Below are 57671 nucleotides of genomic sequence, written 5' to 3'. Positions count from 1 at the left end.
TTGTAAAGTGACATAATTCATAGAAAACAACTTTAATCTCGCTTTTCCTAGGTCATTGACTGTTGGATGTGAAGATGTAAGTGGTTGAAAATTACACAACCCGCAAGCTGATTGGATCAGCGTATTAGGGGCAGGAAGCAAATGTTACCAAGATTACACTCACAAACGAATGTCGACCCTCTTGTTCTTAGTTTTCTTAAAGAACTGGAGCACTCTGGGTTCACTGGCGATATTGAAAGCCAGTATTCCAGTCGTCTCGCAGTAGCCACAGACAATAGTGTTTATCAGCAACTTCCTCAGGCTGTTGTCCACCCCAAAACCACCCAAGACGTTTCGCTCATTGGTAAATTGAGCAACAAAGAGGCGTATGAACGGATTACGTTCTCTCCTCGAGGTGGTGGTACGGGCACCAACGGGCAGTCTCTAACGAAAGGCATTGTGGTGGATTTATCTCGCCATATGAACAAAGTGTTGGAAGTAAATGAAAAAGAGGGCTGGGTTCGAGTTCAAACCGGTGTGGTCAAGGATCAACTCAATGATGCTGTTCGGCCCTATGGCTATTTCTTCTCTCCAGACTTATCGACCAGCAACCGTGCCACTATTGGCGGCATGATTAACACAGATGCGTCTGGCCAAGGCTCACTGAAATACGGTAAAACGTCCGATCACGTGCTCTCGCTACAAGCCGTGTTCGCCGATGGTTCTATTTTGGAATCGGATCTTTCCCATGGTTTGCCGAGTGAAGGTGAGTTTGCCGATACCGCAATGCGGGTAACTGAATCTGTATGCCGTGACAAACGTCAGCAAATTAACGACAAGTTTCCCCCTTTAAACCGATTTTTGACTGGTTACGACCTTAAGAATGCACTTGACGAGGAAACAGACAGCTTCGACATAACGCGAGTCCTTTGTGGAGCAGAGGGCTCATTGGCGTTCATAACCGAAGCTAAACTCAACTTAACCCGTATCCCTAAAGCGCGGACCTTAGTTAACGTTAAATACAATAGTTTTGATTCGGCATTGCGCAACGCGCCATTTATGGTCGAGGCGAATGCGCTTTCGGTTGAAACCGTTGATTCAAGAGTACTTAACCTCGCGAAACAAGACATTGTCTGGCACACCGTCAGCGACCTGATTACCGATGTTCCCAACAAAGAAATGCTTGGGATTAATATGGTGGAATACGCCGGACAAGACGAAGAAGAGGTGGTTCGTCAAGTCGATTTCTTAACGGCCAAGCTTGATAGAATGTTAGAGACCGAAGAGGCAGGGATCATCGGCTATCAAGTGTGTCGTGATGTCGCGAGTATTAGTCGTATTTACAATATGCGTAAGAAAGCCGTGGGTTTGTTGGGTGCGGCCAAAGGTCGCGCTAAGCCCGTTGCATTTGCTGAAGACACCTGTGTGCCTCCAGAGAACTTAGCGGACTTTATTGTTGAGTTTCGCGAATTACTCGACGCAAAATCACTAAACTATGGCATGTTTGGTCACGTTGATGCGGGGGTACTACACGTTCGACCTGCACTAGATCTATGCGATCCTCATCAAGAAAGCTTAATGCATCAAATCTCGGATGAGGTGGTTAAGTTGGTGGCGAAATACGGTGGTCTGATGTGGGGGGAACACGGTAAAGGTTTCCGTTCCGAGTACGGCCCGGAGTTCTTCGGCGCAGAACTCTTTACGGAATTGCGCCGTGTGAAAGCCGCTTTTGACCCGCACAACAAAATGAATCCAGGCAAGATCTGTACGCCGCTGAATAGCGATGCTGAGCTTGTTAAAATTACCGACACAAAACGCGGCTATTTCGATCGCCAAATTGATGTACAGGTACGTGATAGCTTCAAGCAAGCAATGGAGTGTAACGGCAACGGTTTATGCTTTAATTACGACACCAGTTCGCCAATGTGTCCTTCTATGAAAGTCACCGCAGACCGTCGCCATTCACCAAAAGGCCGTGCGGGTTTGGTGAGAGAATGGTTACGCCAGCTAACAGAGCAGGGCATTGACATTCTTGATACTGAGCAGCAAACGCTGGAAAACAAAACATCGATCAAAACCATGATCGATCGTGTGCGTCACACCATGAATCGTCGTCACGAGTATGACTTCTCCCACGAGGTGTTTGAAGCGCTGAATGGCTGTCTCGCATGTAAAGCGTGTGCGAGCCAATGTCCAATCAAAGTTGATGTACCGAGTTTTCGCTCACGCTTCCTTAACCTTTATCACTCACGATACCAACGTCCGGCAAAAGACTATTTGGTATCGAATATTGAATCCATGCTGCCGTTATTGGCGAGAGCGCCACGTATTGTAAATAGCGTGCTTGAGCAATCTTGGGTGCAAAGCTTAACGGCATCGACCGTGGGGTATATTGATGCGCCGCTGCTGTCGGTGCCGACTCTGAAAGAGCGAGTAGAGACATTAACCACGGCTTATGACTTACAAGCCTTGAGCGTTTTATCTTCTGAAGACAAACATAAGCATGTACTGATTGTGCAAGACCCCTTCACCAGCTACTACGATGCCGAGGTGGTGGAAGACTTCATTAAGCTTGTCAAAAAACTGGGTATGGCGCCTGTTTTATTACCATTTAAACCGAATGGCAAAGCACAGCATGTCAAAGGTTTTTTGCGTCAGTTTAAGGACACCGCGAAAGATACGGCTAAGTTTTTGGAAATGGTTGCGGGTTTAGGTATCCCTATGGTGGGTGTCGACCCCGCATTGGTCTTGTGTTATCGCGATGAGTACGTTGAAATTTTGGGTAGCAAGCGCGGTGATTTCGATGTTCTCACTGCTCATGAGTGGCTTTACCCAAAGCTGCATGAGTTCGACGCTCTTGAATCGAAAGAGCAAAAACCTTGGTATTTGTTCGCTCATTGTACCGAGAAGACTAAAATGCCAAATGCCGAGAAAGAATGGGGCGCTATTTTCGCTCACTTTGGGGCGGTCTTGAATACGGTGCCAGTTGGTTGCTGCGGTATGGCGGGGACATTTGGTCATGAGGTCGACAAATTGTCTATATCACGTGACATTTATGAGCTGAGCTGGAAGCCAAATTTGGATAATTTCGACAATGATCGCTGCTTAATTACAGGGTATTCTTGCCGAAGCCAAGTAAAACGGTTTGATGGGGTGAAGCCTAAACACCCGGTTCAAGCCCTGCTTACCTTGATATAAAAATAAGAAAAGCCCAGCGAGACTTAAGTCGCTGGGCTTTTTAGGATTTGAAATTGGTCGGCAGGACCTAGTCTATGTGAATAGAGCTCTCTATAAACTAGGCCGCCTTAGCGAACTTTGCTAGGAAGGTATCCTTACGTTCGTTAAAGCGTTGGACCAAATCGTCTACGGCCTCTTGATCGTAGGGCTTAAGTCCACTTGCTACCATACGTTTTATGCCTTTACCTACGATTTCACCATCTTCTTTAAAATCGAAGTTAAGTGTCACCACCCCACGTTTACCCTCAACATCAAACGTTGCACCTGCGAAGTCGACTTCTGGGTGAGTTAGGTCTAAGCGATTAAATTCTACTTCCATGCTCTCGTAAATCACCAATGGACGTTGGCAATTTATCATCATTTGTTTCTCTTTCATTAGAGGAACCATGATGTGTGGGAAGTTCATACCAGAGAATTGAACGTAGTTTGTGACAACATGTTCAACAAAGGCTTGGTTGTGGCTGGTTTCACCCTCGCGAGACATGTGCAGGTACTCTTTCCCCGCTTCGTCTACAACAGCGCTTTCTTTTTCACACTTATTTTCAATGTGAAGTGGTACACCGTCGTTTACCATTCCTGAAAAATCGAAGCGCATTTTCTGACTTATGCCTTCTTTGCATAACAACACAGCAAAAAGCAGATCGCCGGGAACACAAAAGCGTTTGTTGTCTTCATCATGAATAGGGTTGTAATCACCGGCTACACGTTTTGCAAAGTGACTTGCTTGCTCACGTGTGAACTGGAATTGGTGATTAGTATCTGAAAAATAAGGTGTTAGAAACATAATTTTTACGCAATAACCAAAACTGCTTTGGATTATAGGCGAATAAGCTCCTATCAATGGTCCATCCAGTGAAAAGTTTACTGGATCGACACATTGAAGTGATGAAGATGAAGAGCAAACCACATTCTGATCGTCTGATATCGATTATCTATCTGGACCCGCTAGACTTTTAAAGCGACGCCATATCTATAAACCATGACATTCTCGCGAGTTAATCATATCAAAGTTACTTTGGTATAGCTGTCTGGTTTGTTGAGTTATTGTTAGGGTTGTTGGTTTGCGGTAAGAGGTGTGGGGGAGATACAGGTTGTAAAACTGATAATGGGCTTTTTTCTTGTGAATGTGTGAGATATTAACCATTGGCTATATTTATAATTTAATCATCAATTTATTAATGCGTTATAAAACATAGCCTTAATTATATATTTTTTGAATGGTGCGTGACTGTTTCGGTTAAAACTTTTTCGCTTTGAATAAAATATAGTATCAAATAACACTATTGATATAAATGAGATTAAATATCAACCTTGTCACTTTTGGAATATATAATCAATTTAAAACAATATTTTAAATTGTTAGAACTATCTTTAGCTGAGTTTTACCATGCTCGATGCTTTTTAATTTAATATCTTTTCTATCAATAACTTATGTGGTCAATGGCTTACGGTAAGTTGAGATAAGGTTTATTGCGGTAACTGTGTTGCTGGTTTAATGTTTTAAATATCCTATAAAACAAAAGCACACCCTGATGTCTGTAAATATATTTATTGCCGGACTTTTATTTTTCAGGTTGTAATAAAATTAACAACTAAGATTGTCTATTTATGAACTCTATGATTTCTCTTTACTACTTAATGAATTAATTCTAAGCCTCTCTTTTTCTTCATTTGTTACTAGAGCATTTTTATTAAAAGTTTTTTATTTCCGGTTGTGGATTAGCAACCGGAGGATTGCTGCTTCTTGTAAGAAGCAAATAACTTCTCAAACCAAGGATAATTATATGAAGTTAAAAAAATTGGTATTGGCGTGCGCCATTGCTTCCCCCTATGTTAGTGCCTTTCAAGTTTGTGATATTGGTGAAGAATATAACGTACTGGATAGCGAGAGCTTCCACGATATACGTAAGTCTAATTACAAAAAACTTAGTGAAGATATAACGGTAGAAGATTTATTTGTATCACCACCGGAACATTATGCTGATGTTCGACCTTCGCTTGTTGAGGCTGAAGAAGTGTTTCCAAAAACGGCTTCACTGCTTGACGCAGGTCCTGCAAATATTGCGGCTCTTGAGTCTGAAGAAGCAGCGAGTTTACTTGCAACAATAGGACGCTCTACTGCGGGATTTACCAAGGAGGCACTTGAAGCTTTAGGACCAGTAGGCGATGCGGTCGCTGTTGGCTTATGGGCAAATGAAGTGGCTCAAGCCTTTGAAGATGAGACGCAAACATCCTATGACCGCTTTGCTACCGTCATGAGCCTAGTTGATTGGTTTGGTGTTCTTAAGCTACCTGAACGAGATATTGACCGTAAGATTTTAACTGCGCGTTGGGATCGAGTTGCGGCGGGCGATCACTACAGTTTTACTGCTCATGATGACATGGTTACCCAACAAGATAAAAAAGATAAGTTGCATTGGGCTAATCTTGCCGTAGGTCAACGGAGAATGCTGGAAGCTCTGGCGAAGGGTTATGCTTCAGATGTTGCTTTGAAGTATCAGCAACATTATCAAGAAGCGCTAAAGGCACAAACTGTTTTAACAGAGACCTTAATCAAGTCGGTTGAGAGCGAATTTCAGAAAGCCATTTTCAATAAGCTCGCGCTAGAAGGTGACGATGCTAAATTATTTGCCTCCGATCTTGCTTCAAGTTGTCGTAGTGAAGTTGAAGCGTTAATGGCTTTATACCCAGAACAAGAAGAAAACAGTAACCGCCCGATGTCTTTGCCATCAAAGCGTAAGGCCAATCGAGCCCTTGCAAGCTTGCAGCATTGTCAACAAGATCATTTAGACATGGCAGTGTCGATGGTTGATAAGCTAAGGAAGGGAGAAATTGAAGGTTTTGACCGCCAATCCATACATCAACTTTATCGACAAGTACTCAATGCGAAAATCAAAATCGTCGAGACCGCCAACAATCAGCTTGACGGGCTTAGGTCTAAGTTAAAAGCAGAGATGTACGCAGAGGGCTTAGCGGCAATCGATAGCTTGTTTGACTCAGGAGCGGTCACAAAAGCTCATAATTATTTTAAAGATCAAGCTGATTATTTAGCGATAGATGAAATGTCTCGCACTCTTTTAGGGCGCTTACCAACAGCAGAAGAACGCGAGAATAAAATTTTTATATTACAAAAAGGTTACAACGATTGTGTCAAGTTCGGGATGATAAGGAATGGCAAATATGGTGGTGATCCGAATTTTGTTGGCTGTATAAAAGAGGAGTGGGTTCCAGACAAGACAGAACTTTATGAATCTTCAAAAGACCCTGTCATTTCTCAGATGGTTATGCCAAAACGTGATGCTATCAAGCGTGCCTTTTCTCAATCTTTGGATGAACTGATCCAAGAGGGGTGGAGTTCTCGAAATGAAGAAGCATGGCTTGAGAAGCAAATTCTAAGTTTCTCTGATAAGCAACGTATCATCAGAGACGCGAAAGCTGATAAAGCACGAGTGATGCATTGGTTGTTTGACTCCGATAATACGCTAAAAGCAGAGTGTGGCGGTGGAGATGCCTGCTCGGGGTGGTCGCCAGCTTATCTAGCCAAAGTAAACTTGTCTCGTGACTCTTCATTGCGTCATATTGCTGATTGGTATGAAAAAAATAAAGGCGGAGGCTATTACGTTCATAAAAAACGAATGAAAAAGTTGGGAGGGCTTATTCGCAAAGCATTATCAAGTGAGTGGCAAGCAACACATGTTAATGGCTTTTACAGCTACTTATACCCTGGAGCCTTTGATCTAGATAAGCACGCACCATTGATTGCATCGGCACTTAAGGCTTCGAACTTGAATACCAGTAGCCTTGCTTCAGCAATGCCGCTAGCGAAAAGTATTGTAAAAAGTCGCATTTTAGAAGCCGTAAATACTGCGAAAGACAATGGTAAAGAATCACTTGGTGAACAAATTGGCGATTTCCAGAGATACATTGGCATTATTCATGCGCAAAATATATCTACTGGTCACTACGCATCTGGCCATGAAGGTATGGATGCACTTTTCTCTGAGCCATTACCAGCGCATTTACTTCGTTATATGACATTGGATGTTTATCACAATGTTGATGATATCGATTCAGCGTACTACTACCCAACAGGCACTGGCGAGGGTATGAGTTATGACGCGCGATTACATGCATCAATCGATAACCTATTTAATGTTAATTCTGAATTAGGTCAAAAACTTGAACTACTCGTTCAGGTTAATGAGAACTTCACGAATCTTCCGGGCAAAACTTGCAGCATTAATTATCCACAGCTGAGAGACCCTTTGTTCAAGATCTCTGGTGATGAATCAATATATTGGTTAACGCCATTCTCTGATTGGTTTGACAGTGTGACTCGCCAACAAATAGGCCTATTCAGCGCGATTCAATTCGGTGTAGAGAAACAGAATGAGCTAAATATTTCCTGTGACTTAAGTTTAAATAATCCAAGATATTGGTATTAGGAGGAACGGAATATGTTGAGAGTTCTTTCACTCAGTATTCTGTGTTTAAGCTTTGTTGCTCAGGCTGCACCATTTGATGCTTTGGAATCGCCTTCGCGTAGCCCGAAACAAGTCAATGAGCTAGCCTCACAGTTTTCTGAATGGGCGAAAGCTTACAGAGGCTGGCAATATAAATTTATGACGGCGAAAGAAGCAGAAGCGTTGGAAGACTTTTCAGTTTCTGGCTATCAACTTGCGAATGACTATTTAAGAGCAGCAGATGCTTCCACCTGGGGGAGTTCTGGAAAAAACGCTCGGGATTTTATTAGGCAAGTGAGCAGCGCCATGAAAAAACTGCCTCGTTATAAAGGAGTGGCTTATCGTGGTGCTTGGGCAAAGCAATCTCTTTTAAAGAAGCTTCAGGTTGGCGATATCGTGGTTGAGCCTGCGTTTACGTCAAGCAGCATCATTCCTGAAGTTGCGAAACGGTTTGCTGTTGTAAGACCAAATTCACCGCAGCCATTGCAACGCGTGTTGTATGAACTGGAAGTTAAGAGGGATGGTCGTGCTCTTGCCGGTTTGTCTGAATTAGACAGAGAAGCGGAAGTGCTTCTACCACCTAATACTCATTTCAGGGTCACTGATATTGAGTGGAATCGAGGTTCGGCAATGGTGGCGCTGGAAACAGTATCGTCATACAAAACGACGACGGGGACAACATACAATCTTTTTTCAGGCGAAGAGATAAAGCAGCCTTATTGGCATTCTCTAGTCTGCGGTTAAGTAAAGAGGGAAATATGAACAAAAGATTATTGGTGGCCTTGTTGACAGTTGCCACTCAAGGTTACGCATTTGCTGAAGATTTTGCTGAGTTTAAAGGCCCAGATTTGTCGCCTCAGCAAGAAAAGCAGATAGTGAATGATTTGGTCGATTGGTCAATGTCCCATGATGACAAAATGCGAAAAATAATGATTCCAGAGGAGTATGCAGCGGTTAAACGCTACGGTCGTGTTGATCACGATGTGATTAATGAGTTTATGCGAGCGGGTGAACCTGAAACGTTTATTACACCAAGCATAGGGGCACAGCTAAAGGGGAGCACCGCTCATTTACGAAGCGCAATGAATAAGATACCGAATTACAAAGGGACGGTTTATCGAGGCTCAGCGATCAAGAACAGCCTGCTAGAAAAACTTAATGTCGGTGATATTCTGCATGAAAAGGGCTTTTTATCAACATCGACACTTCCGAGTATGGCGAAAAGTTTTTCTGTTAACGCTGCCTACGACAGCGGCTCTGCTGCCATCGGCAGTGCGTCCGCTGCACAATTCAAAATTGATTTGAAAACGTCAGGGCGAGCAATCAATACGCTTACTTTTAAAACCTACGAAGCAGAAGTTTTAGCAAAACCTGGTACTTACTTCCGTATCGAGGCGATTGAGAAGATTTCACCAGAACAAAACTTCATTAAAATGAGGGAGGTAAAAAATCCATCAAAATATTTAAAGGCTGAGCCAGATATAAATATCTACGATAGTTTTAGTGGAGCTGAAATGCAAATTAAATCGCGATCAGCATTGTATTGTCTTTAATTAATAAAACCTCTCATGAACGTTCATGAGAGGTATTTAATAATATAATAATTATTTGTCTCTTTGCTATTTAGGGCAAAGAGATTATTGCGTCATTGGTAAATAATAATGAAATATAAAAAATTAATTTATGGACTGTTAATTCAAGTTTGCTTTTGCTCACATTCATTAGCAGGCTTGAAATATAATAATAAATATTATAGTAATTCAGAGATAGAACAGATTATGGAGAATATGTCTGAACCTGGAATTGATGATTACGGAGAGTTTGAAAGTCTAAGGTCAGAATTATACGAACAGGCTGATATTCAGCAAGATCTGCTCTCACAAGAGGAATCCGCTGCATTAGCTGAGTATCAAGATTATGCTTATGCATCGACTCGAGAGAGTTTTCTTTCGGGATACTTTGATGATGAGACTCTGAATACCATCGGCCATATTGACTCAGCTTTTGAAAATAGCGCGAAGTATCAGGGTGTAACTTATAGAGGGGAGGGGGAGCTTGGGGCTTACATGTCAGAGATCCAAGTTGGAGATGTCGTCAGCCCTACGACTTATGTATCAACGTCAATATCAAAAAATGCCGCCTATAACTTTCACTCTGGACAACTCGCAAGGTTCGAGTTGATGCAAGGTAAAAGCGGTATTGTGCTACCGAATGTTATTGAAAATGAGCTAGAAGTTCTGATTAACAGGAATTCCTACTTTGAAGTGGCTGCTATTAAAACGAGCTATATGGGAACTCAAGTGGTTTATCGAGAAATTGATCCCAACTCATTGGGCAATAAGACAATAAAAGATATGCACACCGGCGAAGAAATAACAGCCTCTGAAGTGTGTGCTTTTTAAATGATAATTTGCTGTTCCTAGTAGTCTTAAGGTGCTTGGTTCAGTGAAAAACTTGGTTTGTAGGCTTGGCGATTATTTAAGGTTCTCGTAATTTTAAAATTAATCATTAGCAGCAAGTAGACAAGCAAAGAATTTTATTACTAGCGAATGCCGTATTTTGGGAGAGTCCCATTGAATTGTGTTCGCTATTTAACTAATAGCCTTACCAGGCAACCTAGAAAGGGCTGGCTATTAGACTGCGTCGTTTTCCTTGATCTCCAATCAATGACAACGCTTTACTCATTACCTCGTAGTTACTTAGGGATAGATTATTTAATTTACAGCTTTAATAATACAAAGGACATAAAACTAATGAACTCAAAACTAATACCTAGTTGTATAGCTCTGGTCGCATTTAGTCCAGCCGCATACTCGTTGTGTTTTATCGATGGCATGGCTGATACACAAAGCTTAAATAGCTTCGACAGCCAGCGCTTTGAAGGGAATCTTCATCAGCAGTACTTCTCTGAACCTCAATTTGGTTCCATGCTTGGGGAGTTAGAACACGCTTCACACCAGCAGTTATTTTCTGAGGTTTGGCCCTCTACCGAAAAGGCAATAAAGGCCGTACCAACTACGATTGAAAGTTCGCTAAGTGGCTCTGCGATACTAAAACGATTGGGTCGAGTTGGTAGCTCAACCCTCGAAGTTCTTGGCCCTGTTGGAGACGCAATTGCTGTGGGTTTTTGGGCTGAAAATATGGTGTCTACATTTTCAAAAGAGTCATCGACGCGCTTAGATAAAGCAGCCTCTGTTTTTTCGATTGTTCCATTAGTTGGTGATGAACTAAACACACTGTCTAATGACATTAAATATTTCGCGGCAAAACAGAAAATTGAGGAATTTGAAACTCAAACTCACTATGTTTTTAATGATCATCACCCTAACTTCAAACGATTTCATCATAGAAAAGTAGACGCAATTAAGCTCATCAATCAATACGACAACCATGTCAATTCGTCGATTGAAATGTACATCGATCACTTGCTGCTTGTTGCAGATACCGAATACCGCCGTATTGCAGCAGGGTATGATCGTCAGCTTGCTAGGCAAATGGCAAGGATAGACTTGGAATATATCAAGTTTTACGGGCACATATCAGATCAATCAAACCTTAACCAACCTTTATGCTCTGAAGTGGCTGATAATCCGACTAATTTGATGAACTGTATTAAATCCGAGGGACAAAAGCGATTTCAGCTGATTTCTAAGCAGCTCTCATCATCAGAATCAAATCAACTTAGCTTAAAACTGCACGAAGCGAAACGTTCGCTTGTGCGGACCGCAATGAATAACTTGCAGCAGCATAAAAACGCTTTGATAAGCAAATCAATTGCAAGGGCTCAGCGGCATATTCCCACAATATTCCAACACACCGAACTTAATCGAGGCATATTGGAGCAGAGAGCACGAATGAGTGGTTTACGCGAATACGCGAAACTGAATTGGAATGTTGATTACTTATCAGAAGAGCAATTAAACACGGCGAAGTTTAAAGTAAGACCTGCAAGAAGCTGTTGGGGCGTACCATCTGTCTATCCGGGGGGGATTCAAGCATCGCTGAGAGCGTGCAGAGACTCAGGAGCCCTCTATGACACCTATCATATATCGAAAGATCCAGAACTCGTTGAGGTGATAAATAAATCACGTACCTTTGACGTAGTAACTTATGTCAACGCTAAGATAAAATATGGTTGGGAGTCAGGGTTACTGGGTACGAGAGTGCTCGAAATGGCTCATGCTTACGTACTTGTTCAGCTCTCAAATCAAGCATTTGACGCCTTAGTAACACAGCTATCAACGCTAGAGGTACTGCCTTATCAGACTACTCTGACCGAGTATTTATCCAGCCAAGGTCTGGATGCTAATGAGCCTAAAGTCAGAAAAGACTGGTATCAACTCAGTCGCTGGTACGAACTGCTGTTGACTGAAAAACCACCAGCAAGTGATCCACAACTTGTGGCGCAATACGAAGCGCTCCGAGCGTTAGTGAAACCAGTCTTCGAACAAACTCTTGCTGAGGCTTACATTCGCGACCTCTACTACTCGATGCCTTATCCAAGCGTCTATTCAGCAAACAACCTCCAATTTTATTCTCCAATTATGGCGGAGACGTTTGGCAAAGTCGTCGAGAATTCCGATCCGAATACCCTTAAGACCAATTTAGCTTTGGCAGTGGTAGAAATCATAAAGAAAGTTCAAGGAGTAACTACCGCTAACGAGTTGCATTATTTACTCGGTGATTTGGCTTTATATGCGCAAATTGGTCAGCATCAGCAATCTGAGGTACATGTGCTGACGGATGCTGGTAATTCCACTCAGCTGTTTAACAGCTCATTATCAGCAGTTCATAGGCAGTATCTCAATGAAGAGCACCAACATACGCTTTCTCAACAAGTGATGAAATCAAAGCAGCATGATTTGTGGCAAATATTATCTCGTGTTGGTAGCCAATTATCTCAAGGCGAGTTGGATTTAGCGATTTCACACTTGGGTGATGCTATTCGAAACAATGATATGACCATGCTTCCGCAGATTCATGAAGTTCTTATTCAAGAGTTAGAAGAGCTTATCGAACTACAGATTAAGATTGAGGGTTAATAGCATGAGATTTTTCAAGAAGATAGTAAGCGCTTTTATTGCATTTTCAACATCTATTACAAGTGCTCACGCTGGCGGTGGAGCAGAAATGGGAGAGTTTTACTCAGCTCCTGATGGTGTCAAAGTCATTGAGGGTTACAACTCCTCGCAGCACGGTAATCTCTACCGAGTATCGACAAACCTGTATGTTCAAACAAAAGATGACGGGTATCTTGAGGATATAAAGCTTCTGATTCAAAGGCTGAAAATGTCACCGACTGGGCGAGAGATATTGCGCCAAATCGCAGCTTATACACCGGTAAATGCAGTAGAAGATAGTGTGGGCCCTCTCGTCGAGCATCTTCAAGGTGTTGATACGGACAAGGTAAACGTAGTTACCGTAATTCGCGAACCAGAAAGTGCTGGTCGTTTGTTTGAGACAGTTCCCTCCACTTTTGCGGATAAACAAAAATCAAGACTTGTATATTCGCGGCAGTTTGATGGAAAAGGCGTGTCAAACACCGTATTCTTTTCTACCAAAGAAGTGGTCAATATTCCTGGGACGGAAAAAGCGTTTGATCAATCGGTTGCGTTGGGCCATGAATTAATCCATGCACGTGACTATGCCTCTGGTGGGATGCCTTCAGGTAGCGTTTTACTAAAACATCGTCACCCTGAGACAGGACAAGCCACTGAATATTCAATTGACAATGCTGAGTATCAAACTACGGGAATCTCGCATTATAACAATGCAGAAAGTGGTAGGGATGCTGAGACTGCGATAAGTCCAATTCGTAGTAATGCCATTTCAAGGCGAGAAGAGATGTATTTCCGTTGGAAGTCACGCGGTCAGAATAAACCGAAAGCTTTTTTGAAAAATGAAAAAGTAGTGAGTGAGTTTCATTTAGCTGATGACCTTGGTGCCCACAAAAGAAATACTTACTGGCCCGCAGGACAGTACCAATATCACCCTTATACCGTGGAGGTAAGACCAGCGGCTGCGTACCCATCACCTAAGTGGGATACGCTGGAGGGAAAGCAAGCGCATATTGAAGTGCGCCGAGCATTGACCCAATCTTTGAATGAAGGCAAAGATACGGCGATTGTACTTGTCGATCCGACGGAGCAACGTCTAACGAAAAGCTTGAAAAAATCGCCAATACTTGCAAAGCGTGGTTTAGGCAACCAAAGTGCAATCTTGAGTTATGCTGCCAAAAATAATATCAAAGTGGTCAATGCATACAGTACAGAAAATGAAATGCCGCTCGGGAATTTGAAGAAGAGACAACGAAGTAAACTTTATCGTGCTATTGCTGGCCAGCAAGCAGGTGCTGACAGATACAAAGATGTTCAGGTCGGAAAAGGCAGCCAATCTTTGCTCTCACAAGAGCTTGAAGGCCAAGAAACCGTGCTGGTGATGGCATATTCTGACGGTCAAGTGACAACAGACATTGTGGATAAACTATCAGAAGATGTTAACAAACAAGTACTGGTATCACGACACTCAAACCTTGATTACCAACCTTCAAGCCTGACTGCAGAGGAGAGCTCTGCTTGGTTGAGTCTCCGAGAAAAACAGAATGTCAAAATGCTTGGTTCTGGCAGCCGTAGCCGTTTCAACGTTTGTAGTGTTCAGTAGTGTAGTGCGGTCATGAGAGTGGCGCTAAGCTATTAAAAAAGCCGGCTGAGAGATCTTCTCAGTCGGTCTTTTTCTACAAAATGTCTATTCTTGTCGGAAGGTTATCAATGGAGCAAGCTTATTAGTGCAGGCTCGGGAGTAAGCTCTCTGGCATTAAAGTATTGTGTAGCGCTAGTTTGAGTAATGCGTTAGCTTGCTCAATATCTGGCGCAAAGTAGCGATCTTTATCGTAGAACGATACTTTCTCACGCAGCATTTGCTTCGCAATCTCGATACGCTCAGAGGACTTTTGGGGGGCTCGGAAATCTAACCCTTGCGCTGCTGACAAGTATTCAACCGCCAATATACCACGGGTGTTTTCTCCCATCTCTTTTAAGCGGCGAGCCGCAAACGTTGCCATCGACACATGGTCTTCTTGGTTTGCGGATGTTGGCAAGCTGTCGACAGAAGCTGGGTGAGCCAATGTTTTGTTTTCACTCGCCAGCGCTGCCGATGTTACCTGCGCGATCATAAAACCTGAGTTGACTCCGCCATTGTCGACCAAGAATGGAGGAAGTTTAGACAGCGCACTATCAATAAGTAGCGCCATCCGGCGCTCTGACAAGCTACCGATCTCTGCTATCGCAAGAGCAAGATTATCCGCCGCCATAGCAACGGGTTCTGCATGGAAGTTACCGCCAGAGATGATGTCTTCATCTTGTGCAAATACAAGCGGATTATCCGATACTGAGTTTGCTTCTATCTTTAATGTGTCTGCCGCATTGCGAATTTGCTGTAAACAAGCTCCCATTACTTGAGGCTGACAGCGCAATGAGTATGGGTCTTGAACTTTATCGCAGTTGGTATGGGATGCACCAATTTCACTGGTTACCTCTAACATATGTCGATACGCTAATGCGGCATCCATCTGGCTGCGATGACCGCGCACACGATGGATACGCGGGTCGAATGGGCGACGACTGCCTAAGGCCGCCTCTACAGACATTGCTCCGCAAACCGTTGCAGAGGAAAATAAGTCCTCGGCGATAAATAACCCTTCTAGCGCAAATGCGGTTGAAGCTTGAGTACCGTTAAGCAGTGCGAGGCCTTCTTTCGGAGCCAATGTGATTGACTCAAGCCCAGCAACTTGCAGAGCTTCTAAACCTGATATTAGCTTACCATTGTGACGCGCGTGACCTTCGCCAAGAAGCACTGTACTCATGTGAGCAAGCGGCGCTAAGTCACCCGATGCACCTACTGAGCCTTTTTGTGGTACGCATGGATAAACTTGAGCGTTCACAAGATCAATCAGCATCTTGATGACTTTCAAACGCAAGCCGGAAAATCCACGAGCAAGGCTGTTGATTTTCAGCACCATCATCAAACGAACCGTCTCGTCTGACATGCATTTACCGATGCCCGCAGCATGTGAAAGCACAATACTGCGTTGCAGTGTTTCTAGATCTTCTGGCGCAATGCGTGTGTTCGCGAGTAGGCCGAAACCCGTATTGATGCCGTAAACCGTGCGATCTTCTGCAATCACTCGGTCGACAACTTGAGTACTCTCTTCAATGGCCGGAATCGCTTCTGGATCGAGAGTAAGGTTGACAGGTGAGCGACTCACCTGACGCAGTTCGTTTAAGCTAATATGGCCCGGCTTTAGCGTTAAATTGAGCATGTCTTTCATCCTTACTTCAGCTTTTTCAGTTCTTCATTGAGCATTGGCAAATCCAGTTTTTGCTCAGCTGCACATTGTTTTGCGATGTCATATCCCGCATCTGCATGACGCATAACACCCGTCGCTGGGTCATTGTGAAGTACGCGAGCAATACGCTCAGATGCATCATCACTGCCGTCACAACAAATCACCATACCTGAGTGTTGAGAGAAACCCATGCCAACGCCGCCGCCATGATGAAGCGATACCCAAGTTGCACCGCCTGCTGTGTTTAGTAGGGCGTTAAGTAATGGCCAATCTGATACCGCATCCGAGCCATCCATCATGCCTTCGGTTTCGCGGTTCGGGCTGGCTACTGAACCAGAATCTAAATGATCGCGGCCAATAACAATTGGCGCTTTCAGCTCACCGCTTTTCACCATTTTGTTAAAAGCTTGAGCGAGACGCTCACGGTCTTTCAGACCCACCCAACAGATACGGGCAGGCAGACCTTGGAACTGAATGCGTTTACGTGCCATGTCTAGCCAGTTGTGTAGGTGAGGGTTATCAGGGATCAACTCTTTTACTTTCTGGTCGGTTTTGTAGATGTCCTCTGGGTCGCCAGACAATGCTGCCCAACGAAACGGCCCAATACCTTCACAGAATAAAGGACGAATATAAGCTGGCACGAAACCTGGGAAATTAAACGCATTTTCGACGCCTTCTTCCAGCGCCATCTGACGGATGTTGTTACCGTAATCAAGTGTCGCAGCGCCACGTTTTTGCAGCTCTAGCATGGCTTTTACTTGAACTGCCATGGATTTTTTCGCTGTTTTGATCACGTCGGATTCGTCTTGTAAGCGCATTTCTGCCGCACGGGACATGCTCCAACCTTGAGGCAAGTAGCCGTTCAATGGGTCGTGTGCGGAGGTTTGGTCGGTTACTACGTTTGGCGTGATATTACGCTCTACAAGTTCTGGGAAGATGTCTGCTGCGTTGCCCAGTAGACCGACAGAAATAGCCGTGTCGGATTCTTTTATCATTGCTAGCGCTTCATCCAACGAGGTGGCTTTCTTGTCGACGTAGCCTGTGCGCAGACGGTAATCGATGCGTGATTCGTCACATTCAACAGCAATCATGGAGAAACCAGCCATTGTCGCAGCTAAAGGCTGAGCGCCGCCCATACCACCAAGACCGCCAGTTAGGATCCATCGACCTTTTGCTACACCATTGAAGTGCTTCTTTGCGACTGACACAAAGGTCTCGTAAGTGCCTTGAACAATGCCTTGTGAGCCGATATAAATCCAGCTGCCAGCGGTCATTTGTCCGTACATCATCAGGCCTTCTTTATCCAGCTCATTGAAGTGCTCCCAATTGGCCCAATGCGGTACGAGGTTTGAGTTAGCAATCAGAACGCGAGGTGCATTTTTATGAGTCGGGAAAACCCCCACGGGTTTGCCAGATTGGACGAGAAGAGTTTGGTCATCTTCGAGTCTTTCCAGCACTTCAACAATCTTATCAAAGCACTCCCAATTTCGTGCTGCTCGGCCGATGCCACCGTACACGACGAGTGATTGAGGATGTTCGGCTACGTCTGGATCAAGGTTATTCATCAGCATACGGAGCGGGGCTTCCGTTAGCCAAGATTTGGCGCGCAGTTTTGTTCCCTGCGGCGCACGAACGGTTCTGCCTGTATCAAGGCGTGGATCTTGTCCCTGGCGTTGTGTCATGTTAAGACTCCTTCAGTTTCACGCGTATGCCAAGTCTATGCTCGGCTATTTCTACTCGGGTAAAGTGCTGTCTGAGCTGTTTCTTGTCCGAGTTGATTGTTATTAGGTTCGGTTATTTCGGCTTACGGTTTATTTCTGCCATGGCATTAGTGATGTCCCAACATAGACGAGCAGCTAACCGAGCAGTTTGGCTATCGACATCATAAGTGGGGTTATACTCGGCAATGTCTGCCAGCATCAGTTTGTTTTTGCAATCTAGGATTAGTTCGAGAAACGGCGAAAGGATGTCGTAGCTGACCCCTCTGGCTGCTGGAGCACTCACGCCCGGAGCTGTTGCTGCCGGGAATACGTCCAAATCAATCGTTAGATAGAGATACTCGCACCCATCGATGAAGAGTTGTAGCTGTGTTAAGTGGTCGATTTGGTTCAGGTAGCAAAGTTGTTTATCTTCCAAATACCAAACCTTGAGTTCATCAGCTTTCTGGAACAGGGCTTTGGTATTGCTGCTTCTACTGACACCAATGCAAGCGTACTGAAACGCCCAATTATTGCGTTGGCAAAAGTGATGGATCTGATTAAACGGTGTGCCTGAGCTCGGTTTTACCTCTGCAAGTGAACTGTTAAACGCGCGTAAGTCAAAATGTGCATCGAAGTTGATAATTCCAATCTTTGGCTGCTTGTCTGGATGATGCGTTTTGAAGTACTCGGCCAAGCCTGAAAATGATGCCCATGCGATTTCGTGTCCGCCACCTAGCACTACGACAGGTGAATGAGGCAGCGCTTTAGCAATCGTAGCTGCGCACTGCGACTGGCTAGTTTCTAGTAAGTCGTCTTCGCAAACGACGGTGCCGAGATCGTAAAGCGGCGCATCTTGGTGCCAAGCGAGATTGGCTAGGGCACGCCGGATTAAATCCGGTGACTTTTTCGCACCAATACGACCCTTATTTCGGGCAACACCTGCGTCAGTTGCAAAGCCAAGGATCGAGACCCCTTCGCTCCTGCTCGGTAAATCTGCAACAGAAATGTTTTTAATTACGTGGTGAATACGCTTACCAAGTTCACCGTCTTCCGTATCGTGACGGCCTTGCCAGTGAAATGGAGTGGCATTGAGATCGGATTGAGCCATGTTACAGTCCTCCATGAGAGGCATAGTCACCATTAACGATGCGAGCGACTAAACGTTTTACGCCAACTTGATAGCTAAGATCCGCTGGGTTCTCTATATCCCACACGGAGAAATCAGCGTCATAACCCACCGAAATCACGCCACGAGACCCCCCATAACCCAAGGCTTTTGCGGCGTGCTGGGTAACGCCGCGTAGTGCCTCCTGAGGGGTTAAACGGAACAGGGTGCAAGCCATATTCATCATCAGAGTTAAATCTGCGAATGGCGATGTCCCTGGGTTGATGTCTGTTGCTATCGCCATTGGCACCTTGTGTGCTCTGAGTAATTCGATAGGAGGCAATTGGGTTTCACGTAAGAAGTAGAACGCACCAGGGAGCAAGGTTGCCACGGTCGAGGAATTGGCGAGCGCACGCACACCAATTTCATCGAGATATTCAATATGATCGGCAGAAAGGCCATTGTATTTTGCCGTTAGCATAGTGCCGCCTAAATCAGAAAGCTGTTCAGTATGCCCTTTGACATGTAAACCGTGTTGTTTTGCTGCCTCAAAGACACGCTCGGTTTGAGCTAAGTTAAAACCTATCGACTCACAAAATACATCGACGCTGGTGGCGAGCTTTTCCTCTGCCACGAGGGGAATGATGTCTTCACAGATGTGTTGGATATAGTCGTCTGCACGGTGTTTAAATTCTGGTGGAAGTGTATGAGCGGCGAGTAGGGTTGTGGTGATTTTTACTTTGCGCTCTTGCTCTAAGGCTTTCGCTGCTCGCAGCATCTTGATTTCATCTTGTAGTGTCAGCCCGTACCCAGACTTAATCTCAACAGAAGTAACACCGCTTGCAAGCAAACCATCTAAACGTGGTAGAGCGAGCTCTACGAGTTGCGCTTGTGTCGCAGCGCGCGTAGCACGAACGGTAGAGAGAATGCCACCCCCTTGTTTGGCGATCTCCTCGTAGTGGATACCGTTGAGGCGCATTTCAAACTCGTTGGCACGATTTCCAGCAAACACAAGATGAGTGTGACAATCAATAAACCCCGGCAACAACAACTTGCTTTGAAGGTCAATGGTCTGTTCATATTGGGCTGGATTCAGGATGGATTCGGTTTCTGAGTTGTCTTCGCCTCTTGCTAGGCGACTAAGTGCAACGATTTTTCCTGATTGAATGCCGACGCGAGCGAGAGGAGAGGGCCGGTAGCCTTGATCTCCTTCTTGCATAGTGACAAGGCGAGCATTTTCAATCAGCAAATCCATCTGATACTTCCTTTTGATTTGTATATTTAAATGTATATACAAATTAATAGGAGAAAAAAGCATCACTGACAAGACTGATGTTAATGAAATGTGATCGCGCCGAAGGGGGAGCTTAGTCTATAGCAGGATTTTAGAGCTTAATTTGTACTTATTCCCGGGATGGTAAAGGAGTGCGGTACTGACTAGTTTATCTTGACTCCAAGTGCGGCGATTGAGCAATAGACAAGGCTCGTTTGTTTGCATTCTGAGGTCTTGTTTAATACGTCCTTCAGGAACAATCGCCTCGACAGTATGCTCTATTGCACTCAGTGGGCAGTTATCTGAGAGGTATTGGTTTGGCGTCATATTGGTGAAATCTTGCTGCAGATAACTTGGCGCATACTGTCTGTTGACCCAACGTAGCTCAAGCTGAATTGGTTTTCCGTCTTCAAAGTGGATAATCTCGCTGTAAAATACCGTGGTGCCAAGCATCACACCAAGCTTTGTCGCGATACTGTCATCGGCTTTAATGGCGATTTTTTGCAATACCTCACTGTGATGTTCTCGTCCGCGATTAGTGATTTCAGATGCTATGTTACGGATGTCCAATAGAGGGGATTCAGATTTTTCTGTTGGATCACAAACAAACGTGCCAAGGCGAGGACGGCGTTGCAGTTTGCCTACATTCACCAAATCCCGAATCGCTTTGTTGACAGTCATTCGGCTCACGTCGAATTGCTGCGTTAATTCGATTTCCGTTGCGATCCTATGTCCTACCATCCACTCTCCCGAGTCAATCTTATCGAGGATAAACTGTTTGATTTGCATGTAGAGTGGTGTAGACATGTTAACTTCCTTTTAATTGACTATACAAATAGTGCGTAATACACGCACAAATTGCAAACGGATAGCGTTATTTTGTTTGCTGATAGAAGTGATGAATAAACATTCTTGCAATCTATTACTTGCGGGGGGTTGATCAGTTGTGTAAACAGAGACATATCAACATAATAAAACAAACAGTCACGAAGGAATCACATGTTTAAGAAACTAAAAGCATCACTTGGTATTGGCTCAGCAAAAGTCGATACGATTTTAGATGAAATGAGCGTATACCAAGGCGCAACTTTACGTGGCCACGTTCACATCAAAGGTGGGGATGTGGAGCAACAAATAGATGCCATCACCATCAAACTGAACACGGAAATGAAAGTAGAAGCAGACGACAGCGTTAGCTACCAAACTTTCACGATTGATCAATTGAAAGCGGTTGAGCCGTTTATTATTCAACCGAATGAAGACAAGCAGGTACCATTTGAGCTTAAACTGCACGACGAAACACCGATCACGGCAGTAAGTGCGCAGAAAAATCACTGTCACGTATGGGTTGAAACCACGCTAGATATTGGTTTTGCGATTGACCCGCGTGATAGGGATTATATCGAGGTTAAGCCGTTACCTGTGGCTTCCTGTGTGATCCGAACGATTGAACAAGCTGGTTTCTGCATGGTTAAAGCTGACGTCGAAAAGGGCTTTTTACGCGGTAACACTTTCACTTCACGTTCAGGGGTTTTCCAAGAGCTAGAATTTCGTAATAACGGTTTCGTTTCTAGTAAAGAGATTGAGCTCTCCTTTGTTTTAGATGGCGAGACGATGCATTGTTTAACAGAAATCGACCACTCATTTAGCATGTCCGGTGATCAGTACCGTTCTTTCTCGCTACCTATCGGCGCATCTGATTCACAAGTTGCTGCAGCAGTCGCGCTTACGTTGAATTTGTAACGCAAGCAAATACCAGCCCTGACTCTCGGAGTGATAGATGTAGCGTTAGGGCTTAGCTTCATCTCTTAAACAACCCTTTTCAATGTATTGTCGCCAATTCTTTTATTCTTTTATTAAAAAGAACGTATATAAAAAAGAACAGTCGTTTAATTTCTTGCTGGTCCACATTCAGAAAAACGAGCGTTCGAGCGTGCTGTTGAAGTGAAGAGGGCTAAATAGGGTGGGGTTATTTATTAAATCAGCTACATGGATTCTTCTAAAGCTATGGCCTTGAAACTTTCCCATGATAGGTCGAAGGATGATGAAAGGGTAAGAAGAGGGGGGCCTATTAAAACGCAGCACAATCGCATTCGGTCGGTGAAGGTGATATGTTTCTTCGAACTTGAGCTTAGTTCATTATTGTCATTTCACATTTATTCGTTACAATGCCCTTGGAATAAATAGTGGTGCATCCGTATTTGTACCTAAATTTGTACCAAATCCTACATATTTCTCTTACAAGTTTCATAACTTGTTGAATTAAATATATAAAATAACTTTCATGTGTTGCTTGGTGTGCAACACCACTGTAAAGGACATAGCATGCCTATTATTACTCTTCCTGACGGCAGTCAGCGTCAATTTGACAACCCTGTTTCTACTATGGAAGTTGCGCAATCGATCGGTCCCGGCCTTGCCAAAGCAACTATCGCTGGTCGCGTAAACGGTAATCGCGTTGATGCGTGCGATCCAATTGAAGAAGACGCAAGCCTAGAAATCATCACAGTTAAAGATGAAGTAGACGGTCTAGAAATCGTTCGTCACTCTTGTGCTCACCTTCTTGGTCACGCCCTTAAGCAGCTTTACCCTCAAGCTAAAATGGCGATTGGTCCAACCATCGACAATGGCTTCTACTACGACATCGACCTAGATGAGTCTTTAACGCAAGACGATCTTGAAAAGATTGAAAAGCGTATGAAAGAGCTCGCGAAAACCAAGTACGAAGTGGTTAAGAAAAAAGTAAGCTGGCAGGAAGCACGTGACACATTTGAATCACGTGGCGAACCATACAAGGTGGAAATCCTAGACGAAAACGTATCTCGTGATGACCGTCCAGGCCTTTACCACCATGAAGAATACATTGACATGTGTCGTGGCCCTCACGTTCCTAACATGAGCTTCTGCCAACACTTCACTCTGATGAATGTTGCAGGTGCTTACTGGCGTGGTAACAGCGACAACAAAATGCTTCAACGTATCTACGGTACCGCTTTCCACGATAAGAAAGCACTAAAAGCGCACCTAACTCGCTTAGAAGAAGCAGCGAAGCGTGACCACCGTAAATTGGGTAAGCAACTAGACTTATTCCACATGCAACAAGAAGCACCGGGTATGGTGTTCTGGCATCACAATGGTTGGTCTATCTTCCGTGACCTTGAAGTATTCGTGCGCTCTAAGCTAGATGAATACGGTTACCAAGAAGTAAAAGGTCCATTAATTATGGATCGCGTTCTTTGGGAACGTTCTGGTCACTGGGACAAATACGCTGATGCGATGTTCACAACGGCTTCTGAGAACCGTGAATACGCACTGAAGCCAATGAACTGCCCTGGTCATGTACAGATCTTCAATCAAGGTCTAAAATCGTACCGTGACCTACCACTACGTATGGCAGAGTTCGGCTCATGTCACCGTAACGAACCATCTGGTGCGCTGCACGGTATTATGCGTGTACGTGGCTTTACTCAGGATGACGCTCATATTTTCTGTACCGAGAGCCAAATTCAAGAAGAAGTAACAAGTTGCATCAAAATGGTGTACGATACATACCAAACATTTGGTTTCGACAATATCGTAGTGAAACTGTCTACTCGTCCAGAACAACGTGTAGGTTCAGATGAAATCTGGGATCAATCTGAAGAAGCATTGAAACAGTCTCTTGAATCGATGGAGATTCCATACGAGATCCAAGAAGGCGAGGGTGCATTCTACGGTCCTAAGATTGAATTCACACTATATGACTGTCTAGACCGTGCATGGCAGTGTGGTACTGTCCAACTAGATTTCAACCTACCAGGTCGCCTGGGTGCAACTTATGTAGGTGAAAACAATGAACGTCTTGTGCCGGTAATGATTCACCGCGCAATTTTAGGTTCACTAGAGCGTTTCATTGGTATTCTTATTGAAGAATATGCTGGTTTCTTCCCAACTTGGTTGGCACCAGAACAAGCAATTCTTATGAACATTACTGATAAACAGTCAGATTATGTTCAAGAAGTAGTACAAAAACTACAAAAAAGTGGAATTAGAGCCAAAGCAGACTTGAGAAATGAGAAGATTGGCTTTAAAATCCGCGAACATACTTTAAAGCGTGTACCGTATATGCTAGTTGTCGGTGACCAAGAAATGGAAGCAGGCGAAATCGCAGTACGTACTCGAAAAGGTAAAGATCTCGGTAAATTTAAAGTGGATGACTTCATTGCATACATCCAAGACGAGATCTTTAGCCGTAAGCTCAATCTGGAGGAATAAGCTATTAAAGGCGGAAGACGCGGCCAACAGCCGGTAAAACAAAACCCACACCGTATGAACAATGAAATTCGTGGCGTTCGTGAAGTTCGACTAACAGGCGCTGACGGTGAATCAGTTGGTGTTGTATCTATTCAAGAAGCGATCGCAGCTGCTGAAGAAGCGGGCATGGATCTTGTGGAAATCAGTCCTAACGCTGAGCCGCCAGTCTGTCGTGTTATGGACTACGGCAAATTCCTCTTTGAAAAGAGCAAATCTGCTAAAGAGCAGAAGAAAAAGCAAAAACAGGTTCAGATTAAGGAAGTAAAATTCCGTCCTGGAACTGATATTGGAGACTATCAGGTAAAACTACGCAACCTGACGCGTTTCCTTGAAGAAGGCAACAAAGTGAAGGTAACAATTCGCTTCCGTGGCCGAGAAATGGCACACCAAGACATCGGTGTTGACGTTCTTCATCGCTTGAAAGAAGACACTGTAGACTTTGCTGTAGTGGAATCTTTCCCAAGTCGAATCGAAGGTCGTCAGATGATCATGGTTCTTGCCCCTAAAAAGAAGTAATTAAAGGCTCATCAAGTAATTAAGTGCCAGTCGCCATTCTTTTTAATAGAAGATAGCGGGTGGCTCTTGTTCGCCCTAATTACGTTGTTTATTAAACCTACTCAATGCGGAGTTATTCATCATGCCTAAGATGAAAACCAACAAAGGTGCTGCTAAGCGTTTTAAGAAAACTGCTGGTGGTATTAAGTTCAAGCACGCTACAAAACGTCACATCCTGACTAAGCGTACTACTAAGAACAAGCGTCAACTACGTCCGAATGCAATCCTTCCTCGTTGTGAAGTGGCTGCAGTTATTCGTATGATGCCATACGCTTAATTCTTTTAGTTATCAATCGTTTAGTTTAGGAGAAGCATAATGCCTCGCGTAAAACGTGGTGTACAAGCTCGTGCACGTCATAAGAAAGTTCTAAAACAAGCTAAAGGTTACTACGGTGCACGTTCACGTGTTTACCGCGTAGCTTTCCAAGCAGTTACTAAAGCTGGTCAATACGCTTACCGTGACCGTCGCGCTAAGAAACGTCAATTCCGTCAACTTTGGATTGCACGTATCAATGCAGCATCTCGTCAAAATGGTCTATCTTACAGCCGTTTCATCAACGGTCTTAAGAAAGCATCTATCGAGATCGATCGTAAGATCCTTGCGGACATCGCAGTATTCGATAAATCAGCATTTGCTGTTCTAGTTGAAAAAGCGAAAGCTGCTCTTTAATTAGCAGTTTAGGATTAAGAAAAGGAGAGCTTATGCTCTCCTTTTTTATTGTCTTTTCTTTATGAACCAAAACGGGTTTCACTCCAAAATCGGTTTTAACAGCCGAAATCGTTGCCACGTTCATTTATTATTTTAACGCCCACCAACTACTTTTATGTCTACCAATGGTTCATACGGTTACAAACTTTCTGGTCTCGCTGAGCTTTTTGAAAGCTGGGCTTTGTTAGCTCCTGTGTTCATGACGGTGACCAAGCCAACAAGTATTGGTTGTGCGAAGTCAAAAAATGTCTTGATACCGGAACATAAATAATTGAGTCCGATCTCGCCATCAGGCGTTTTGATGATTCTATTTTTTGGACATTCCCCCCAGCACAAGTTTAAGTAAGGACAACGCTTACAATATTCTGGAAGGCTGTCGCGTTTTGACATGCCGAACCCTTCTTGACGAACAGACAGAGCCATATCTGGTAAATTTTGATCGTTGATGTTGCCGAGCTTGTATTCTGGATAGACGAAGTGGTCACAGGAATAGATGTCACCTGTGTGTTCTATAGCGATGGCTTTGCCGCAAAATTCTGAAGTCACGCATAACTGGCTTGGTTTACCCATTGTTTGAGCAACTGCTGTTTCAAACAGATTTACCATGACACGACCCAGGTCGTTATTGATCCACTCTTCAAAAGTTACTTTGAGAAAATTCCCCCAATCATCAGGATCAACGGACCAATCTGTGACGATAGACATAACGTTGCCCGGGCGCGCTTCTGGGCTCCCAAGAGAGGGTATTGCGGCATCATTAAAAAATTGAGGTGCCGCTGACTTAAAGTTTTTCGGCTCTACAACCGGGGTGAACTGTATGTAGTTTACCTTCAACTCGTCGACTAAAAAACGATATACTTCGATAGGGTATTTGACGTTATGGCGATTAACGGTGACAAGTGCGTTAAATTTGACGCCATATTGTCTTAGCAACTCTACCGCTTTCATAACGAGATGAAATGTCGGTTTGTTACTGCGGGTGACTCTGTACTTATTGTGGATACTCTCAGGACCGTCTATTGAAAGACCCACCAGAAAATGGTTCCGCGCTAAAAATTCACACCATTCATCGTTAAGTATAATACCGTTAGTTTGTAAGTCGTTGTTTACCTTGATTCCTTCATCGGCGTACTTTTTTTGTAAAACGACGACTTTTCTAAAAAAATCTAAGCCCAACAGAGTGGGCTCTCCGCCTTGCCAAGAAAATGTAACTTCATTTGAGTCCTGACTAGCAATATATTGTTCAATATACCTTTCGAGCAGTTCATCACTCATCCTTGGTTGCTTAGGTTGATGAAGTAGACCCTCTTTGTGCAGATAGAAGCAGTATTGGCAGTCTATATTGCACTTAGCCCCGCCGGGCTTGGCCATGACGTGGAAGCGTCTGACATGGCCTTTGTCTGCTTTAGCTGTTTTGAGAGGAACAACATCCAGCTCTGTCGTATTTCTAGTGAGATATTTGCTCATGGATATCCTCTAAGTTAAAGCCTAATCAGTGCAATGACGTGATTAGGCTATTTCTTTAGACTATTTTTAAGGGCTTATTGCTGCGTTTTCTTCATGGCATCCTCAATAATTTTAGTCATATCGAAGGTTGAACCACCTTGAGTCGGTGGATACTCGACCAAGCTTTTGACGTGTTCAGTAACCATTTCCGATGCTGGAGCGAGTAGCCATGACATTTTCTGAATTAAATGACCATTTGCATCGATTGAATCAAAGCTCTCAAACGGATCTGCTCTCAGGTTGTAGATTTTTGGTTTTGACAGTGGCAATAAGTTATCGTAGTAGTTTTCAGCGATAGCAAAGTGGAATTTCCAAGGTCCGATTCGAATAGCTGAAAGCTGATCCTCGAAGTAGTAAAATATAGACTGTCTCGCAGAGGATTCGCTTTTGCCTGTCCAGTATGGCAAGTTGTCGATACCATCAATATACTGTTTTTTCTCTTTTATCATCTGTTCTTTGACGCCTTTCACACCAGCGGCAGAGGCCAGAGTTGTAAACAGATCTTGGTGGCCCTGTATGCCATTGAGAACTTGTCCAGATGGAATGGTGCCAGGCCATCTCACCATCATTGGAACTCGAACACCGCCTTCATAGGTTGTCATTTTCTCGCCCCGGAATGGTGTAGTACCGCCGTAGGGCCAAGAAGAATGCTCAGGGCCGTTGTCAGTTGTGTACAAAACTATAGTATTCTCAGTAATCCCACGTTTATCGAGTTCGTCAAGCAGATAACCAATATCATGATCGTGTTGTAGCATGCCGCTTCCGTGATAGTCGAACTCACTGGTATATTGCTCCGCTGCGTAGCGCCACTTGTCGTTCAAACGTGTGTAAAGGTGCATGCGACTGGTGTTGATCCAAGTGAAAAACGGCTTGTCATCTTCAATTGATTTGTCAATAAACTTCAAGGCAGCTGGTATCATTTCCGCTTTGTCGAAATCCTTCATTCGCTCTTGTCCAAGTGGCCCTGTATCCGTGCATTTTTGCTTGCCAACCGCTCCAAATCTTGGATCTACCGTTTTGTCATCTTTTGCGTCAGCGAAACAATGTAATACGCCTCTTGTACCAAACTTTTTCGCGTAACTTTCAACAGAACCCGAGTATGCTTTGGCAAAGTTTTGATAGTCTCTTTGTTCGTGCTCCTCTTGAGTGTTTAGGTGGTACAAATTACCGAAGAATTCATCAAATCCATGCACGGTCGGAAGGGCAAAGTTATGATCACCGAGGTGGTTTTTGCCGAATTGGCCAGTGGCGTAGCCCACTTGCTTTAGGACCTCAGCTAGTGAAGGTGAACCCGCTTTCATCCCTAGCGCTCCCCCCGGCATCGCAACTGTGGTCATCCCCGAGCGAATAGGGTACTGGCCTGTGATGAAGGCCGCTCTCCCTGCCGTTGAACTTGGCTGAGCATAGTGGTCGGTGAATTTGATCCCTTCGTTAGCGATTCGGTCTATGTTGGGGGTCTTGTAACCCATTGTGCCCATACCGTATGCGCTTACGTTCTGCCAGCCAATATCGTCGCCGAATATAACAACAATGTTTGGTTTATCTGCTGCATTAGCCAAAGTCGGGAGTACCGCTCCCAAGCTTGCGGCAAGTGGTTTTAGTCTCATCATCAATTCCTTTTTTACCTACTTTTAGCGGCAATGATCTGTTCTAAATAGGTTTAATTACCTAAAGTAAGCGTAGATTTACATTCGATATTGTCAAATGAGTTAGTAATATAATCCCAATACGCTGAGTTGAACTTAATATGGAAGAAAAGTTGTGAATTTCTGTCGTGTTACAAACATTCGCTAATTCAGTTTTGCTTATGATTTTGTTAATAAAGTTAACAGTAGCTCTATGATTTCTTATGAAATATGAACTTGTACCTTGCGAGGTGGTTCTATATTGTTACAAATATGAATCATCACCATAAGGAATTGTAGATGAGAGAACTTACTCCTGAGTACTTGTTAGCAGCATTAAGACAAGCTATAAAAACCAAAGGGCTAACGTATCGAGAGTTGTCTGAGAAAATGGGAATGCCGTTATCCACTTTTAAACGTCATTTGACCAGTACCAACCTTGCTCTTGATAAGCTCTTAGAATATTGCCGTGCAGTCGATTGTACCCTTGATGAATTGCAAAAATTGGCCAATCAACTTCAAGCAGAAGATCAAGACTATTTTAGCCATACCCAAGACGAAGTCTTCTTTCAATTTCCTCATTTGTACGATTTTTATCGTGAACTACGAATGCTTCGTGGAAAGGATGGTTACGCCATTCTAATGAAAAAGTATGATCTCTCAGCGCGAAGTATGTCGGATTACCTAGGTGCACTTGAGTTACTCAATTTGGTTCATGTTGACGCAGAGAATAAAATTATTTTGCATGGCCCGCTTTATTATAGCTATTCAGAAAACTCAAAGCTTAGTGATAAGTACACTGAGATAATTAAAGAGCAAACCACCACACATGAGAAATGTGTTCGAGTTGCCTTGTCGCGAATGAAAATAACCGAAGAACAACTTCTCATTATAGAAAAACAAGTTGCTGACACCGTTCTAAACTTTCATTCAGAAAATGTGGTTGTTGATGATTTTGACGTTTCAGATTTCACCAATGTTTTACTCATCGCAGGTCCTCACCAGCCAGTGAAGTTTTCTGATGGTATTGGAAAAACCAGCGCCAGCTTCATTGAAGATATTCGTAACGCTATTGCGTTAGCAGGGGATAAGCCGAGCCTGTCGGTCTAAAATAGATTCATACTACGTTAGCTATCCTTTACCCCCCCAGATTTTCAAATTATTGCTTGCTTTCGAACCAAGCCACTCTCGCTGAATCAAGTATCTCGGGGGAGTTTTGAGTAATAACCTGTTTTTTTCATGTTTTTGTGTTCTTTTCATTCAATAACCTTTTCTTTTCATAATTCAATTTGGCTTTGGTGGCGGGTTTGGCTACTATGTACAGCTATCAAAAAACCAATCACTCCCTTATGGATACTACCAGCAGGTAGATGAGGAAACGATGCAACATCTAGAAGAGATCATTGCTAACGCGAGTGCAGCAATTGAAGCCGCAGAATCGCTAGTCGTACTTGATGAAGTGCGTGTTCAGTATCTAGGTAAAAAAGGTGAGCTAACTGCTCAACTTCAAAGCCTAGGTAAACTACCACCAGAAGAGCGCCGTGAAGCGGGTCAAGAGATTAATAAAGCGAAAGGCGCAGTTCAGCAAGCTATCGCAGCTCGTAAAGATGCACTACAACGTGCAGAGCTAGAAGCGAAGCTAGCAGCAGAAACGATCGACGTGACACTACCAGGTCGTCGTATCGAGAACGGTGGTCTACACCCAGTTACTCGTACTGTTGAGCGTATTGAGAAGTTCTTTGGCGAACTTGGCTTTAACACAGAGTCTGGTCCAGAAATCGAAGATGCATTCCATAACTTTGATGCACTAAACATCGCCGCTGATCACCCAGCGCGTACTGACCATGATACTTTCTTCTTCAACCCAGATTTGATGCTTCGTACTCACACGTCAGGCGTACAGATCCGTACCATGGAAAATGGTAAACCACCATTCCGTTTCATCGCACCAGGCCGTGTATACCGTAACGACTACGACCAAACGCACACGCCAATGTTCCACCAAGTGGAAGGCATGCTGGTTGATGAAAACGTTAACTTTGCACAGCTGAAAGGCATCCTGCACGATTTCCTATGTAACTTCTTCGAAGAAGAAGTGGAAGTACGTTTCCGTCCTTCTTACTTCCCATTCACTGAGCCTTCAGCAGAAGTAGACGTGAAAGGTAAGAACGGTAAATGGCTCGAAGTTCTAGGTTGTGGCATGGTTCACCCTAACGTACTGCGCAGCGTAGGCATCGACCCTGAGAAGTACTCTGGTTTCGCATTCGGTATGGGCGTTGAGCGTCTGACTATGCTTCGTTACGGCGTAAACGATCTTCGTGCGTTCTTCGAGAACGACCTTCGTTTCCTAAAACAGTTCAAGTAATCCAGGGGATACATCACTATGAAATTTAGCGAATCTTGGCTTCGTGAGTGGGTAAACCCTGCGGTATCGACTGACGAACTTACACACCAAATCACAATGGCGGGTCTAGAAGTAGACGACGTACTACCTGTCGCTGGTTCTTTCACTGGCGTTAAAGTAGGTAAAGTGGTTGAGTGTGGTCAACACCCAGACGCTGACAAACTACGTGTAACTAAAGTAGATGTTGGCGCTGAAGAACTTCTAGACATCGTTTGTGGCGCATCTAACTGTCGCCTAGGTATCAAAGTTGCTGTAGCGACTGTTGGTGCTGTTCTACCAGGCGATTTCAAAATCAAAAAAGCAAAACTACGTGGTCAACCATCACACGGTATGCTGTGTTCATTCTCTGAACTAGGTATCGACGTTGAGTCAGACGGCATCATGGAACTAGCAGAAGACGCAGTAATTGGTACCGACTTCCGCGAATTCCTAGGTCTAGACGACGTAACAGTAGACGTAGACCTAACAGCAAACCGCGCTGACTGTTTCAGCATTCGTGGTCTAGCTCGTGAAGTTGGCGTACTTAACCGTGCTGACGTAACTGAGCCATCAGTAGAAGCAGTAGCAGCTTCAATCGAAGACAAAGTGTCTATCGAAGTGAAAGCGCCGGCTGCGTGTCCACGTTACCTAGGTCGTGTGGTTAAGAACGTAAACGTTCAAGCTGAAACGCCACTATGGATGCAAGAGAAATTGCGCCGCTGTGGTATCCGCTCTATCGATCCTGTAGTAGACATCACCAACTATGTTCTTCTAGAGCAAGGCCAACCAATGCACGCGTTCGATCTCGCGAAGATCGAAGGTGGCATCGTCGTTCGTATGGCTGAGCAAGGTGAGAAGCTAACACTTCTTGATGGCAGCGAAGCAGAACTAAACGCAGATACACTAGTAGTAGCAGACCACAACAAAGCACTTGCAATTGCAGGTATCTTTGGTGGTGAAGAGTCTGGTGTAACAACTGAGACTAAAGACGTGCTACTAGAGTGTGCATTCTTTGCACCTGACCACATCCGTGGTCGCGCACGTAGCTACGGTCTGCACACTGATTCATCAATGCGTTTCGAGCGTGGTGTGGATTACGCACTACAAGTGAGCGCAATGGAGCGTGCAACTCAGCTTCTTGTTGAAATCTGTGGTGGTGAAGTAGCGCCTGTTGTTGCAGTAGAGTCTGAAGCAGACCTACCTAAGCCAAACAAAGTTACTCTACGTCGTACTAAACTAGACAACCTACTAGGTCACCACATTGTGGATACTGACGTAGTAGAAATCCTAGAGCGTCTTGGCCTAACTGTAGAGACTACTGCTCTTGCTAACCAAGAAAGAGGTTGGACAGCGACAGCACCGACATGGCGTTTTGATATCGCAATCGAGCAAGACCTAATTGAAGAAGTAGGTCGTATCTACGGTTACGATAACATCCCTAACCAAAACCCAGCGGCGGCACTTAAGATGCACGACCACGTAGAAGCGAACATTCCGCTAAAACGCGTTCGTAACCTACTTGTTGACCGTGGTTACCAAGAAGCAATCACTTACAGCTTCGTTGAGCCAGAGCAGCAAAAGTTGGTTGTACCGGGTGTTGAGCCGCTAATCCTGCCATTCCCAATCTCTGCGGATATGTCAGCAATGCGTCTAGGCCTTATCCAAGGTCTACTAAATACTGTGGTTCACAACCAGAAGCGTCAACAGCCACGTGTTCGTCTATTTGAATACGGCCTACGTTTCATCCCATGTGAGTCTGCTGAAAACGGTATGCGCCAAGAGCCTATGCTTGCAGGTGTTATCGCAGGTACTCGCAGTGAAGAGCACTGGGACATCGAAACTAACACCGTTGATTTCTTTGATCTGAAAGGCGATCTAGAAGCGGTTCTTGAGCTTACAGCAAACGAAGCGGCTTACTCTTTCGCAGCACTTTCTGCTGAAGACAAAGCAGCGAACCCAGCGCTTCACCCAGGTCAATCTGCTGCTATCATCGTTGATGGCAAGCAAGTTGGTGTGATTGGTACGGTTCATCCAGAACTAGAGCGCAAGTTTGGCCTAAACGGCCGTACTATCGTATTCGAAGTGGAATGGTCTGCAATCAACACTAAAGTGATTCCAGAAGCAGTACAGCTTTCTAAGTACCCATCAAACCGTCGTGACATTGCGGTAGTGGTTGACGAAGCCGTAGCATCTGGTGATATCGTTAACGCTTGTTTAGAACAAGGTGGCGAGTTCCTGAAAGATGCGAAACTATTCGACGTTTACGTTGGTAAAGGTGTTGAAGAAGGTAAGAAGAGCCTAGCTATCGCCCTGACGCTACAGTCAGTTGAGCGTACGCTTGAAGATGCAGACATTGCTGGTGCGGTTGACGCTATCGTTGCTCACGTATCTGAGAAGTTTGGTGCGTCTCTACGTGATTAATTTTACGTAACGTATCTTTTTAAGAAATGAAAACCCTGCCATTCTGGCAGGGTTTTTTGTATCCGTCGATGTGATGAGATTGCGAGTAATAAGCGAAATCGACCATTTAAATACCCAAGCATCTCGAGATGACTTGGTTGAATGCGGTTTATAGAATTAACCCTCATAAGCAATTGATTTTATATCCATTGTTAGCTTAGAATTGCCGTAAATGATATTGATTATCAATATTTTTCTCTGGGCGCACTTGCCCCTTAATTTGTAGTCATCGTTTTAGATAAGGATAACTAAATGGCCATTCCTAAGATCGCCTCGTATAACCTGCCTCAACCGGAGTTATTTCCAGAAAACACAGTGAATTGGAAAATAGATCCTAAAAAGGCTGTTGTTTTAGTTCATGACTTGCAAACTTATTTCCTCAACTTCTTTGATAAAACAAAGTCACCAGTACCAGAGCTTTTAGAAAACGTAAGTAAAGTTTTAGACAATGCCAGAGCTGCCAATATTCCTGTTATTTATACCGCTCAGCCTGCCAATCAGGAACCAAATGAAAGAGCGTTGCTGACGGACTTTTGGGGTACTGGATTAACTCAAGATACTGAGATAACGAGCGAAGTGTCACCTCAAGGTGGAGACATTCAATATACCAAATGGCGTTATAGTGCGTTTAAGAAAACGCCATTGCTCCAGTGGATGCAAGAGGAGCAAAGAGATCAGCTCATTATTGTCGGTGTCTACGGCCATATCGGTATTCTATCAACGGCACTGGACGCGTTTATGCTCGATATTAAACCTTTTGTTATTGGTGATTCGATTGCGGACTTCTCTGAAGAAGACCATCTCCATACGCTTAAGTACGTATCAGGTAGGAGTGGGAGCGTTAAATCCGTCAATGAATTTGTCCAAGCGGTTCAACCTTCGACAGTAGCAAGTACTTTTAGCTTAGAGACTATGAGGAAGGATGTCGCTGACATACTTGACGTAGATCTGGATGAGGTGGATGTGGAGGAAAACCTAATATTTCTTGGCTTAGACTCTATTCGAGTCATGACACTACATAGCCGTTGGAAGGCATTAGGCTTTAATGTCGAGCTTGCTGAAATGGTCGCTCTACACACAATTAAAGAGTGGTGGGAGGCAACGCAAATTACTGCTTAAAAATTGCCTTCCCCACATATATGTAAAGCACCCCTCTGTGTAAAGTGGGGTGCTTTGATGTTGTTACCAATACGTTTAAACGTTAAACGCTAGCTCATCAGAACCCTGCTCTAACTTACTGTTGTTTTTATCAGTGCTTACCGTGTTAGCAGGGTGGCCCAGAATCCTTACCTCTCGGTTGTCTATCGTTAGTTCAACGGTTGGACGCCAAACTCGCAGGTCTCGATGTGTTACAATAATCGCTGTAGAGTCTAAATGATGAATATGATCAGCAATTCTTTTTTCGGTGGTTTCATCTAGTGCTGATGTCGCTTCATCGAACACTAGGATCGGCGCTTTTTTGATCAGGGCTCGTGCGATCGCGACTCGTTGTCTCTCACCACCGGATAGCCCAGTGCCTTTTTGTCCGACTGACTGATGAATCCCTTTGTCAGACGAGGCAATAAGCTCATTAAGTTCTGCACATCCAGCAAAATGCTCGATCTCTTCGTCAGTGGCGTTTGGGTTTCCTAAACGAATATTGTCTGCTAGCGTTCCCGTGTAGATAATCGGATCCTGTGAGACGTAAGCGATATGCTGAATGAAAGACTCATATGGGATGTCTTTAAGATCGACACCACCAAGCGATATAGACCCTTTGCTCGGATCATCAAATCGAAGAAACAGGCCGAGCAATGTACTTTTTCCACTGCCGCTGATGCCATTAATGACAATGGTTTCACCTTGTTTGACTTCCAAGCTGACATCCGCAAATAAGTCTTGATGGCTAACACGATTCAGTTCTAACTTATGGTTGTTCGGGATAGCCGCATTTCTACCTCTAGCTTCTGTCAGGGTAGGGACATTGGTTAGTTGTCCGTAATTGTTTATTGAGGCTTTTACATCATTAATAGCGAACCCTGCTAATGCTAATTCTCCGAGTGGTGCGGCTGCGCGAGTAATTAAAATCAGTAGGGCCAAGATGAGAAGTGGTTGAGTCATCTGTGCCCACACAAGGTAGGTAGCAAGGCCTGCGAGTGGTAAGATGGTTGCCAACGAAGAGACAAAGGTTGCTAACGAAGCGCTCTTATTGATTCCAGCGTACACTTTCTCTTGTGCGCTCCAACTTCTGTCGATTCGCTCTATTGCTCGTTTTGGACCTGCTGTTGAACGCAGTAAATCAAAATGGTCGATCAGTTCCAGTGTTGATTTTGTCGCTTGCACATCTGCCCTGTGCCTATCTTTGTCTGAACGACTAAGTTGACGCTGCGCTGTAAATTGTACGGTTAACGCAAGGATTAAAAGTGCGCAACTTAACAGCGCAATTTGTATTCCTCCCACGATACCAATTCCAAAGACCAAGAAAATCGGCAGTAGTGGCGCGTGTAAAAATGTCTGCAAATGATGGGCGGGGATTGCCATAAATCCAGGTATACCTCGCTCTGCCAATTGGTTAAGTTGCGTGCGGCGCTGTTCGCTAAACCATGCAAGCTTGGCTTTACTGAGTGCGCGTCCTACTGCAGCGTAAAGGTCTCCTGCTAACCTAGCGCCAGAAATAAACCCAGATCGTTGCACTAGGACGGTAACGAGCACGGCAAGTGCTGCCGTTATCAGCACGTATATCGGGGATGCTTTTTCTACAATGGACACCGCAAGAAATGTATACGCGATGGCTTCAAATAGAGCAACAAAAGTCCAACCTATTGCCACTCGATACAAACGAGACTTAGCGTTAAAAGGCATGGTTGCGCTGGAAGATACAGTATTTTTAGGTTTCATACTTGGTCATCCTGTCGTTGGTCACTTAATGTGAGAGTAAAGTCAGCCAGTCGAGCAAGCTTTGAATCGTGTGTTACCATGATCAACGTTTTATTATGTTGTTGAGTGAGTGCGGCTAAACTTTTGATGATGTCGATTGCGGTATCGTCATCGAGTGCACTGGTGGGCTCATCAAGCAAAATAACATTTGTATCACATAAAAAAATGCCCGCTAGTGCGATACGTTGTTGCTGGCCGCCGGACAGCAAGCTCGCGTCAGAATCAAGATCAAGGTCTAGTCGAGCAAGGGACAGCGCAAGATATAGCTCATCATCACCTGCGCCTGGTGCGCTTAGCTGCAAGTTTTCTCTAATGGTGGTTTTAAGCGCGCCAGTCTCCTGAGGGAGATAGCGTATTGCCTGATAGCGTGCAGTCTCAGTAAGGTCGAACAGTTCCTCACGTCCCAATAAAACACTGCCATGTGCGGGTGTTTCTTGGCCAGCTAAGATACGCAGCAAGGTACTTTTTCCTGCCCCGCTTTGTCCCATAATTGCGGTAAAGGAACCAGGCAGAAAATCGTGAGTGAGATTGTCGATGATGGTCTTTTTGTTGTTCACGACAACTAAGCCTGAGCCACGTAACTTTTGTGGTTGTGATTTGTGATTGAGTTTACCGCTGACAATCGTTGGCTGTTGCAAGAACTCGCTGATATTGTTGGCCGCATTTTTGCCAGCTGTGATGTAGTCCAACCCGTGTCCAAGCTTTAATACTGGCGTGACGATAGCTAATCCAAAAAAGAATACGGATGCCATTGCTGCAGGGCTAAGTTGGTAGGCAACGGCATACCCAATCGCAAAAGTGGCAACGGCCTGAAGTAAAGCGACCGCGATAGCCGCGGGAAGAGCAACACTACCTACCCACTTGACAATGCCCTGGGTGAAACGCCTGGTCGAGTCATAATAATCCGTAAGCGCACCAGTTTGGGTGCCGTAGATACGGTTGACTCTAATCCCCCTTGTATAATCATTAACCGCGGTGACGATATCGCCCATTATGGTCATTCGTTCGGCTCCATGTTTGGCCGCAAACCGAGGCAAAAATAGCAAGTAATATAGTGATGCAATCAAACCAGGGAGAAGGATGAATAGCGCGATTGGGCCTGCAAGAGCTAACATGATCACTATTGAAGAGACGGGTACAATAATGAATGTCACTAATTCTGCTGGTAAATGTGCCACCATATGATGAAGTGTATTGATATCCTCTGATACCAATCGGCGCAACTGATTATCGCCGTATCTCGATATGGTTTTACTGGGTAAGCGAACTAAGTGCTGCGCTACTTCACGACGCAGACGATTCGAAAAAACAGACTCGGCATCGTGCACTAACCAAGAGCCAAAAGATGCAATAATCGCACTGATTACCCATAATCCAATTGCAGCGTAAACCCATTGGCTTGATAGCTCATCAATGAGCTGAATTAAGCATAAAAGGGCGCCGAGTTTTGCTACAGCAGCAGACACTTCACAGGCAACGCCACAAGCTAGTTTTGCTACTGACGGCCGTAAAGCTGGTAGTAATGCTGGCGTGATGTAATGTTGGATGATCCTATTTAGCATATTCTTACCTCATTTAAGCCGTAAGTGATAAATGAAGAAAATGCTGTCAAGTTAATGGTGGTTTTCATGTTAAGCCTTTTAAATTGATGTCCTCTACTGACATTGTGATACCTAAGTGACTGCAAGATACAGGATGCAGAGCGTCGCCATTGATTCGACCGCAAGGAAAGGATAATCGGCTCTTTCCAAGTTGCTAGACGCCGCGACCGGGTCAATGACACACTCCCGAAGGGCAAGTTGACTTGGCTTGTATACTTTGTTGCCGATTCTTGATTAGGCCCTAACTAACCCTTTAAATCGCCACTTCTACAAACCAAGTCACTTTCGCTGAGCCAAGTACCACGAGGATACTTGGGTGTAAACGTGATGAATTAGTTCTGCCCAATTACATGACCAAGGGCGTAGTCGGGCAATAAATCAAAAATGACATCATCGATTAATACGTCTAATTGCATTGTGCTATTTAGGTGTGGCATGGTGATGATGTGCGCAACATCCCCAGACGTAGCCAAAGAATGCTTTCGCCAAATGGGTTCAGATGGGCAAGGGAAGACGACCGTGTTTGAGTTCTTATTTCTCCATGCTTCGATACCCGCCTTTTGGAAGCGCTGAACGGTATATTCCGCCATGTCTAAACAAAGCTTCACTTTAGTTTTCCAATCTGACATGGTATGACTCCTGATCGCAGTCCACATGAATAGGGCGCTATGGCCATTTCTTGAACCACTGATGGTTTGATCGCGTGACGAGATGTAGTCTACTTCTACAGAAATTTGGTCAACCATATGCTGTTTGACGAGCACGATCCCGCATGGAATAGGTGAACCAATCATCTTATGTCCAGATACCGTAATGGAGTCAATACCATCTTCAAACGAGAATGGCGGTGGTTGATCCACAAAAGGTAGAATCATGCCACTTAATGCGGCATCTGCATGAATATAATAGTCATGTCTATCGAGCCCTAAAGCAGCAAGGTCGTGCTGTATTCGTTCGATATTGTCGATTGCTCCCCGCATGGTTGAACCAATGTTGGCAAAGATAATAGGGCTAGTTTGTTGGTCTTGCTTAATTTGAGTAACGAGCTGTAGATAGTCTATTTCGCCGTTTGATAATGCAGGAATTTTGCGTGCTGGGATCTTGAGTAGTCTAGCGATTTTATCTACAGAGTAGTGAGTCTCTTCAGAGTAATAGAGATAACCATTTGGAAAGAGTTCTCTGGCTAGATAGCAGGAAAATAGGTTGCCTTCAGTTCCACCGTTAGAGATATAGCCCCAACTATCTTGCGGGGCGATATTGAACAATTGAGCGAAGTAACGCATGACGTCTCTCTCAAAGTCAAAGGAATTGAGTTTGTAGTTGCTTTCTTCTCTCCAATCGCCGCAGTTATTAATAGAAAACTTCATAAACTTTTCTAGATTGGAGTAATCGAAATCAGCAGATTCGGGATAGCCAACATTAAAATACTGGTTTTGATTACAGTAAATCCAAAATTCATTAAGCCTGCTTAGATCCTCATTGGATAGTTTCATTGTGTCGCCTGTTGAGTCTTTATTATTGTTTAAAGTACACTTGGTAAATATACGGTTAAACCTTATTCATTATTATTTGTATGGTTTAATTTCGCCAACAAGAAAACATTGAATTTATCTTGTTAGTGATTTCTTTTGGAAATTTTTATAGCTAAGTAAGTAATATTTACCTTATTATTAATTTAAAGTTATGTTACTCATGATTTTTATTTTAATGGCTATCATTTTTTGCTTTAATTGCCAAAGATAACAATAAGAAAATAATAATAGTATGCATTTTATCTAAGTTGAAATTATTATATTAACACAGTGTCAATGCTGCTCTAAAGTCAGAATTCAATAAGAACAACACTATTTACGATAGATTTTAGCTAAAGGAGTCAACTTGTTACTCACTCTTTAATATTATTATGTCAATACATTTTTATTCCATTAGTGGCATAGTTCACATAGGTGGGGCATTTAAAGTGTTAGATACCTATTTGAGTCAATTTTTCTTACTATCTACATAATAATTAAAACATTTTTATTGTAAATGATAATTGTTTGCAAAATAATGGCGGCTTCCCGATTGATTGTCAACAAAGTGAAAGTAGATGAGTGATTTGACACCAATGCAGGCCGCGTGTTGGTTTGGAAGAGAAAAAAATACTAAACTTGGCGGTGTGGCTTCCCACCTTTATATAGAATTCGATGGTAAGGATATTAATCTTGAAAAGCTATACACAGCACTCGTTAAATTATACCAACGACATGAGATGCTACGATTAAAGATTGATTGTTCAGGGTCTTGCTCTATTATCGATGAACCTAGCTCGGACATTTTAGGTGTGGATGATTTCAGTCAGTTTTCGACTGAGAAATTATCCGTCATTTTGAGTGAAAAAAGAAATGAATGGACACATCAAAGGCTTGATTTGACACAGGGTCAAGGGGCAAAGTTTTCTGTCAGCTTATTACCTGATGACAAGTTTCGCTTACATATTGATACCGATATGATAGCTATTGATCCCGACAGTTGCCGCATTTTGATCGAAGACTTAGCAACGTTTTATGAAGGAAGTGTGTTAGATACCAACGACAAACCATCATTTTTTAAATGGCATGATTTAGCAAAAGTGGATCAGGGACTCAAACAACAGCGCAAATTAGATAGAGCATGGTGGAAATCACAGATAGAGAGTATTGCGCCTGCGCCTTCTTTGCCACTTCCTGAAGATAATCCTAGTCAGATAAAAAGTGAACATTACTCTGCTTGGCTTGATTCTCAGCAGAGATCAACTTTATTATCCCTTGCTAGGCAGCACAAAATTACACCGTCCAACCTGATGCTTGGATTATTTGCCAGATCACTGGGCAAAGCGACAGGTGATGAGGCTTTTAGAATTAATATCCCCGTATTTTGGCGACCACCAATAACAGAGGGTACTGAGCGGATTGTCGGCGACTTCGTCAATTTTGTTGTTCTCAGTGTTGATATGAATCACGACAATACGTTGATTGACTTTTGCCAATCAGTCGCGGAAAAAATGGGAAATTTACTCGGTCATAGTCTTTATGATGGTGTTAACGTAATGCGCGATCTTTCGGTGCATCATGGCAGTGCCCAGTTAGCGCCGATTGTTTTTACCTCTGCTATTGATTTACCCAGTGGTGATCTGTTTTCTCGTCGAGTTCATAGACACTTCGGTAAGATGAACTGGACCATTTCTCAAGGCTCTCAAGTTGCACTGGACTCACAAGTTGTGTGTATTGACGGCGGTATTATGATTAACTGGGATGTCCGACAAGAAGCCCTACCAAAGCAGTGGACGTCAGCGATGTTTGAGCACTTTATTGCGCTGACCAAAAACGTTATTTCTGACCCAAGCTTATTGATTGCTCCCTTAGATAGCTTACAAACAAAGCTTGTATGCCAGCCTGATTTAACGGCAGAGCTGAGTTCTTTGCAGCGTGCCTATTTACTTGGTCGAACGACGCAAATGCCATTAGGTGGCGTTGCAATGCAGGAGCTACTGGAATACCGAGGCACACTTTCACCTGTAGTGATTCGCCGAAGGCTATCAGAGATGGTGATCCGATACCCTAGTTTGAGAAAGTTTATCGATAATCAATCTCTTGAGGTCAAAGTAAGTCAATGCCCGCAGGTAAACTTGACGCTGCTAGACCTAACTGAGTTGGAAAATCAAAGCGTAGAGAGTGAGTTGGCGTGTTTTAGACATGAATATAGCCACGCGATGTTCGATTTAGAGCGGCCATTATGGGATATCACTATGTTCATGCTTCCTGATGGTATGACTCATGTGTTTGCTCGCTTTGATGCGTTGTGCCTCGATGCTCGTTCTATCGCGGCACTACTGGTCGAGTTGTTTGAAGGGGAGGCACCTTACTTTCCACATATTGAATCTGAGCCAGTGGCAGAAGATCCAGCAATGATGCGCGATAAAGATGAACATTATTGGCTGAATAAACTGGCGTCTGTTGGTAAACCGATGCAATTCCCTTGGCATAAACCTCTGCAAGCAATCTCTTGCTCTCGTTACCAAAGACAGAGTCTAGAAATCGATAAAGAGACAGTAAAAAAGCTGGTTCGAATAGGGGGTAAACAGGGACTTTATAAGAACACAGTGATGATGTCGGTTGCTCTCGAAGCGATATCTTCACATGTCAGTAATGGCAAGTTGTGTGTTGCGGTTCCGGTATTACCTATGGTCAGTGCGACTTATTCAAGTGAATCCAGTTTTATTGCTGTTCAATGGCAAGCCAAAAGAGATGATTTTCTGCAACGTGCGAAAAGCCTACAAGCGGATACCTTAGAAGGACTCGAGCATTTGGCTTTCTCTGGGATTGATTTGGGGCGTGCTTTATTTGAGCGATGTGGGCCAGGGCCGACGCTACCGATTGCGATAACAAATGGTTTATCTTGGCCTGCGCTCAGTGAGAATGCTTCAATGCAGTATCAGCGCGGGCTGACACAAACCCCTCAGGTAGCGATGGACGTTCGTTTTGTTGCTACGGCTGGTGGTTCGATCACCTTTAGTGTCGATTACGCGGTTGAAGCTGTATTGAACGAACAGGTAAAAGAGATATTGGATCGTATCGATATGACTTTCCGTCATATGATTGAAGTCTCGCTATTTGAAGTTGCAACTGATCCATTTCTCCAGCCCACAGAGTCTCGCGTTGTCGAGTTGTTTGATTGTTCTCCAAGTGAAATCAGTGCTATGGACTTAACAGAGCAGATCATCTTCGATGTCTATTGTCAGGTGCTTGGTAAAACAATGACGAGCGAAACCAAAGAAACCCCTCCTTTTTCCCAGTTGGGTTTGAGGCCTAATCATCTTAAGTTAATCAGTACTGAGCTCAATAAAGTACTCAAGACCGAACTGTTACCGATGCAACTCATTCGTTGCAAGGATGCAGCTGAAGTAAAAGCACTCGTTTTAGCTCAGGGCTTAGAGGTTGCGACCTAGCAAACTAATGTTCTAACAAACTAATGCTCTAAAAAATTATCGATTTAGTCGGCGTATTTTCCTCTGGGCTGGGAACCCGGGACATTGCGGCTCAGAGGCACACGCCACCCACAATTAAGAACGTTTTCATCTCAAGGAGAACAAGTGAATATAACAATAAAAGATATTGTCGGTATTGGAATAGGACCATTTAACCTAGGGCTCGCTGCCTTAACGGCGCACCAACCTCAGCTAGACGCTGAGTTTATTGAAAGAAAAGATGTATTTAATTGGCATAGTGGTATGTTATTGCCCGGCGCTACATTGCAGGTCCCTTTTTTGGCTGATCTGGTTACCATGGCGGATCCGACCCATCCACTGAGTTATTTAAATTATCTGAAACAGCATGATCGCTTGTACCAGTTTTACTACTACGAAACCTTTCTGGTTCCGCGCAGCGAATACAACCATTATTGCCAATGGGCGGCGAAGCAACTAGAAAACTGTACCTACAGTGAAAACGTTATTGATGTTGAATACTTTCAAGGCAAAGAGTGCTTCAAGATTCAAAGCGAATCGATGGACGGTGTGATTACGGAACGTCATAGCCGACATTTGGCGATCGGCGTTGGTACTGCGCCTTGGTTGCCAGAATGGGCAAGCAATGCTCATCACCCTTTGATAAAACACTCTGCTGAATTTGCACACATGCGTGATGAATTGGCTAAATGTAACCGTGTTACTGTGGTTGGTTCTGGCCAGAGTGCAGCAGAGTGTGTCCTCAACTTGTATCGTGATTTGACTAAGGAACAGATTGAAGCTGGCGCAAGGGTAAACTGGATAACTCGATCTGCGGGATTTCATCCAATGGAATCGTCTAAGTTGGGACAAGAGTGCTTTACGCCCGCATATATGGATTACTTCCATACGCTCTCGCGCGAGAAGCGTCGTAGTATTGTTGGGGGACAAGGACAGTTGTATAAAGGGATCAGTGAATACACGATCGCAGATGTCTTTGACTTACTTTATGAGCGCTCGATTGGAGGACGCGAGCCAGGTCTGCGCTTATATTCCAACTGTCAGGTGAATGATATCGAAATAGTTGGCGATTCTGGTGTACTCATGATGTCGTGTTATCAATCTCAACAAGAGCAAGCATTTACGCTGCATACTAATGCTATTGTTTGTGCCACAGGGTATACGCATCAGTGGCCGACATGGTTAGAAGCGCTAAAAGGATCGGTGTTAGCGGTGGACGAACATGGCGATTTGATTGTTGAATCGGACTTTTCTGCCCAACGTTGTGATCAGGGAGTTGGACGCGTTTTTATCCAGAATCCGGAAGTCTTTCAACATGGTGTTGGTGGTCCAGACCTTGGAATTGGTGCCCATCGAAACGCTTCGATTATTAATACTGTATTGGGTGAGCAGGTGTATCGTTTACCGAAAAAATCGGCTTTCCAAACTTATGGAACTCCGGAAGATAACTAACCGGTTAATTGAAGAGCATAGGGCATACAGCTATTAAGACAGTATGCCCTTACTAAGTGTCATCTAACGCCTTGATAGCTCACGTTGTAAACCAGCTTGTCTATTGTTGACTTGAGGGCTTTCTAACTTCATCGAGAAAGCTCTAATGTATTCGAATATCGTTTTGGCCTTTTCTGTGATATAGAAATGCTCACCTTCGACGACAAGATGATCGTCTACTTCACTGCACCAGAGTTTCCACTCGTCTACTTCTGCAAAGTATGCTTCTATGTCATTATTTCCAGAGATCAAAAGTGTCGGCACCAAAAGCTTAGCCTGCTCATTGGGGGGAGACGGGAATAGGTAATTATTCGTCGCGGAAAAATCCGCGCGTAAAGTTGGTAGAAAGATTGACCACCACTGCGGGTTCTCCAGTAGACTAGGATCGCACCCCCCCATTTCAATCAGACTTTCGATGAAGGTTTGATCGTCGTAATCTTCAATCAATCTTCGTCCCTGAATATGAGGCGCTTGGCATCCAGAAAGCACCAACCCCTTTGGAAATAGCCCAAGATAATTGAGCTGCTTGGTCGTCTCATACGCCACTTTTGCTCCCATACTATGCCCAATGAGTACGGTATTTTCGACCCGTATGTCACTCTTTATTAAGGCTTGAACCAACTCCTCAGCCAGTGATTCGATTGTTTCAACCGCGGGGTCATCAATTCTTGCTTCTCTGCCCGGATACAAAATAACTGAAATGGATTCATTCGTTAGACCGAGGTTCTGCCAGCTGGTGAAGGTGCGTTTGCCGCCGCCTGCGAAAGGACACAAAACAAAATGCGTGTCACAATGTTTGCCAGAAGAAGCGATGGTTATTAGAGGGTTCATCATCATACTCCCTGGCCTGTTGCAAGCTGGCACCTTTCCATAATGAGAGCAAGTGCTTCTAGCGTGGGGTAACGATACACGACCGACAACTTGAGCGGGTATCCCGATTGATGAAGTCGTTGGACCAATTCAATTGCGTGATAAGCGTCCCCCCCAGATTGGAAAAAGTCACTGAGCTTGTGGAATGATTGTCGCCCAATTATCTCGCTCCATAGTTCGGCTAGCTTATGTTCACTCGTGGTAAGCAGCGGCTTTTCCGCGCCAGAGCCGCGTTTTTTTTTGCGGCTGATTATCTGAGCCAGAGCGGTATGATCAATTTTTCCGTTGGCAGTAAGTGGTAATGCATCCAGTAATACGATGCGCTGAGGAATCATGTATGTTGGTAACTGATCCTTTAAGTGGTCTTGTATGTCGTCAGTATCAAGAGGCTTAACGGTTGTTTGCTCTGAATCCGTGACGATAAAGGCGACCAGCGTTTTGTCTTTTTTACCTGTGGCTGTCGCGACTGATCGCTGCACTTGAGGAATCGAATTGAGTGCGGCTTCAATTTCGCCTAGCTCAATACGGTACCCACCGATTTTGACTTGTCTGTCTCTGCGTCCCAAAAACTCGATCACGCCATTAGGCCAGTAACAACCCATGTCTCCCGTTCGGTACCAAGTTTGGTCATCCTGAGTGACAAATTGCGTTTGAGTTTTCTGCTCATCATTAAAATACCCAAGTGCGACGCCATCACCACCAATCCAGAGTTCTCCGGGTACCCAATCTGGGCAATCTCGGCCAAGGTTATCAACCACTCGATATTTTTGCCTTGATAAAGGGTAACCATAGGGGATAGATACCCAGTTGTCTGGCACTTGCTCAACATCAAACACGTTAGACCATATCGAGGCCTCGGTTGCCCCGCCCATGGCAATAAATTTTCCATCAGCACGATACTGGCGATAACGTGCCGGGAGATCGACGCCAATCCAGTCGCCAGAAAGCATAGCTAACTGAATCCGAGACGGAGCGTCATTATTAAAGCAGCTGGAGTAGGTCAACAGCATATCAAACAGCGCTGGGACACTATTCCACATCGTCACTTTGTGATCCTTAATCGCCTTGCACCAAGCACTTGGGTCTCTTCTGTCAGACTCATCAACCAAAACAACCGCACCACCGGCGGACAATAGGCCAAAGATGTCATACACAGAAAGGTCGAAGTGGAGTGCAGAGAGTGCGAGCATGCGATGGCGACGGTCAACTTGGTAACGTTGATTAAGGGCGATGCAAGTATTAAGCGCACCTTGGTGAGAAATCACGACTCCTTTTGGTGTGCCTGTTGAGCCCGACGTATAAATAATATAAGCAGGTTGTTCTGGGGATACTTCCGGAGACTTGTCCATTGGGCTGCTTTTTATCGCATCTTGCCAGATGAGGTAAGTAAATCGCTCGGTCGACGTCGCACCCGTTAAATAAGATTGATCTGTCAACACCACGTTGATCTCAGCGCCTTGATAAATGCCCTCACGTCTTTCCCTTGGCTGATCGAGAGAAACCGGCACGTATATCGCACCTGCATACAATATACCGAGAGCTGCGACAACCTGACCGATACCTTTATCCATGCTTATGGCGACGCGATCACCGGGAACTACTCCTGCTTTCGCTAATGCACCGGCGCAACGCTCAGCGTGATCCGCTAAGGTTTGATAGTTGAGCGAAGATTGCCCGTGGATTATGGCTGTCGCATCGGGGAAACGATCAGCGTTCTTCCAGAAGCCATGATGGAGTAAACCTTCCGGCAGAGTTTTACTGCCTTGGCTATTTATCGTGTGACGTACAGAAGCCTGAGTCTCAGGCAGTGAAACGGGTAAAGGTTGCAGCCAGTGACTGTCAGCTTGGCAAAGGTGGTTGAGCAGTTTGGAGAAGCAGGACAGCATGTCTGCTATCAAGTTTTCTGGGAAAAGGGCATCCTGACTGTCCCAAAGCAGTTCTAGTCCGTCGTGTGTTATGGTGGCATGCAGCGAAAGCCATGTATTTGCGGATTGTTGACAACCCCATACGGCACTTTGATTGATTGTTGAGAGCTGGCTAGAAAACGCGATGTTGGCCGGGTAGCGATGTGAATCCGAAAGCTTTATTAATTGTTGAATAAGCGGGAAAATCGGCATGGTTGGGTAAGGTTGGACTTGGTCGAAGTTTGCTTGATTTTCTTTCACAAGAGTAACAAAGCTTTCACTGACACCCGACAATCCGACTAATAAAGGCTGAGTAAATTGCCCCATAACATCAGCTTGATGCTGATCTTGATGGCGGTCGAACCTCAACATCGTTTCTTTTTGCTGTCCCCAAAGAGAAAGCACAGCGGCAAACACGCTGGCTAATGTTAGCTCTGGTGTTACCTCATATTTTTTACTGCGTATGGTGAGCTGTTGCCACTTGTCTAATGACAAGGCTAATGTTCGTCTTGTTATGCCTGTTTCAATGAGCTTCTCTGGTTCGCAAGCGGTTGGTATGTTAGCGGAACTTGGTAAATTGAGAAGGTGTTCCACCCGGTCGGCGCTGCTGCTGGATGACACATTAGCTCGCTCACCATTGATCAATTGTTGATGTGAGGTGGATGCTTGTTCTTCAGAGGCAGGGGCTTGATGGTTACCATGTAACATTTGACCAAGTTGTTCAAAAAATAGCGCTACGCTTGGCATATCCACAATAACGGAGTTAAAGCGAGCATGAAGCCTGATGGTATCGGGTGCTAATAGGTTCGCGACCAAACAAACCGTTGCTGGTGACTGGCTTGTCGTAAGCTCAGTTCGGGTGAGACTGAGTACCCTCTGGATCTCTTCCTCTGAGGCACCAATTAAGTCATTGACGTTAAACGTGTCGATAGGAGTCTTTTTTGTGATCTGGAGGAAAAAGTCATCACTAATAGTGGCAGTTAGCATAGGGTGGCGACTGATTAAAGCATCTAAACAATGCTTTAAGGTTTCCCATGATGTGTTGGAGTAATCAAACTCCTGATAGATAAAATTAGCGATTGATCTTTGTTCACTGCGCTGCCTTTGAGTGGATAGCAACCAGCTTTGGTTCGATGTTAAAGGTAATGCGATCTTATGATGGGAAGGTGATGGTTCGTTGTGTGTCATTGTTCGTTCTCGTAAAAGGCACAAGCGGAAAAGAAAAATGCCCTTAGTCAGTTGGCTAAGGGCGTAGTGGAGGACTAGAAATCCGCAGTGGCTGATAACATCACTGTACGTGGTGCACCTAGCGCAAGCGTAGCGTAATGAGTGCTTGTCCAGTAGTCTTCATCAGTTACATTATTGACATTTAGACGCCACACAACGTTGGTGTCGGCGATAGTGGAGTCGTAACGAGCACCAAGGTCAAAAATCGTCTGTGCTGATAATGATTGAGTGTTCTGTGGGTCAATATATTGCTCTGACATGTAATTAGCTTGGCCAATAAGCGTTAGCTCACGCATTGCAGGCAAGTTCCACTCCAGTCCGAGTTTCGCTTGGAATTTCGGCTGTTTTGTCGCTTGTTTGCCTTCATTAATCGCATCCGTTGCCTTGGTAATTTCAGCATCAATGTAGGCAACACCGCCCGTCAGTGTGTAATCTTCAAGTAGGGTGCCGTAGAAGCCCCATTCAGCACCACGGTTACGTTGCTCACCACCAAATGAATAGATTTTAGTGACAGGGTTTATAATGCCATTTGGTTTTTTGATCTCAAACAGGCTGAAGGTGTGGACAAAGTCGTTAAGATCAAGTTTCAGTCCAGTTTCAATTTGCTTGGTTTTCTGTGGTGCAAATGCATCTCCAATATTCACTGCGCCTCTTGGTGCGGTCTGACCACTGGTCAAGCCTTCGGTGTAGTTACTGTAGAGCGAGAGCGAGCTGGATATTTTAGACAATAAGGCAATGGCTGGAGTGACCGCACTTTTTCGGTATTTTGTCATTGTAGGTGAGCGACCACCCATAGCGAAGCTGGATTCAAAATCAATGCGTTGATGACGAACGCCCAGCGTTAATTGATAGGCACCGTTTGCGAAAGAAAGGGTATCTGCAATACCGTAGCTCGATAAAGTCGAATCGACTTTAGACTGGATATAAATGTCATAACCTGAGGGTGCAGGGCCCCAATCCGGATTGTAAAGGTTAGTGTCGTGAGTTTTCCCTCGGTTGTCACTTGCCGGTGAGTCCTGCTTATCTTCGTTAAAGTAAGTGCCGTTTAGGACGAGGAAGTGCTCAACAGCACCGGTTTCAAATTCACTGCGTACCCCAATATCTCCCGATGTGCGTTTAGCATCGAGGTCGGCAAAACCGTTCCATACTTTTAGCGTACCTGAGGAATCAGAAATAGTGATGCTTCTTGCGCTATTGGAAACAAATTTGGTGTGACTGCCGCCAAAAGCGGAGTAGAAGGTCATAAAATCAGTGACATCGAGCTCACCACGAATCATCATGCCTTTGTCTTTGCTGTCATTGTATGCCCAATCTGGTGTCAAAAGCGTGTCGGATGAAGGTGGTGGTGGGATTTTCACATCTGGCGCAATACTTAGGCCTCGATTTGCACCGTCAACACGCTCAGTGCTGTAATAAAAGTCTGCCTCCACGAAAGCAATATTGTTGCGCCAGTCAAGGCTCAATGCGGCGAGCTGTGTTTTGCTGCTCTGATGGTTCACCGCGGTATCACCATCTTTTATTGCTCCGTTAAAACGCACGCCAAATTGGTCGTTTATACCGAAACGGCGGCCGATGTCGATGTGTCCGCCAAACTGAGAGTCAGACATGTAGTTGACAGAAACCGAAGTGGTAGGGGTTTCTGCTGCGCGCTTGCTGACAAGGTTAATTGTCCCCCCAACTGAGCCATTTGGTGCCATGCCATTGATAAGTGCAGAGGGTCCCTTTAGCACATCAATACGCTGAAACATCTCCGGGCTAACACGGTAGTATGGCGCAATACCGTAAAGACCATTAAACGTCGTATCGCTAATATCAACGTTAAAGCCCCTTATTTTTAGGCTTTCCTTATTCAGGCCCGTTTCGCCACTCGTAAATACAGATGCGTCAGTTGATGAGATCAGATCAGAAATGTCTTGTGCTTGCTGATCTTGAATTTGTTTGTCTGTGTAGCCAAGCGTATTGAAGGGGGTATCGAGAAAGTCTTTATCGCCGAGCATCCCCAGACTGCTTTCGGATGAGATTTTGCCAGCAGCATAACCCTGGTTTGCTGCGCCAAATACCGTCATTGCTTCGTCTGACGATTCTTTTCCCTCTGCATAAGCAAGGTCGACCGGTAGTAGCGAGATGCCAAGTTGAACTGCAATGACGAGCGCAATGCGACTCGGATTTAGCGAAAAGTTGACAGATTTTACCGAAGAATTTTTTGCTATCTGATGATAGTGTTGAGTCATTATAATTTCCTTTTTTATCTTGGACTGCTCACATCCGTCCTGATGCCAGAGATGGCTTTTAACCGTTGGGCTACTTATGGCTCAACTTTTTGTTATAAATTGATAAAACTTAGCTTTTGTAGCCTTTGATGATGTCGTCGATAACAATTTTCAGCGATGTCACACTGGCTGAAGTGATGTACCAAGCGTCAGGATCAACGAAAACGACGTTGCCGTTCTTCCATGCCTTAGTCTGACGCAGTAGTGGATTTGCCAAATGTTCCGCATCTATTATTGGTTTCCCTTGCATCACGGCGGTTCTGTCGATGATGTAAAGAATGTCTGGGTTAGCTTGGCTAATAAATTCACTGGAAATTGGTTGCCCATGCAAACTGGTTTCGACTTCTTCACTTGCAGGTTTTACTCCCAGCACATCAAAGACGAACCCATAGCGGGATTCGACACCAAACGAACTGAAGGCCCCATTGTTGTGCATCACAACCAATGCTTTTTCTGGACGCTCTGTCGTTACAGCCCGAGCTTGAGCAACTTTTGCCTCTACTTCTGCGATTTTCTGTTGCGCCAGTTCTTGTTTGCCAAATATCTCGCCGAGATCAGTAAGGTGTTGTTTGATGATATCGACGTGATGACCACGACTGTTGCGATAGTCGATATCAAAATGCAGAGTTGGTGAGAGTTGAGAGAGTTCTTCATATTGAGTGGTATGAAGTGGTGTCATTAGCACAAGATCGGGCTTGAGTGCGTAGACTCTTTCCATATTGGGTTGGACGATCGCTCCGAGGTCAACGATGTTCGGTGCTTGTTTATACTTCTCCAAAAAATGAGGGATAAAGTCTTTTACCATTCCTGCAATCGGAACATCTAGCTGGTCTAAAAAGTCCACTTCGTTCATGTCCAGCGCCGCTACTCGTTGTGGGCGATTTAAAATGACGGTCTCTCCCAGATTGTGTTTGATGACAATGGGGTTTTCGAGCGGCTGGCTCATTTGGGGCTCAGCAATTGACCCTGTGGGTTCGCAAGCCGTTAAGAAGCCAAGAGAGCTGCAAGTGAGAGCGACACTCAAGCTCAGAGTGCTTTTAAACATGAGATAGATTTCCTTTTGTTATCGTTAGATTGCCTTTATAAAAGCGAATTGCAGTTTTTATACTTGGCTTCTTGCCTTGAGTGTGATGGCGAGAAAGTACCCACCACATAGGACGTTGACCAATATAGAAACTGTGGTTTTATAGTTAAAAAGATGCTCGACCATAAGTTGTCCTACTAGGAACATGATGATGGCGATGGCGCAAGCAGCCCATAGTATTTGCCGGTAGCTTGATGAACTGGACGTTGAATAAGCGATGTTAGCGACGAAAATACCCATAAAGGCGGTAGGACCAATCAAGCTGGTAGAAATAGCGACGAGTATTGCGATCACGGCGAAATATTTAGGGATGTAGCGCTTATCGTTCAGTCCTAAGGACAAGGCTTGGTCTCGACCCAGCCCAATAACATCCAGCTCACGAGACCACTGTTTAGCAAAGAGTGCAAAAGTGCCTAATACCGCGCAAGCAAAGACCAAAGTGGCGGGCTTGGCTCTCTCAAATGAGGTGTAGCTGAGTCCTTGAAGTATCGAGAATTCTCCTGGACTGATTCTAAGTTGGACAAACTGAGCAACGGTTGTTAAAACCATAGTGAGCACAAAGCCAATCAGTAGCACCTGATGCATATCTCGTCGAAACTTCCTTAGGATCCAGAACTGAATCGCGAACGAGTACAAAAGTATAAGTAGTGTTGAGATCGCGAAATTACCCAAGATACCGAGTGCCGCGCTTCCGGCTGTGCCCGTTATTAATAAAAGTAAGGACTGCCAAACAAGATAAATAGACTCATAACCCATGATTGACGGAGTCAAAATTCGATTGCCGACTAAGGCTTGAAAAATAATCGCCGAAATCGCCACACAACTGCCTCCAACCAAGATCGCTCCGAGCTTAATAAGCCTTTTCGGTATGATGTAATTAAAATCCAACCCCGAGTTTACGAAGACAAAAGTCATGGAAAGGATACTCAATAGTATCCATGTCACTAACGTGTTTGTATTTAGCGTTTTCATCAACGCGCACCTTTGAGGAGCAATACGAGAAAGAGGGTGCCACCAATTGCGCTGGCAGTGAGGCCAATCGGAACCTCAAAGGGAAACAGCACGAGTCTGCTTATTACATCGCAAAAGATTAGCAGTGAGGCGCCGCCCAATGCCACGATTGGCAGAGTGTTTTTGAGATGGTCGCCATATTTCAACGCAACAAGGTTCGGTATGACTAAACCGATAAAATGGATTGCTCCTACGGTGACGACGGTCACGGCGACAGTGACGGACACGAGCATCAAACCTAACGCTGCTGTCGCTGCGAAGTTAATACCTAGATTGGATGCCGCATCTTCTCCCATCCCCATCACGGTAAATTTATTCGCATAGATATAAGTCAGCAGTGTCGTCGGTAAAATCAGGAATATAACCTCGTAGTGTTCCTGTACGACCTTAGAGAAATCACCAATTAGCCAACCAGACATACTTTGTAGGATGTTGTTTTGGTACGCATAAAACTCGGCGACCGCACTTAATACACTGCCGAACATTAGCCCAATGACGGGAACTAATGCTGAGTTACTGAATTTAATTTTACGAACTATACCAATGTAAATAAGGCCAGCAGCGAAGCAAAATAAAACAGCGAAGATCATGCGCTCAAGCTTGTCTGAACTCGGTAGCAACACAATTGACACCAATATACCAAGTTTGGCAGCGTCTAGGCCGCCTGTGGTACCTGGTTCTACAAAACGATTGCGAACAATGTGCTGTAATATTACACCGCACATTGCCAAACCAGCCCCCGTTAGGATCAATGTGATAAGCCTCGGAAGTCGACTGGCTGTGATCGGTAACCAAGCACTTTCATCCATTTTGAGAAGCAGTGACCAATCGATTGGATTGACTCCAATCAAAATCGAAAATAGGCACAATAAAAAAAAGGTAAAGATTATTCTAGAATTCATATGAATATGGTCCTGAATAATGTTGAGTTCGGCATCTATTAACAATCATGTATTTAAATAATGGTACGTAATATGAATAAGTCAGTATCACAATCTGATATTGATGAGTAGGTAATAACATCCAAAATGTTTTTTTGATGGATAATAAGATCACAACTTGACTCTAAAAAGCCTTTATAGGCACTTAAATTGAGAGTAATAAAATATTTCTCGGCAAAAGGCACAATATCGATTGGCAAATGTCATGTTTCTGAACCCTAATTTATAATTAGCTTGACGTGAAATGCAAACCTAAATGATAATCAATCCTATCACTATTATAGTGTTTGGGTATACAATTAAATGCATAATTTTAAAAAAATAAATACTTGCTCATTGAGCGGTTAGAAAAGAGTCAAAAAATCTATGTACAACGTCACAAAAGAAACAAAAAATCGACTATCAATCACCGAGGCTGAAGAGATAATATGGATGCAGCAACAGCAAGAACCAGAAAGTATTGAATGGTCTATTTCTGCTTATATTATTGATAATAAGTGTAAAAATGAGGTGGCTATCGCGGCTTTCAAAAAACTCGCAATAACAGATTTGGAACTAAATCTACGCTATGGATTCTCTGAGGATTTCGAGTTGGAAAAGTGGCTTGAGGAAGGAGATGAGAAGCTAAGTAATTTGATTCAAGCGAGGATTGAACAAGTTCCGGAGCTAGTAAAAAAGCTGAAAATGACGCCTTGGGTGCCTGAAAATGAGCCACCATTTAGAATGGTTATCGTAGAAACAGAAACAAAGAAATACTTATTTAATCTTTATCATCCTATATTAGAAAATAAAATCAAAGATTTGAATGTAATTGACAGTTTAAAGAAAAACTACAATTTCCTTAATAATGAATTGTTGATAGAAAGCTTTATTAAAGAAAGCGTAAATATCTCAGATTTAAATTCCCTTAATAAAAACAGTGATAATATAAAGGACATAATTTTAACTGAGTTTAGAACGAGCCTTAATGATCAGGATATAGAGCTAGACGATGATTTTTTTGAAGTGGGTGGGCATTCTCTGTTGGCCACGCGAATAATCGGAAACCTGATGAACAATCACGGCATCGAAATTAGTTTCAATGACTTTTTTAAATTCCCAAGTGCAGAAACACTGGCAGATTGTGCTTCACTAAATCAATCTTCTTCAAGTGCTATGGCCGCAGTCAAGCAAGACAGGTCTTCGCCGCGTTCAGTATTAAGGGAGGTCGCACCGTTGTCGTTTGCTCAAGAGTTCCTTTGGGATGCTCACGTTGCCACAGGTAAATGTGCGATCTTTAATTTGCCATTTGCCATGCGTTTTGATGCCGAAGTCGATGAAAAGGCATTTAAACTCGCCTTTTTGGACCTGATAATTCGACATTCAGGTCTCAGAACGCTCTTTGCTGATATGGATGGAAGTGTCGTACAGCAAGTCATAGAGGAGCAAGACCTTCCGAATTATGAATGGTTTTGGGACAGCTCAGAGGTAGATGACGCAAGCCTAGAATCGGAAGCTGCTTACGTGTTTGATTTAGGAAGTGAGTTACCTTTGCGAGTTCGCTTCTTTAGAGACCAAAAGACTGGTCAACAAATTCTTTCTTTTCTTATTCACCACATGGTTATCGATGAGTGGTCATTGAATAATCTGATGACGGAACTATCACAAGCGTATCTGGCTCGTATGCAAAATTTAGCGCCTATTTGGGATAAACCAGCGCTCGCTATTCGTGACTACGCTACTGTTCAAAGAGAGCGTGGCGTCAATGCCGAGGATCTAGGTTATTGGGTTGAACGATTACAAGGTGCGACCCCTGGCTTGGAGATAGCGAACTCAGATGTTGAGCTTCACTCAGCGGATGTTAACCCGATTGAAGCTCACTGGGTTGAAATTGATTTGGGGGCGCATGCGCATGATGTGGTCTCTTCGATCGCTAGAGTGCACAACTCATCAATTTTTAGTGTCGTTTACTCTGCCATCGCTCAAGCGCTGCATGAAGAGGGTGATTTAAAAGATCTCGTCATCGGTACGTCTGCATCAGGGCGCGATGATGCCAAGTATTTTGATTCAGTAGGGTACTTTACCACCATGGTTGCACATCGTGTAATGTTCAAACCTGAACAACCATTTGTCGAATTGGTAAAAGAAGTCACTCAAACCATCAACGATTCCATGTCACACGCGACGGTACCTATTGATAGAGTGCAGCGTGAACTTGGTTTAGACCCAAAGAATGGACTCTTATTCGACGTATATGCGCAGATTCATGCAGATAATGCTCTATACGGGTCATTGGCACAACCAGATGGTGATTCCATTTCTTACCAGCAAATCCTTCCCAATAAAACCGAGTCACTATTTGCTTTACAGTTTGAGATGATGGAGAACGTCGTCAAGGGTGAACGTACTTTACGACTGATCGTGACTTATCAAACCGCACGTTACAGTGCAGAGCAAATAGCAAGCATTGGTCAGAAAGTGAAAGGCATCCTATCTAATCAAACCGTGCCGATGCACGAAAAAGTCTAAAACTAAGTAAATGCAACAATGACCTACGATGTTAGAAGGTCATTGTTGCTCATTGAAGGCTCATATTGGAGTCAAGCTTATTGCTGTTCTGTAATCTTAAGAAGCAGTTAAGAGAGTGATATTGTAAACATCAGCAACAAAGGTAGCGTGATTATGCTGAAAAAATTCCCAAACAGAACCATGGAAGCGACAGTCATTGGTTCAATGTTCAAACGCTCTGCAAACAAATAATTCATTACCGCTGGTGGCAGCATAGTAAATAACACCATCATTTGTAGTTGCATTGTTGGTAAAGGAATGACCCAATAGATAATCGCAAACGAGATTGCGCCCGTCACAAGCGATTGTAGCGTACACATAAGACCAACCTTCAGTCCCTCAAGCCTTAGATTCAACATTTGCGCACCTAAAGAGAGCAGCATAACGGGTACCGCAGCTTGGCCAAGTAATGCTGTCGCGTCATATAAAGGGCCCCAAAAACCCATTCCAGATAGGTTAATCGCCAATGCGAGTGCAGCGGACAAGAAAATAGGCATTTTAACGATTTGCTTGAGTGGGTTGCCGTTACTTAGAAGAGCGACACCTAAACTGATGTGTAAACAAGAAGAAACGACAAACAACAACACAGCAGCGGGGAGAGCAGAATCGCCGAAAGAATAGGTGAACAATGGGATTGCGAGGTTGCCGCTATTTCTAAACATGTGTGGTGGCGCCCATGTTTTAAAGGAAAGCCCGCTCAGTTTTGCAATTGGCACCATTACAACACCGGGTATGACGACAGCAAAAATAGCCGCGAGCAAAAGAGGAACTTGGCCCATATTGATCGGCATACTGACCAGCGATGAAAATACAAGTGCTGGCGTGAAGATATCCATATTGATACGATTTATTGGGGGGAAGTCAGGTTTGACATAACGACCAACTAGATAGCCAACAAAGACCAAGGCAAAAACCGGGAATAAAATGCTGACGACTTGGAGAAGCATGTTGCTAATTTGTGCTGGGAAAGGATATGCAAACAGTATCAATTTTTTTGTTCATCGTCATGGCATAGCGTAGGGAATTTGGTCTTTATTCAAGTTCTATTCTCAGTTGGCATAGAAAAAACAGAGTAAAATAGCAACCCCTGAAGCCAGTACAAACTGTTAACCTAGTGACTCAAGCCACTGAAAAGATGAGAAGTTTCATGTCAGAAGCTGGTAAAAAATACGGTACCTGATTTTTTTGTTAAA

General features: G+C 44.2%; 37 protein-coding genes. 19 read left to right on the top strand and 18 right to left on the bottom strand.

The window, feature by feature from the left end; all coding sequences use genetic code 11:
- Positions 1 to 141: 141 nt before the first annotated feature.
- Positions 142 to 3177 (top strand): FAD-binding and (Fe-S)-binding domain-containing protein, encoded by a 3036-nt coding sequence (locus AND4_RS04695; protein WP_009841760.1) that lies wholly within the window; start codon positions 142 to 144, stop codon positions 3175 to 3177.
- Between the two features lie 97 nt (positions 3178 to 3274).
- Here the strand turns inward: AND4_RS04695 and AND4_RS04690 are convergent, their stop codons facing one another.
- Positions 3275 to 4000, bottom strand: a complete 726-nt coding sequence (locus AND4_RS04690; RefSeq protein ID WP_009841759.1) for a DUF3581 domain-containing protein — start codon at positions 3998 to 4000, stop codon at positions 3275 to 3277.
- Positions 4001 to 5000: 1000 nt separating this feature from the next.
- Between AND4_RS04690 and AND4_RS04685 the strand changes: the two genes are divergently transcribed.
- From AND4_RS04685 to AND4_RS04660, 6 genes are all read left to right on the top strand, one after another.
- Complete coding sequence (locus AND4_RS04685; RefSeq protein WP_009841758.1) at positions 5001 to 7661, top strand: hypothetical protein; 2661 nt, start codon at positions 5001 to 5003, stop codon at positions 7659 to 7661.
- A gap of 12 nt (positions 7662 to 7673) precedes the next feature.
- Positions 7674 to 8423 (top strand): ADP-ribosyltransferase, encoded by a 750-nt coding sequence (locus tag AND4_RS04680; protein WP_009841757.1) that lies wholly within the window; start codon positions 7674 to 7676, stop codon positions 8421 to 8423.
- A gap of 14 nt (positions 8424 to 8437) precedes the next feature.
- Positions 8438 to 9232 (top strand): ADP-ribosyltransferase, encoded by a 795-nt coding sequence (locus AND4_RS04675; RefSeq protein ID WP_009841756.1) that lies wholly within the window; start codon positions 8438 to 8440, stop codon positions 9230 to 9232.
- Positions 9233 to 9340: 108 nt separating this feature from the next.
- Positions 9341 to 10081 carry an ADP-ribosyltransferase gene (locus AND4_RS04670; RefSeq protein WP_009841755.1) on the top strand — a complete coding sequence of 247 codons (741 nt, stop codon included), beginning with the start codon at positions 9341 to 9343 and terminating at the stop codon, positions 10079 to 10081.
- Positions 10082 to 10432: 351 nt separating this feature from the next.
- Positions 10433 to 12721 (top strand): hypothetical protein, encoded by a 2289-nt coding sequence (locus tag AND4_RS04665; protein WP_009841754.1) that lies wholly within the window; start codon positions 10433 to 10435, stop codon positions 12719 to 12721.
- Positions 12722 to 12725: 4 nt separating this feature from the next.
- A complete protein-coding gene (locus tag AND4_RS04660; RefSeq protein ID WP_009841753.1) occupies positions 12726 to 14339 on the top strand; it encodes a M91 family zinc metallopeptidase in 1614 nt (537 codons plus the stop codon).
- A gap of 121 nt (positions 14340 to 14460) precedes the next feature.
- On the opposite strand, the gene hutH is transcribed toward AND4_RS04660, so the two are convergent.
- The 5 genes from hutH to hutC all read right to left on the bottom strand — a co-directional run bounded on the left by hutH (position 14461) and on the right by hutC (position 20908).
- Positions 14461 to 15996 (bottom strand): histidine ammonia-lyase, encoded by a 1536-nt coding sequence (gene hutH, locus AND4_RS04655; RefSeq protein WP_009841752.1) that lies wholly within the window; start codon positions 15994 to 15996, stop codon positions 14461 to 14463.
- A gap of 11 nt (positions 15997 to 16007) precedes the next feature.
- On the bottom strand, positions 16008 to 17705 hold the full coding sequence (gene hutU, locus AND4_RS04650; RefSeq protein ID WP_009841751.1) for a urocanate hydratase: 1698 nt from the start codon (positions 17703 to 17705) through the stop codon (positions 16008 to 16010).
- A gap of 112 nt (positions 17706 to 17817) precedes the next feature.
- On the bottom strand, positions 17818 to 18831 hold the full coding sequence (gene hutG / locus AND4_RS04645) for a formimidoylglutamase (RefSeq protein ID WP_009841749.1): 1014 nt from the start codon (positions 18829 to 18831) through the stop codon (positions 17818 to 17820).
- Between the two features lies 1 nt (position 18832).
- Positions 18833 to 20083 carry an imidazolonepropionase gene (hutI, locus tag AND4_RS04640; RefSeq protein ID WP_009841748.1) on the bottom strand — a complete coding sequence of 417 codons (1251 nt, stop codon included), beginning with the start codon at positions 20081 to 20083 and terminating at the stop codon, positions 18833 to 18835.
- Between the two features lie 117 nt (positions 20084 to 20200).
- Positions 20201 to 20908, bottom strand: coding sequence for a histidine utilization repressor (gene hutC, locus AND4_RS04635; protein WP_009841747.1), 708 nt, complete (start codon positions 20906 to 20908; stop codon positions 20201 to 20203).
- Positions 20909 to 21100: 192 nt separating this feature from the next.
- On the opposite strand from hutC, the gene AND4_RS04630 reads away from it, so the two are divergent.
- The 5 genes from AND4_RS04630 (at position 21101) to rplT (ending at position 25619) form a co-directional block, all read left to right on the top strand.
- Positions 21101 to 21844, top strand: a complete 744-nt coding sequence (locus AND4_RS04630) for a sporulation protein (RefSeq protein WP_009841746.1) — start codon at positions 21101 to 21103, stop codon at positions 21842 to 21844.
- 582 nt (positions 21845 to 22426) lie between these two features.
- A complete protein-coding gene (gene thrS / locus AND4_RS04625) occupies positions 22427 to 24355 on the top strand; it encodes a threonine--tRNA ligase (RefSeq protein WP_009841745.1) in 1929 nt (642 codons plus the stop codon).
- Positions 24356 to 24358: 3 nt separating this feature from the next.
- Positions 24359 to 24910, top strand: coding sequence for a translation initiation factor IF-3 (gene infC / locus AND4_RS04620; protein WP_083796262.1), 552 nt, complete (start codon positions 24359 to 24361; stop codon positions 24908 to 24910).
- 121 nt (positions 24911 to 25031) lie between these two features.
- Positions 25032 to 25226, top strand: a complete 195-nt coding sequence (gene rpmI / locus AND4_RS04615) for a 50S ribosomal protein L35 (protein ID WP_009841743.1) — start codon at positions 25032 to 25034, stop codon at positions 25224 to 25226.
- Between the two features lie 39 nt (positions 25227 to 25265).
- Positions 25266 to 25619 (top strand): 50S ribosomal protein L20, encoded by a 354-nt coding sequence (gene rplT, locus AND4_RS04610; RefSeq protein WP_009841742.1) that lies wholly within the window; start codon positions 25266 to 25268, stop codon positions 25617 to 25619.
- A 177-nt stretch (positions 25620 to 25796) separates the two neighbouring features.
- Here the strand turns inward: rplT and AND4_RS04605 are convergent, their stop codons facing one another.
- Together AND4_RS04605 and AND4_RS04600 are read right to left on the bottom strand one after the other, a co-directional pair.
- Positions 25797 to 27125 (bottom strand): anaerobic sulfatase maturase, encoded by a 1329-nt coding sequence (locus AND4_RS04605; RefSeq protein WP_009841741.1) that lies wholly within the window; start codon positions 27123 to 27125, stop codon positions 25797 to 25799.
- Positions 27126 to 27199: 74 nt separating this feature from the next.
- The gene (locus tag AND4_RS04600) at positions 27200 to 28771 is read right to left on the bottom strand and encodes an arylsulfatase (RefSeq protein ID WP_009841740.1); all 1572 of its coding nucleotides are present in this window, start codon (positions 28769 to 28771) and stop codon (positions 27200 to 27202) included.
- Between the two features lie 318 nt (positions 28772 to 29089).
- Between AND4_RS04600 and AND4_RS04595 the strand changes: the two genes are divergently transcribed.
- From AND4_RS04595 to AND4_RS04580, 4 genes are all read left to right on the top strand, one after another.
- A complete protein-coding gene (locus tag AND4_RS04595; RefSeq protein WP_009841739.1) occupies positions 29090 to 29899 on the top strand; it encodes a helix-turn-helix transcriptional regulator in 810 nt (269 codons plus the stop codon).
- 271 nt (positions 29900 to 30170) lie between these two features.
- The gene (gene pheS, locus AND4_RS04590) at positions 30171 to 31154 is read left to right on the top strand and encodes a phenylalanine--tRNA ligase subunit alpha (RefSeq protein WP_009841738.1); all 984 of its coding nucleotides are present in this window, start codon (positions 30171 to 30173) and stop codon (positions 31152 to 31154) included.
- 18 nt (positions 31155 to 31172) lie between these two features.
- Positions 31173 to 33593: a phenylalanine--tRNA ligase subunit beta gene (gene pheT, locus AND4_RS04585; protein WP_009841737.1), complete on the top strand. Its 2421-nt coding sequence runs from the start codon at positions 31173 to 31175 to the stop codon at positions 33591 to 33593.
- A gap of 291 nt (positions 33594 to 33884) precedes the next feature.
- Entirely contained in the window at positions 33885 to 34751 is an 867-nt protein-coding gene (locus tag AND4_RS04580; protein WP_009841736.1) for an isochorismatase family protein, read from the top strand.
- Positions 34752 to 34826: 75 nt separating this feature from the next.
- Here the strand turns inward: AND4_RS04580 and AND4_RS04575 are convergent, their stop codons facing one another.
- The 3 genes from AND4_RS04575 to AND4_RS04565 all read right to left on the bottom strand — a co-directional run bounded on the left by AND4_RS04575 (position 34827) and on the right by AND4_RS04565 (position 39642).
- Entirely contained in the window at positions 34827 to 36509 is a 1683-nt protein-coding gene (locus AND4_RS04575; RefSeq protein ID WP_009841735.1) for an ABC transporter ATP-binding protein, read from the bottom strand.
- Positions 36506 to 38110, bottom strand: coding sequence for an ABC transporter ATP-binding protein (locus AND4_RS04570; protein WP_009841734.1), 1605 nt, complete (start codon positions 38108 to 38110; stop codon positions 36506 to 36508). The genes AND4_RS04575 and AND4_RS04570 overlap by 4 nt, the downstream gene beginning before the upstream one ends.
- A gap of 371 nt (positions 38111 to 38481) precedes the next feature.
- Positions 38482 to 39642: a histidine decarboxylase gene (locus AND4_RS04565; RefSeq protein WP_009841733.1), complete on the bottom strand. Its 1161-nt coding sequence runs from the start codon at positions 39640 to 39642 to the stop codon at positions 38482 to 38484.
- Positions 39643 to 40238: 596 nt separating this feature from the next.
- Here AND4_RS04565 and AND4_RS04560 point away from each other — a divergent pair.
- Complete coding sequence (locus AND4_RS04560) at positions 40239 to 43115, top strand: condensation domain-containing protein (protein WP_009841732.1); 2877 nt, start codon at positions 40239 to 40241, stop codon at positions 43113 to 43115.
- A 144-nt stretch (positions 43116 to 43259) separates the two neighbouring features.
- Complete coding sequence (angU, locus tag AND4_RS04555) at positions 43260 to 44585, top strand: anguibactin biosynthesis histamine N-monooxygenase AngU (RefSeq protein WP_009841731.1); 1326 nt, start codon at positions 43260 to 43262, stop codon at positions 44583 to 44585.
- A 63-nt stretch (positions 44586 to 44648) separates the two neighbouring features.
- Here the strand turns inward: angU and AND4_RS04550 are convergent, their stop codons facing one another.
- From AND4_RS04550 to AND4_RS04525, 6 genes are all read right to left on the bottom strand, one after another.
- Positions 44649 to 45461, bottom strand: a complete 813-nt coding sequence (locus AND4_RS04550; RefSeq protein WP_009841730.1) for an alpha/beta fold hydrolase — start codon at positions 45459 to 45461, stop codon at positions 44649 to 44651.
- Entirely contained in the window at positions 45458 to 48586 is a 3129-nt protein-coding gene (locus tag AND4_RS04545) for a non-ribosomal peptide synthetase (RefSeq protein ID WP_009841729.1), read from the bottom strand. Before AND4_RS04545 ends, AND4_RS04550 begins: the two co-directional genes overlap by 4 nt.
- A 74-nt stretch (positions 48587 to 48660) precedes the next feature.
- Entirely contained in the window at positions 48661 to 50856 is a 2196-nt protein-coding gene (locus AND4_RS04540) for a TonB-dependent siderophore receptor (protein WP_009841728.1), read from the bottom strand.
- Between the two features lie 109 nt (positions 50857 to 50965).
- Positions 50966 to 51940, bottom strand: coding sequence for a siderophore ABC transporter substrate-binding protein (locus tag AND4_RS04535; RefSeq protein ID WP_009841727.1), 975 nt, complete (start codon positions 51938 to 51940; stop codon positions 50966 to 50968).
- 57 nt (positions 51941 to 51997) lie between these two features.
- Positions 51998 to 52951 carry an iron chelate uptake ABC transporter family permease subunit gene (locus AND4_RS04530; protein WP_009841726.1) on the bottom strand — a complete coding sequence of 318 codons (954 nt, stop codon included), beginning with the start codon at positions 52949 to 52951 and terminating at the stop codon, positions 51998 to 52000.
- Complete coding sequence (locus AND4_RS04525; protein ID WP_009841725.1) at positions 52951 to 53892, bottom strand: iron chelate uptake ABC transporter family permease subunit; 942 nt, start codon at positions 53890 to 53892, stop codon at positions 52951 to 52953. The genes AND4_RS04530 and AND4_RS04525 overlap by 1 nt, the downstream gene beginning before the upstream one ends.
- Positions 53893 to 54297: 405 nt before the next feature.
- Between AND4_RS04525 and AND4_RS04520 the strand changes: the two genes are divergently transcribed.
- Complete coding sequence (locus tag AND4_RS04520) at positions 54298 to 56439, top strand: condensation domain-containing protein (protein ID WP_009841724.1); 2142 nt, start codon at positions 54298 to 54300, stop codon at positions 56437 to 56439.
- Between the two features lie 107 nt (positions 56440 to 56546).
- Here AND4_RS04520 and AND4_RS04515 read toward each other — a convergent pair whose 3' ends face one another.
- Complete coding sequence (locus AND4_RS04515; protein WP_009841723.1) at positions 56547 to 57425, bottom strand: AEC family transporter; 879 nt, start codon at positions 57423 to 57425, stop codon at positions 56547 to 56549.
- Positions 57426 to 57671: the final 246 nt, after the last annotated feature.

The sequence above is a fragment of the Vibrio sp. AND4 genome (assembly GCF_000171815.1).
In the GTDB taxonomy this organism is placed as follows: domain Bacteria; phylum Pseudomonadota; class Gammaproteobacteria; order Enterobacterales; family Vibrionaceae; genus Vibrio.
Note: the sequence above shows the minus strand (reverse complement) of the source record. Positions and strands in the feature narration are given on the sequence as shown.

Bases quoted from the DNA above. Each gene is read 5' to 3' on its own strand.
- AND4_RS04695 (WP_009841760.1), top strand. From the start codon at position 142: ATGTTACCAAGATTACACTCACAAACGAATGTCGACCCTCTTGTTCTT.
- AND4_RS04690 (WP_009841759.1), bottom strand. From the start codon at position 4,000: ATGTTTCTAACACCTTATTTTTCAGATACTAATCACCAATTCCAGTTC.
- AND4_RS04685 (WP_009841758.1), top strand. From the start codon at position 5,001: ATGAAGTTAAAAAAATTGGTATTGGCGTGCGCCATTGCTTCCCCCTAT.
- AND4_RS04680 (WP_009841757.1), top strand. From the start codon at position 7,674: ATGTTGAGAGTTCTTTCACTCAGTATTCTGTGTTTAAGCTTTGTTGCT.
- AND4_RS04675 (WP_009841756.1), top strand. From the start codon at position 8,438: ATGAACAAAAGATTATTGGTGGCCTTGTTGACAGTTGCCACTCAAGGT.
- AND4_RS04670 (WP_009841755.1), top strand. From the start codon at position 9,341: ATGAAATATAAAAAATTAATTTATGGACTGTTAATTCAAGTTTGCTTT.
- AND4_RS04665 (WP_009841754.1), top strand. From the start codon at position 10,433: ATGAACTCAAAACTAATACCTAGTTGTATAGCTCTGGTCGCATTTAGT.
- AND4_RS04660 (WP_009841753.1), top strand. From the start codon at position 12,726: ATGAGATTTTTCAAGAAGATAGTAAGCGCTTTTATTGCATTTTCAACA.
- hutH (WP_009841752.1), bottom strand. From the start codon at position 15,996: ATGCTCAATTTAACGCTAAAGCCGGGCCATATTAGCTTAAACGAACTG.
- hutU (WP_009841751.1), bottom strand. From the start codon at position 17,705: ATGACACAACGCCAGGGACAAGATCCACGCCTTGATACAGGCAGAACC.
- hutG (WP_009841749.1), bottom strand. From the start codon at position 18,831: ATGGCTCAATCCGATCTCAATGCCACTCCATTTCACTGGCAAGGCCGT.
- hutI (WP_009841748.1), bottom strand. From the start codon at position 20,083: ATGGATTTGCTGATTGAAAATGCTCGCCTTGTCACTATGCAAGAAGGA.
- hutC (WP_009841747.1), bottom strand. From the start codon at position 20,908: ATGTCTACACCACTCTACATGCAAATCAAACAGTTTATCCTCGATAAG.
- AND4_RS04630 (WP_009841746.1), top strand. From the start codon at position 21,101: ATGTTTAAGAAACTAAAAGCATCACTTGGTATTGGCTCAGCAAAAGTC.
- thrS (WP_009841745.1), top strand. From the start codon at position 22,427: ATGCCTATTATTACTCTTCCTGACGGCAGTCAGCGTCAATTTGACAAC.
- rpmI (WP_009841743.1), top strand. From the start codon at position 25,032: ATGCCTAAGATGAAAACCAACAAAGGTGCTGCTAAGCGTTTTAAGAAA.
- rplT (WP_009841742.1), top strand. From the start codon at position 25,266: ATGCCTCGCGTAAAACGTGGTGTACAAGCTCGTGCACGTCATAAGAAA.
- AND4_RS04605 (WP_009841741.1), bottom strand. From the start codon at position 27,125: ATGAGCAAATATCTCACTAGAAATACGACAGAGCTGGATGTTGTTCCT.
- AND4_RS04600 (WP_009841740.1), bottom strand. From the start codon at position 28,771: ATGAGACTAAAACCACTTGCCGCAAGCTTGGGAGCGGTACTCCCGACT.
- AND4_RS04595 (WP_009841739.1), top strand. From the start codon at position 29,090: ATGAGAGAACTTACTCCTGAGTACTTGTTAGCAGCATTAAGACAAGCT.
- pheS (WP_009841738.1), top strand. From the start codon at position 30,171: ATGCAACATCTAGAAGAGATCATTGCTAACGCGAGTGCAGCAATTGAA.
- pheT (WP_009841737.1), top strand. From the start codon at position 31,173: ATGAAATTTAGCGAATCTTGGCTTCGTGAGTGGGTAAACCCTGCGGTA.
- AND4_RS04580 (WP_009841736.1), top strand. From the start codon at position 33,885: ATGGCCATTCCTAAGATCGCCTCGTATAACCTGCCTCAACCGGAGTTA.
- AND4_RS04575 (WP_009841735.1), bottom strand. From the start codon at position 36,509: ATGAAACCTAAAAATACTGTATCTTCCAGCGCAACCATGCCTTTTAAC.
- AND4_RS04570 (WP_009841734.1), bottom strand. From the start codon at position 38,110: ATGCTAAATAGGATCATCCAACATTACATCACGCCAGCATTACTACCA.
- AND4_RS04565 (WP_009841733.1), bottom strand. From the start codon at position 39,642: ATGAAACTATCCAATGAGGATCTAAGCAGGCTTAATGAATTTTGGATT.
- AND4_RS04560 (WP_009841732.1), top strand. From the start codon at position 40,239: ATGAGTGATTTGACACCAATGCAGGCCGCGTGTTGGTTTGGAAGAGAA.
- AND4_RS04550 (WP_009841730.1), bottom strand. From the start codon at position 45,461: ATGATGATGAACCCTCTAATAACCATCGCTTCTTCTGGCAAACATTGT.
- AND4_RS04545 (WP_009841729.1), bottom strand. From the start codon at position 48,586: ATGACACACAACGAACCATCACCTTCCCATCATAAGATCGCATTACCT.
- AND4_RS04540 (WP_009841728.1), bottom strand. From the start codon at position 50,856: ATGACTCAACACTATCATCAGATAGCAAAAAATTCTTCGGTAAAATCT.
- AND4_RS04535 (WP_009841727.1), bottom strand. From the start codon at position 51,940: ATGTTTAAAAGCACTCTGAGCTTGAGTGTCGCTCTCACTTGCAGCTCT.
- AND4_RS04530 (WP_009841726.1), bottom strand. From the start codon at position 52,951: ATGAAAACGCTAAATACAAACACGTTAGTGACATGGATACTATTGAGT.
- AND4_RS04525 (WP_009841725.1), bottom strand. From the start codon at position 53,892: ATGAATTCTAGAATAATCTTTACCTTTTTTTTATTGTGCCTATTTTCG.
- AND4_RS04520 (WP_009841724.1), top strand. From the start codon at position 54,298: ATGTACAACGTCACAAAAGAAACAAAAAATCGACTATCAATCACCGAG.
- AND4_RS04515 (WP_009841723.1), bottom strand. From the start codon at position 57,425: ATGCTTCTCCAAGTCGTCAGCATTTTATTCCCGGTTTTTGCCTTGGTC.